Consider the following 57671-nt stretch of genomic DNA (forward strand, 5'->3'; position numbering starts at 1 on the left):
CAAACCAACGAATGTCTTGGTCACCGACGCAATCCAAAACGGCGTTTCTGGTGTGACCGCTATTTCACGGTTACTGTCGGCGTGCCCATAACCTTTTGACCACAGTAATTGATTGTCTTTAACAACGGCAACCGACATTCCTGGGATCATTTTCTCTTGCCGCAGTGCATCTAGTTTTTTGTCAAACTCATCTAGCGAAACGTCTGTTGAAGCAGAACTTTGAAAACAAATAACCAGAATAGCCAGTATGCTAGAGAGACGTTGCAAATATTGCATGAGTATTTCCCTTTAAAATTGTCCAAGCTGTCGCTTTAAAAGGTTACTTCATTTAAATGATTTTGACGACTTTTTGTACAGTTTCACTTTTTATTCTACTGCGACAACCTCAATGCCTGTAATAAAGTTGGAGTTGCTCGGGTCTTGGCTACTAATGAAATCAGGAAGTAGTACACATTTTATGAGCAAACATCCAAGCAACGCCCAGAACACTAAGAGACGGTTGTTAAAGTGGGCAGGATTTATCTTTGTAGGCCTGCTCATTTACTTTGGGAACAAAACACTGCAAACCCATTTGGGTCACCAAGCATTGCAGCAAATCGAATTTGACGTATTAGATCTTAATGTCGCCCTAGCTAAAGCCGAAGCCCATGAAAAATTGGTTCTGGCAGACATGTCGGCAATTTGGTGCCCCACATGTCGCAAACTCGATAAAACCATTTTTGCCAATCAAGACGTGAATAAAATGATTGAAGAACACTTTGTGTTCGCTCGGGTCGAATATGAATCAGAGCAAGGTAAGGCCTTTATGCAAAAATATCGGGTTGCAGGGTTTCCAGTTTTATTGGTGTTAGATGGTGAAGGAAAGAAACTGACTCGTTTGCCACTTACCTTTGAAAGTGATGAGTTTATTGGAAATCTTGAAGCAATTTTGGCGATGCGTTGAATATCTTGAGGCGCATTAGAAATTGCGAAGTCCCCTTTGTTACGAATAAAGCTGGTTTTTAGTTTTCGCTGCGGCTGCTACTCTTAACTGATATCAAATAAAAGGGCGTTAATATGAGTGCTTTAAGAACCGCTTTGATCACTGGGGCTTCAGAAGGAATTGGTCGTAGTTTCGCTGAAGCATTTGCCAAGCACGGGCACGAATTAATATTGGTGGCAAGAAACCAGCAAAAACTCAACGAGTTATCTATGTATTTGGATGCCAAGTATGCGGTGACCTGTCATGTTTTTTCGATGGACTTAACCCCGCAAGATTCTGCAAAAAAACTCTTTAAGCAAATTGAAAAGGCGGGCTTGCATGTCGACATTCTGGTTAATAATGCCGGAATGATGCAAGTCGAAAAGCTGCACGAAGCGGATGAAGATGTTCTCAATCGATTATTACAATTGAACATCAATAGCCTGGTCAACATGACCAAACAGTTTGTTGGCCCAATGGTCGCGCGAGGCGCAGGAAAAGTAATGAATGTCGGTTCGATAGCCAGTTTTATGCCGACACCAAACTTCAGCGCTTATGGTGCGTCGAAAGCCTTTGTTCTATCGTTTTCAGAAGGTATTTCAGAAGAGTTAAAGGGCACTGGCGTCACTGTAACTTGCGTGTGCCCTGGCATGACAGAAACCAAAATGTTATCCCACGCTGAAGGTATGGAAAAATATATTCCAGGTTTTATGAAAGCGCACCCTGACACACTGGCAAGCGAGGCATACAGTGCGTTGATGAAAGGCGATGTGATTTTCTTAGACAAGTTGGCAAATAAACTCTTAGTGCAATGGGCAACACATTATCCCCGCTGGATGGTACGCACTGTGAATGGGTTATTCAGTAAGTTTAAATAATCCACTGAGTAGGCTTTGAAAATCAAAACAAGGTCATTTTTTGAGATTGTTGATTTTCCCCACACCGCGCAGCTTAATTAGCAAATTCCTGATTGACCGCAGTGCAGGGTAACAAACGCGTGCGATAACAGGTGATGAAAACATCAATCGATTAAATCGGTTAAACAACCCCTTATCACCAAAACGTGCCATAAACCACAATGCGTCGGCACCATGGTAGAAGTTTTTGCCATCATAGATGACCATCCCCTCATCTAAATTATATTGACGCTGGTTGATGACACTTACTAACGGGTGCGTATGATCCTGTCGCGCATCGATGAGTTTAAGTTCGCCATATTCTTGTTTAATCCTTAGCGCCATTGCTGCGCTTTTACACAGTGGACATTCACCATCATAAATGAACCAGGCGCCAGGTTCTGAGTCGGGCGTTTTATTCATTAAATGCTACCTGTTTAAAGTGCAACACAGTTGGAAATGGATCATAAAAATGATGCAACAAGGCTTTCCATTCTTGATATTGAGAAGACCCCCTGAATCCTTCAGTATGATCTGTCAATTTTTGCCAACGCACCAAAAGCAAATACTGATTTTCATTTTCTAAACACCGTTGCAGCTCAAAGGAATCAAAACCGGGAGACGCGCAAATAATGGATTTAGCCCGCGAGAATGCAGATTCAAACTCACTTTCTTGTCCTGGTATCACCTTCAATAAAGCAGACTCTAGAATCATCATCGATATGTCTCAATATGCAAAACTCAAAACCATTTATGTTTAATCAATGGCAAATTTAATATTCGCTCAAAAAAGTTTATGAATTATTGGCTATTTGATTAGCACACTAATTTTAGCTGTACTATCTTTAAAATTGTAAGCCATAGCAAGTTAAACCGATAGCTTGCGACCTTTATATTTAGATACTATCAGCTTAGATTGAGTGATAACCGATGAGCAAAGATTTTAGACACCAAAAAGACGACTGGGAGAGTGATGATTGGTCACCACAAAAGCAAGCCTCCCATACACATAAAAATAGAAAAGATGTGGAAGTCAATCGAATGAAAAAGGATAGCAAACGGATGAGCAGATCTCGCGAAAAACATGAACAATACGATTGACGCGGCGTCGCTGATTAGGTGTTCAAAAGTCGATAAATATTAATCGGATAGCGTTGCTATTTTCGATAAAGATGCTGTGCCAATTGCCAGAACAGTAACAACAGGTCAGAATGCGTCGTTAAAATTCTTACATACCAGTTGATCAGTTGTGCATTTAATTCAATTAAGCTCTATCGCCTTGCCCGAAGTTAAAAAGTTAGCGTTCCCATTGTTTTCGATTCTTTTATTGAGCTTTTTAGGGGCGTGCGCGGTGCCAAATCAACTAACCCAACTGCAAGCGCCTGACTCAGTTATAAAAACCGATCCCAACGATACCAATAATCGTCGATTTAATAATCTTTACCCGGGTGAAAAAGACTACCCTTTAACCTGTAGAGGTGAGTGCTATCCGCCCTCTCCAGTTGTGTCTTGCGAAGCTCCCGCTGAAAACTGCCAATTTATTGGTGAGCAAAAGGGTCTTTCGATTGATGCGGGATTTTCCATTACCTGGCTTGGTCACGCTAGCTTTTATATTCAAGGCCCGGAAGGTAGCACTGTGTTAATTGACCCGGTAAGTGGACAGTTTGACTGGCCGGTTAACTGGGCATTTTACCTATCGGCTGGATATAATCGAGGCGAACCAGACTGGCTTGAAGAAAATAAAATCAAAAGCGTAGATGCTGTCGCTTATTCACATATTCACTATGATCACTTCAACAAAGATGACATAGCCAAAATTGGCACTGAGCCTGAGTATCTGCTTCCTCTTGGCTTTGCTGAACATTTCCCACAACGAGGATACAAGTTGACGGAAATGGCGTGGTTCAGCACACAGAAAGTCAATCAACTAGACATGCACTTCGTACCTGCTCATCATTTCAGTAGTCGAATTTGGGTGCCTTTTTTATATGATGACAGCGATACAACTTTGTGGGGCGGATGGGTCCTTGAACATGATGGAAAGCGGCTGTTTTACGCAGGAGACACGGGGTATTCAAAGCACTTCAAAGACATTCAGCAAAAATATGGCAACATGGACGTATGTTTGATACCTATTGCTTCGTACTTTCATGAAGAGCATGGGCAGTGGTATCGATATGTGCATACGACACCGGAAGATGCGCTGACCGCTGCTCAAGAGCTGAATTGTAAAGTGATGATACCCTGGGGATACGGCAATGCCAGTTGGAAAATGGGCGATCATAGCTCTCATTCCCCATTACTTAGGCTATTACACATGCACGATGAAATGAATTCGCAGATCCCACTGCACATCTTAAACGAAGGGGAATCCGTCGAGTTCTGAATTAGTGAGGCATTAAATAAGTCAATTATACTGGCTGGTTCTTAGCTACATCACTCGCTATCACCTGTTTTTTCTCTACATAGCTCTTTAATACTTGCAATGAATTCGGGAAAGAGCCTTCAAGTTTCGGGCGCATTACAAATTTGTGCATTAACCGACCAAACAATCCATAACGAATGTCATAACTAAGCACTACGGTGAGAAGGGTTCTTTTCTCGTCAAGAGCTTCTAACCACCAGCTACTGAAAGATCGATCCAGAGGGCCCAGAGGTGTTACGTCATAAACAAACCCAGTACCTTCTTGCCAAACCGTAATATATTCTTCAATCTCTCCAAAACCGTCCAATTTGCAATATCGTCCGGCTCCCAAACCAGAGTGAGCATCTGTCGTCGCATAAGATTTCTCTACCGATGGCGCCCATTTAGAAACGTTAGGGTAATCGCTGATCACTTGCCACACTTCGTGTTGACTAGCCGTTACTTCTACTTGCGCAGTGACACTAAACTCGCCATGTAGTTTGGGAGCATTCATTTTGCTTTCCTTGGTTATTGATTGGTTTGGTGGCAGTGTAAACGCATTGCCTCTCCAACATAATTCGTTGTTTTTGCAATATTTTGGTGCATAATTTGTCCACCGAACAAAGCGTCATAGCCGTTACTATAAGTCCACTTTTTTGATTAATTAGTCCGCACATGTGGAAGGAGTGAATTGTGAATTCAATGAATTGGGATGATCTAAAATTCTTTCTTGCGGTTTGCAGAATGGGGTCGATTCGTGCAGCGGCTAAGTTGTTAGACGTCAATCACGCGACTGTTTCTCGACGCATCAATAGTTTTGAAGATGCATTGAATCAACGACTATTTGATCGCACACCTCGAGGCTACCTTAAAACCAAAGCTGCAGAGGAGATCTATGCCGAAGCGTCACACTTGGAGGAGAGATTGAACCTTGTTGAACGCAAAGTGGCCGGTAAGGATCAATCACTTTGCGGAGAGATCCGCGTGACACTGGCGGATGTCTTAGCGCAGCGATTGTTTATGGACGATTTTGCTGAGTTTGCGCACCAATACCCAGATATAAATTTGGAGATTATTGACTCTGCACGGAGCTTTAACCTTACAAACCGCGAGGCAGACGTCGCTTTACGTATCAGTAATGAACCTCCAGAACATTTAATTGGTAGAAAATTGGCCAATGTTCACAGAGCCTGTTACATCAGTAAACGCTGGCAAAATGAAATCAAAAACGATGATTGGCTAGCAAAACAAAACTGGATTGGTTGGTCAGACAAAATGCGCAGGCCTATTGGTAAAATCGCCCGCGACTACCCAAAGTTTGACTCCAAACACAGCATCGTAAGTGCAGTTCTGCAGGCGGAAGCCTGCCGTCATGGTATGGGTATTGCGGTATTGCCTTGTTTCATGGGCGATATTGATGAACGCCTTATACGTATTCCACCTTACAGCTCGGAAAAGAAATTTGAGCTTTGGCTGCTCAGTCATCCTGACCTGAGAAAAAATACAAAGGTACAAACTTTTGTGCGTTTTATCACACAACGAATGAATGCTAAAAAAGCCCTCATCGAAGGCCAAAGATATTCATTTATTGCTCAGCGAGATACGTTTAACTAAATCCTATCTTGAGAGGGTAGAATTCCCTGCTTTACATTTAGTGCTCGGAGCTGTTGATAGATTCGATTTGCCAGCGGACCTGGCCGCAGATTTGGGACTCTTGTCATGTCAGTCTCATAGTTGTAGTCCTTCAAGGTTTGTGAAAACCCTTCTCCATAGAGCGCCCCATCTCGCGTTTGTTTTGACAATTCCCCCAATTTTACAACATTCAGACGACTACTAAATCTGGCAAAACTTTGATAAGTGAAATTTTCAGCCACGTGTTGGTTGCTCATCTCCACAAACTTCGACATTAATGCCATATACAATACGTTTTGAGACAACTGATTGAGCATAAGTGTTTCGATGGATTCTTGAGACACTGCTTGCTGGATCTCTGGTAACACGGAACTTTGATTTGGCTGATGAGAATGGCTAAATTTGAAATCGATTAACCACAAACCTGTGCGATGAGAATGGCAATTGACGAGCACAATTTTGGCGTTGTCATATACAATCCCATCGAGCCAGCTTTGCACATTGTCTTTCCCAACATAAGGTCTGTCTTTGACTTGTCGCTTTGGGCTTCGACAATTTACCAACTCTGGCTGTTTCGCCAATAATGGCAGGTCCTGATGATTGCTCATCGGCGTAACAAAGTTATTATTAATCTTAAGTTTAAAGCGTTCTCGAACTTCATGCTCTCGGGCCGTTTTGAGTGCCAGAAACACTGTCTGGATAACTTCTGATGTAGGCAGTTGTGGCTCCACTCGCCAACGCCGGCCATAAACAATCTTTGAATCTTGTAATGCCTGCTGATAATTGTCTTGCCCAATGATCCCGACTTGGATGAAAAGATGTTCATCTTGCTTATCGACGAAAACCGGAAAAGTATCGTGGTACTCGATATCCAGCAGCACTTGCTGTACCGATTCCAAGGAGTGTTGGTAAACCAAATAATGTTGTGGAATACAGCTAATCCCTGGGCCAATTTGAACTGTTGGAGCACAGGGCAAAGGAGTTTCGCCATCAAGCGGTGACAATAATTTCATCTTAATTAAGTGTTGAAGCCGAATTAGTCAGAAATTTAACCAAAACACTCTGGTTGTGGAAGCCATAGAGATTGCAACAGGCACATGCATTTATGCACCACACGCTTTTTACTTCAAAGGAAAGCTAGCTAAAACATGGGTATTGGCTTTTTGCATATACCAATCGTTACTGACCAGTAATATTTCTTTGATGACAGAAGTGCCAAAACTGAGCTGCTGATGGCCGCGTAACAATTCGATTAGTGCAGCAAAGTTAGCCATTGGTTGAACAAATCTGACACAGGTAATGTGAGCCGTTTTCTGGGTATATCGTTGATCTAATGTGTTTTCAATAGGTTGATTGGCAAATGTGCTTCGCAGCTGATTGCGGAGCTGGTTTAGCATGTCACAGATAGGGAACCCTTTGATCATAATACATTGGCTTGAGGCGGTTAGCCCGCTAAATTCAACGTCAAACTGCCTGATATTCGTGAGTGCAGAAGCTATTAACGAACAATAGTTGTCGAGTTGCTGCTCTACAAATGTGTACCCTGAGTAACACGAAACAATGCTCATTATGGTGACATGCAAGTCTGACACTGGATAAAGATATTGATTGGGGCAACCAGCAGTTAAGTCTTGTTTAAATGCAGCATATTTTTGCAGGACTGAATTATCTAAGCGCGCGATCAGCGTCACGCCCCTGCGCGCGTCAGCAAGGTTTTTTAACGGATCTAAATACGGATCATAGGTAGCTACGCTTTGTTTAAAAGAGCTTAAAGCTTCATGCAATAACGCGTCATATACCTGTTCGGCCTCTTGTCGTCCCGTGAGAAATGGTGTCTGTCTCATTCACAGCCCTAATCAGTAAAAATATGTAAAGCTCTTTAACACAGCAAAACACAACATAAGGTAAGTCTATGTCTTTTTCAGTACGGTTGCTGCTTATTGTGATAATAGTCATTTTCCCTTTGCAAAAGGTGCTAGCCGATGCAAAGGTCTACTCCATTCAAGAATTGCGGCACGTAGTAGGAAACTGGCAAGTCGAGACAGCGTTTCTGGCACCTGATGGCAGCATTGCTAACCAAGCCTCAGGGACATACGAATTCAGCTGGGTGGTTGAAGACAAAGTCCTCATTGGTAAAACGGCTATCCCATCGTTCGATATGGCAGTTGGGATACTTTTTTATATCAACGAACAACAACAAAAAATCGAGATGGTCTCTGTAGGCGGTGATGGCAGATTATGGGTAATGAGCGGCGCGTTAGGTGGTGACAGTCGAACCACTGACACCTTCCCTACGCAGGACGGTGGTACTCAACAACTCAGATTTACACGTTATAATGTAAAGCCTGACTGTTTTGAGTCAAAAATGGAATACACTACCGATCAAGGACAAACCTGGATTCAGGGCAACCATCAAGTGTTTGTTCGACAAAAATAATCTAATTGAGTTAAGCCCCTAGCAACTTTCGCGCGTGCCTGCCTATGAGCTTTTTAACGATCCAAGCAGTCAGTAAACTACCCGCTATGCCGACAATATAGTTGGCCAATCCAAGTGCGGAAATAACTTCCACCGTTCGATGCCCCTCAATCAATGGCTGAATGTTTATGATCAGGAATCCAATATATAGAACATGCAGAAAATAGATGGAAAATGCATAGGTGCCTAACGTCATCAGCCAGTTGGGCAAGGTTTGTTCGTTTTCGCAAGCTTTGAGCCAATGCAAAACCAACAAACACACCAGTACTTTTTGCACGTAGACTAAAGATTGTCGCGACGAATAGAAGCCGTCTGGCTGATACTGCCAAACATATTGCAGGCCTATTGTCAGCGTGACCAAAATGGCCAAGGTAACAAGCGCTCCAATGTGCTGCTTGACGTGTTCCATGATGGTTTTGTAATGCTCTCCGAGAAAAATTCCAAGTGCATAAGCACCTATAAAATACACAAAGGTTTGCACCGCTAAAAAGTCTGGAAAGGTGCTGCGCGATATAACAAGAGGCACGGCCATTACACCCCACATTAGCCAAGGCCAATTACGTTGTATCAACGAAAGTAATGGAGTGATAACAAATAAGACAAACAAAACCGGGATGTACCAGAATTGAATCGAGCCAGTCCCTGCAACAATATTGGCCCCGACACTGCCCCAAAAGGTAATGTTCTGACCACTTTGTTGCGCATTTTCAAGATAGTATTGCCAATAAGCGGCTGTCATTAAAATAGTGACAAAAATATAAGGTAGTAAGACGTTTAACATTTTGCTTTGATAAAAAGCCCTCCAGCCACGTTCAGCTAGAACTTGGCTAAACAGCACGCCAGAGATAATGGCAAAATACAATGTCCCACCGTGAAAAACGGATTCTGTCAAATGAAACAACCACTCCAAGCCTTTAGAGTCCAATCCTCCTGTCCAAAAAATCATAAATGACCAGGCGTGGGCGCCAACGATATTAAGAATGGCGAATCCACGAAAAGCATGTAAATGCTGAATGTATCCTTTCATTGTCAAAACCAAGAATGCAAATTCTGAAGTTTCTTACCATAGACACGTGTACCCAATTACGACAACGTTTTTTCGATGAATACGATTGTAGGTAGGACGATTAAAAAAGATTATCGAACCGCTAATTGAGCCCAATTTTGGACAAGCAATGCCTTGGATGGCGCTATTTAACCTGAACTCGGGATAAGAGAATCTGCAACTTATTGATTTTAATGAAAAGACAAAAACATATGACCCGGTAGTGGTCTAAAGTTCGAGTTCAAGGCACACAAGTGAAGGAATAACGAGTTATTTCGAGCTTGTGTAACGCAGAAATCGTACTTTAGAACGCTGCTGGGTGGGTTCGCTTATCCCGAGTTCAGGTTATTTAATTTGTGTACGACGCAATTTTTCGATATCGCCGTGAGAGCTTTGCAAAACCGCCAAGCCTTTAACAGACCAATTGATCAGTTTATTGAGCGAAATGTCGGCATCTTCCAATAACATCGAATCAGAGATACTGTAGACCCCTACCCATGAATTTTTACCCGAATGTTTTGCCGCATACAAGCAGGCATCGACGACTGACACAAATCGTTGCCATTCAACTCTGTGATTGCTTTTTGTGACGGGTGGATAACAGGCAAAGCCGATGGAACACGTTTGGTTAGAAAGGACCCCATCCGTCAATTCAAAGGGCATTTCATTGACCGAGTTGAGCATTCTTTGCGCGAGTAGTGGCGCATCCTCTCGTTCTATGAATCGCGCTACGGCAACGAACTCCTCTCCGCCCCATCTGACCAGATAATCTGAATGGCGAAATACTTTCGCCATACGTTCACTTAACTGCTGAAGCACCAAGTCACCTGAAGCATGACCATAACGGTCATTAACTTCCTTAAAATTATCCATGTCGATCATGAACACAACAATGTCAGATTGGCTCGGTTGAGAGGTTTTTCCCTTTCGCCAGTCTTGGTAGACGCGATGGCATTGATCCAGGTCGGCGTCAATGTGATTATCAAGAAATCGGCGGTTATGAATATTAGTTAATTTGTCCGTTAAACTAATTTCTTCCATTTCTTGGTATGCAAGCTGTAATTGGTGATTTTTGAGTTCAAGCTCTTGGGTTCGTAATGCAACTTGTTCGCCCAATTGCAGATTAACTTTGCGTTGTACGATACGACCATACAACATAAACATCAAAATCACGCCTGCGGAAATGGCCACCAGCCAAAGCTTGCGTGTGAGTAATTCCTGTTGAATTGTTGCTCGTTGCAACGCGGATTCTTTCTCCAACAATTCAATTTGGTGGGCACGTCTGACAAATTCGCTTTGTGCCTGAACGTTTGCGATGGAATCTAATCGTTTAGCATTGAGAATTTCGTCATCAATGCGTTTTTGTCGTTGTAGCGCCTCAAAAGCTTCTTTGATGGAATCATTTTTTAAATGCACTTGTACCCTGAGTTCTTCTAAAAGTGCTTCGTCAGCTCGCTCTTTATTTCGTTTCGCTTGTTCCAGACCAACGTCGATAAGTTCGAGAGAAGCATCGTACTGTTCCAACCGAAAGGCCAGTTCCGCAGCCACCTTATATGCATCAACGAGTAGGCTATTGTATTGATTTTCAATTGCCCGATTTATCACACCTTCAATGATCGACTGCGCCTCGGCGTAATTGCCTTCATCCATTTCTAGCTGAGCTAGGGACGTCAGTGCCCAATCGGTGTCACGAGGCGTTTGGATCTGACGAAATAATTTTAGTGCTTCCATAATATGAAAGCGCGCTTGTTCTATATTTCCCATTAAGTTGTGTACAAAACCAATTTTATGGTGACTGTAGGCAATATTTTTTAGTTCGCCTCCGGCAATATCGAGTTTTAGCGCATCCTGAAAATATTTAAGTGCCAATTCGTTGTCGCCCATCGAACGCCTTAAATCGCCCAAATTAAATAAGGCGCTTGCTATTCCCCCTTGATCTTGCAATTCGTGATTAAGCTCCAAGGCAGCTTGGTGTGCTTGACTTGCTTCTTCGAATTGCCCCATTTTTTCAAGTACAACGCCGATACTGTTGTGGGCAGAGCTAATCGCGTCTTTGTCATCCAATTGCTGAAAGATTTGCATCGATAAGTATATATACTCTAGGGCTACAGAATAATTAGCTTGATAGCGATAAGTCAGCCCTAGCTGCCGATAGGCATTACCTAGTTTTTTTTGGTCGTCTAATTCCTGATATAACTCTATTGCTCGATTCAGTCTCTCTTGAGAAGGTGCGTAGAGGTTACGCTCCATATCATTACGTGCCTGTTGATATAGAGCATCCGCTTCAAACTGAGTAAGATTGGATTGAGTCGCTAAGGATAGAAACTGCGATGCAAGCGAATCTGCCAAATCCATATCACCCGATGCTCTGGCGGATTCAATTTGCGCTTGAAAATGCGATAAATCTCGATCATTTTGCGAAATTTGAGCATGAGCAATATTGAATAAGCAAAGCGTCAGCAGCATCAGACCCGCTTTTGCTATTTTATTTTTTATCACACACACTCTCTCGCTGTAATTTGAGCTGCACAGTATAAGGGAATTGTGCGCTGGTGTGGACGCAATTTTACGTTTGCAAACGTTGGTAGAAAGGAATTGACCTGATAAGCTCATGAAATATGAAAAATATTGCTATGTAATCAAATTCTCGCATCCCAAGTTGGGGTTAGCTAAGAAGGAAGAAGCCTGATGACCCGGACAATTGTAATACTTAATGCGTTGATATTTATCATTGTCGTGCCGTATTTAGAAATTAGTACTACCCATATCTTTAATACTGAGTGGCCGTCTCATGCTCGCCTGCACAATGTTTGGCAATTGCTAACAAACGGTGCACTGTCCATTGGTGCTGTGATATTAGTTTTTCGTAAAAAGCTCTCGATTTTGCCGCAGCTACTGTCGTTGGCGATAAGTGGCTCTTTTGTCATCGCGTATTTTCTGAAAAGCCAATACGGTGGCAGCATGCAGCATTCTGATGGTTCAGAGTTATTGGTGGCGGGTGTCAATCCTGCCGTAGTGCTGTTGATTGTGTTATCGAGTTTGTTGGTCGTTGACGTTCTGCGTTCAATACAAAAATTTAGACAGCAATAAATGAATACGTTCAGACAAAAGTGTGACCTTGATTTAGGCATTCCTTACGATCCGCCGCTAACACCTTCTCAAAGGCTGCAACGTGTGGAAGATTATGTGCATCAACATGGGCTTAATAACGCAGGGTTTAATACGGCTAAAGCGGCTGATTTGCTTGAAATGAAGGTTGCTGACTTGTTTGGTGTCGAAGCAGCAATTTGGTTTCCCACAGGCACCATGGCACAAGGAGTAGCAGCAAAAATCCATGTTGAGTCTCATCACGATGGCAGCAAAAAAATACTGTTACATCCAACGTCCCATCTACTTTTGCATGAAGAAGATGGATACAAACATGTATACAATTTGCAGCCCAAAATTGCGGGAACATGGACTCAGTCCTTGGACGATTCGAGTATCGACAAAGATCTAGCCTGCGTGTTTATTGAAATGCCTCAACGACACAGCGGCGGGGTATTACCGTCATGGCAAGCGCTAGAAAGCATCAAGCAAACCTGTGCAAAGCAGAATGTCCCGCTGCACATGGACGGCGCAAGACTGTGGGCATGTCGACCATTTTATGAAAATCGCAGCTATGCACAGATCTTAAAAGGTTTTGATTCAGTCTACGTTTCTTTTTACAAAGATATCGGAGCATCAGGTGGTGCCATGCTGCTCGGCAACAAGCCCTTTATCGAACAGGCAGGTATTTGGCGCACTCGGTTGGGTGGATTTTCTCCTGGTTCGTGGCCGATGATCGTGGACACTCTGAGCGTATTGGAACAAAAACTCAAAGGGATGCCAGCTTATGTACAAAAAGCGCAGAGCCTGATCACTTCAATTAGTGATCTGCAAGTCGACATCCTCCCTGCTGATGCACATGTAAATTTGTTTCACCTAAAGCTTTCATACAGCAAAGAAACAATAGAACGCGCCTTACAAGTTGTCGCAGACACTGAAGGTGTGTGGTTGTCAGATCGTATCTGGGAATGGCAGCATTTGACCTATTGCTCAATGGAATTCGTGATAGGTGAAAATGCACTTAGGCTATCTGAAAGTCGTTTTCGTAAAGCCGTGGAGTGTCTGCTAAGGCAACTTGCCGATCACTCAGGATAGTGTTGGCATTTTTTTGCTTCATGAGAGGTTTCCACCCAATCCAAATGCTCTTCCCAAAAAATGTTGTTGCTCGGCTGCATCTTCGGCTGTTCATTGAGACTTCCGGCAGGAACAATAAGGGTTTTGCCACTTTGCGTAATAAAAGGCAAACCAGAACCACATTGAGAGCAAAACACTTTGCTAAATGAGCGGCCAGGATAATCATACCGTCGTAGCAAACTCTCTCCAGACAACCAAGTGATACTGTCAGGTTTGGTCAACAAGTTAGCAGCATAGGGTGCACCGGTAATTTGTCTGCATTGCTGACAATGGCACAAATAAAACTGCTGGAAATCTGTTGCCACCGTAAAGGTGACTTCACCACATAAGCATCGCCCTGTCACATGTTCATTCATGTTGAATTCTCCTAAAATAATCAACCCCAACCTCGGATAAGCAACGCCTGTAAGCACCGCTCTTTTTCCCTTTTTATAGCTTATCGCTAGGAAGTCAACATAGCATAAGGAATGCTCATTACATCAAGAAATTAAACTGCTCTTTGCATAAACCATGCAATTCTTCCCACTAAAATGGCGATTGGAGCAATCTATAATTCCAATCAATATCCTATGTCTTTATCAAAATTCCCAAACTAAAGTAAAGCGTGTACTACAGCAGAGCGATTTGACACCTCAAGGGGAGAACAAAGTCATGAAGAAATTATTAACCAAACGCGCAGTTTTAGCCGCAGCAATCACCAGTTGTTTTTTCACCACAACAATTTTTAGTCAAGATCAAATAAGCAAACCCAAAGGCGCCATGGGCAGTGGCCATGCCAAAATTGGTCAGCCCAAGTCCAATCAGTTTTGGTGGCCTGATCAATTAGATTTGTCGTCCTTACGCGATCAAGACAACCGCTCAAATCCGTTGGGCAAAGACTTTGACTATGCCAAGGCATTTAGTCAGCTTGATCTGGATAAAGTAAAAAGCGACATCGACACACTGTTAACGGATTCACAGGATTGGTGGCCAGCCGATTTCGGAAACTATGGACCCTTTTTCATTCGTTTATCCTGGCACAGCGCGGGTACCTATCGCACTCATGATGGACGTGGAGGCGGTGCCGGCGGACAAATGCGCTTCGATCCACTGAACAGTTGGCCAGACAACGGCAATCTCGACAAAGCAAAACGCCTGCTTTGGCCAGTCAAACAAAAATATGGACAGAACCTTTCGTGGAGCGACTTGATGATCCTTGCAGGCAATGTCGCACTGGAGAATATGGGCTTTCAGACCTTCGGATTTGCTGGAGGAAGAGACGATGATTGGGAACCGGATTTAGTGTATTGGGGGCCTGAAATCGAGATGTTGGCCAGCGATCGTGAAGACCGAGATGGCCAACTTCAACGTCCACTTGGCGCCACGCACATGGGCTTAATCTATGTCAATCCAGAAGGTCCAAAAGGCAAACCCGATCCCGTAGGATCAGCTAAAAATATCCGTACTGCGTTTGGTCGCATGGCAATGAATGATGAAGAGACCGTGGCGCTTATTGCTGGCGGACATACCTTTGGTAAGATGCATGGCGCTCATAAACCCAGCGATTGCGTCGGTGCTGAACCCGGTGCCGCGGCAATTGAAGAGCAAGGTCTTGGCTGGAAAAATAAATGTGGCAAAGGGCATTCTGAAGATACCGTAACCAGTGGTTTGGAAGGTGCCTGGACACAAGCTCCTACTCAATGGACAACTTTGTATTTACAAAATTTGCTGAATTTTGAATGGCAACAAACGCGTAGTCCAGCCGGTGCAATTCAATGGATCCCAACGGACGAATCTCTGCATCAATCTGTGCCAGACGCTCATGTTGAAGGCAAATTTCATGCTCCAGTAATGACAACGGCCGATCTAGCGCTCAAATTCGATTCCAGCTACAAAGCCATCGCGGAGCGTTTCTTGGCCAATCCAGATGAATACCAGTTGGCCTTTGCTAAAGCCTGGTACAAGCTGACTCATCGTGACATGGGTCCACGTGCCCTTTATCTTGGAAAAGATATTCCGCAAGAAGAGTTGATTTGGCAAGACCCTGTACCAGAGGTTGATCACAAACTTGTGTCGGAAAACGACATTGCACAGTTGAAAGAGAAAATCTTAGACAGCGGACTGAGTATTCCTGAGCTGGTACGCACGGCGTGGGCTTCAGCTGCTAGCTTCCGAGCTGCAGATATGCGTGGCGGTGCGAATGGTGCGCGAATTCAATTGAGTCCACAGAAAGATTGGGAAGTGAATAATCCGCTAGAATTACAAAATGTGCTATCAAAGCTTAAAGAAATTCAACAGGACTTTAATGATTCATTTTTCAGTCGCACTAAGGTATCTTTAGCGGACCTCATTGTGCTCGGCGGTGCGGCTGCCATTGAAAAAGCGGCGGCTGATGCCGGGGTGGATGTTAAAGTGCCTTTTGCACCCGGTCGCACCGATGCCAGTCAAGCCCAAACCGATGTAAATTCGTTTGCGCTGCTTGAACCGAGAGCGGATGCGTTTCGCAATTACTTTAACGCACAATCCAGTTATCGCTCCCCGGCAGAAATGTTAGTAGACAAAGCGGATCAGCTTGATTTAACTGTGCCTGAAATGACGGTTTTGCTAGGAGGTATGCGAGCGTTAAATGCCAATGCAGATGGAAGCGAACATGGGGTCTTTACCGATAAACCCGGAACCCTAAATAATGATTTCTTCGTCAATTTACTCGACATGTCGACACGTTGGCAAAAAGCAGATAAGGAAGGTCTATATGTAGGTCTGGATCGCAAAACAGGAGCGCAAAAATATACTGCAACGCCGGTTGATCTGATCTTCGGTTCTAACTCAGAATTAAGAGCCGTGGCAGAAGTTTATGCCTTCGACAATGCCAAACAAATGTTTGCTGAGGACTTTGTTTCCGCATGGACCAAAGTGATGCGTTTGGACAGGTTTGATATGTAACCTCAAACCATCTAAATTCTATTAATGGCTACCAAGGGTAACGTGTTGAGCGTTACCCTTTTTAGATTAAATTCCAGGCTTGTAAAGCAAAACGATTTTGCTAACGTTAATGCAAATATCGATGGTATTCAGTTTAACAACATGGAGTAATCGTTAATATGTTCACCAGCACAAATTTAAGCAATCCATTTAGGTTAGGTGCCGACTCAGTATTCAGAGGCTTTGAGCCCAAATCATTGTTGGTTGGGACGACCTTATTTTATTTTTTGAGTGTTTTAATGGCTGCGGCTTATCTTACCCTTGACCATCCAAGTTTGGGACTGCGGAATTTTGCTCAACAAGCGCCTACCCATAGTCAATACAATCGCCTTCCAGACTTTGTCCCGGTTTATTCAACATTGACCTCTGATACGGGTTATACAATTCAGCAAATTAGCAATGTATTGGCAGAATATGATTTAACCGGCATAGAGACTAGCATTCATTGTGCAACCGACAATTGTGTGTTGATTATGAAAATGCACAATTCAGAAGATTCTAATTTCATCAGCGAAATCACCGACAGGTTAAATCAATCTAAAACCAGCTCCACATTTTAACAGTGTAAACTCACATTTGTTCTGCATGGGCATAAATCCGATCTATTAAATCACTAAACTGGTTTTGTTCATGCTCATTCAAACAGGCTAACAACTGCTGTTCATAGTGATACGATAATGGAACAATCTCTTGATACACTGTTTTTCCCGTTTTAGACAAACGTATCTCAGACCGTCGCCTGTCGTCTGCAGCGATTTCGCGCTCAATCAGGTTTCTTTTTAGTAGCTTACTAATTGCTCGACTTAGAATCGATTTTTCCAATTGCGTTTTTAGTGAAATTTCGTCAGCAGAAATACCAGGATATTCGCCCAATACCGCCATAATTCGCCACTCCGTTATCGATAAAGCGAATTTGTCTCTATAGGTTTCAGCCACGATACCACTGACTTTGTTTGACAAAATAGATAGGCGATAGGGTAGAAATCGTTCCAATGTGAGGGTTGTCTGTAACTTATTGTTGCCCATTTGGTGCCTCATTGTCTTTGCAAGATAACCCAACTTTACTTGACATTAGTTGCATCAACAACTAATTTAGTTGCAATAACAACTATTGGCAATCTTGATTGCTGATAGTGAGTCAAAACTGAATTGAGGAAAAAGAGAAATGGCAGATTTATTTGAAAACCCAATGGGTTTGGACGGATTCGAATTCGTAGAATTTACCGCACCTGAAAAAGGTATCTTAGAACCCGTTTTTGAATCTATGGGCTTCACTAAAGTTGCCGTTCACAAATCTAAAGAAGTTGAGCTTTGGCGTCAGGGAGACATCAACTTTATCACCAACTACGAGCCGAAAAGCCCAGCGGCATATTATGCCGAAGAACATGGTCCATCAGCATGTGGTATGGCGTTTCGCGTAAAAGATGCCCAATTTGCCTACAATGAAGCATTAAGAAAAGGCGCTCAACCTATTGAATTATATACGGGGCCAATGGAGTTAAGGCTTCCTGCAATCAAAGGGATCGGTGGCGCTACTCTGTATTTGATCGACCGCTACAAAGAAGGCGAAACCATTTACGATATCGACTTTGAGTGGATTGAAGGTGTAGATCGTCATCCTGAAGGCTGTGGCTTCCACACTTTGGATCACTTAACTCACAATGTATACCGAGGCCGCATGGGATTTTGGGCGGATTTTTATACGAATCTGTTTAACTTCCGTGAAATTCGCTATTTCGATATTAAAGGTGAATACACAGGTTTGTTGTCTAAAGCGATGACGGCACCAGATGGCAAAATTCGTATTCCACTTAACGAAGAAGCCGGTGGTGGCGGAACAGGCCAAATCGAAGAGTTCTTGATGGCGTACAACGGTGAAGGTATTCAGCATATCGCCTTTGCATGTGATGATTTGCTTGCTTGTTGGGATAGACTTAAAAAGCAAGGCACAAAATTTATGACCGCGCCACCAGCAACCTATTACGAAATGCTTAATGAGCGTTTGCCGGGTCACGGAGAGCCAGTAGAAGAGCTACAAACCCGCGGCATTCTGCTAGATGGAACGACAGAAGGCGGACAACCGCGCTTGCTGTTGCAAATATTCTCTGAAACCCTTTTAGGCCCAGTATTTTTTGAGTTTATTCAGCGCAAACAAGACGATGGATTTGGTGAAGGTAACTTTAAAGCGTTGTTTGAATCCATTGAACGAGATCAAGTAGCGCGCGGCGTGATAAAGGGCAAAGAGGAGGCATAAGCATGCAAATCTCAAGAATTCACCATGTGGCGTATCGCTGCCATGATGCTAAAGAGACGGTTGAGTTTTACCAAAAGATGTTGGATATGGATTTTCAGTTGGCCATTGCCGAAGACAAAGTCCCGTCGACTCAAGCACCTGATCCCTATATGCATGTGTTTTTAGATGCGGGTAACGGCAACGTGTTAGCCTTTTTTGAACTGCCTAATTCACCCAGAATGGATCGCGATGGGAACACACCACAGTGGGTTCAACACATTGCTTTTGAAGTACCTTCAATGGACGATTTATTGGCAGCTAAAGCACGTTTGCAAGCCGCTGACATTGATGTTCTTGGTCCAACGGATCACGGAATATTCAAGTCTATTTACTTTTTCGATCCAAACGGCCATCGTATAGAATTAGCCGCTAATACGGGTACGCCTGAAATGATGGCCGAGCTGAAACGTGTCGCACCCGACATGTTGGAAGAATGGTCACAAACCAAAAAGGCCCCGCGACACGCAGATTGGCTGCACAATGGTGAAGGTTTTCCTGGAGCAAATAAATGAAACTAGCGAGTTTAAAAAGTGGCCGTGACGGTCAATTGGTTGTGGTCAATTCTGCCTTGACAAAAATGACATCCGCGTCGGATATCGCGCCGACACTGCAAAATGCATTGGACAACTGGCAGACCTTACAAAGCAAGTTAAAAGAGCGGTTTGAGCAACTTGAATCAGGCGCGATTGGCGGTGAAGCTTTTGATCAAAATGACTGCGCCTCGCCCCTTCCACGTGCATATCAATGGGCTGATGGCAGCGCCTATGTCAACCACGTCGAGTTGGTAAGAAAAGCCCGCAATGCAGAAATGCCAGAGAGTTTCTGGACAGATCCGCTAATGTACCAAGGCGGCTCTGACAGCTTTTTAGGCCCCAGGGATCCTATCATCATGCCGCAAACCGAAGGTTTTGGTGTTGATTTTGAAGCAGAAATTGCAGTCATTACCGATGATGTGCCTATGGGGGTTTCAGCCGACGACGCGCTGCAACACATTAAACTGGTGATGATAGTCAATGACGTATCACTGCGCGGATTGATCCCGGGCGAGTTAGCCAAAGGTTTTGGTTTTTTCCAATCCAAGCCATCTAGCGCATTTAGCCCTGTTTGCCTTACACCAGAGATGTTAGGCGATGCCTGGAACGCTGGTAAATTGTCTTTGCCATTGGTATCTCATTTAAACGAAGATATCTTTGGAAAGCCAAATGCTGGCAATGATATGACTTTTCATTTTGGTCAATTGATCGCTCACGCAGCGCGCACACGCCCGCTTGTTGCAGGCACAATTATTGGCTCAGGTACAGTGTCAAACAAACTTGATGGTGAACCAGGTAAACCAGTAAAAGACGGCGGATTAGGATACAGCTGTATCGCAGAAATCCGCATGATCGAAACCATTCAAAATGGCAAACCAACAACGCCCTTCATGCAGTTTGGCGACAAAGTCAGCATCGAAATGTTTGATGCGCAGGGTCAATCAATTTTTGGGCAGATAAATCAAAAGGTCGAACCACAAGGGTGAATTAAAAAAAGCCCTTCCACTAGTGGCACCCAAAGGGGCCACTAGTGATTTTCCGAACACTACTATGCGCTGCTTAAATGTGCCGTTAGCGGAGCGGTAAAAAACGTATGATTTTTCATCATTCAACTTGTTGTTTTCGAAGCTGTTTGCCATGATTAGAAGGCTTAAAATCACAATGAGGTTGTTGTATGTTGCCGGAATATTCTACTTTGAGCCCTGCTAAGTAGCACAACGTGTCGTTTGACCAACTATTACCTTTGTCTTCTATGAATTCTGCTAAGAATTTAATTTCCAAAATCGGACTGATTTATTGCCTGATTTTTGTGTCGATTGCCAGCGCACAAACTATTATCAAAGAGCCAAGATTTACCCAACTTTCCTCTGAAAACGGCCTGACTCAAGACACCATAAACGACCTGCTAATCGACAGCGATGGCTTTTTATGGCTTGCCACCGAAGCAGGATTAAATCGTTACGATGGCTACGAAAATTTACATCTCGTTGGACAGCAACAGCAATTTGCAGACGATGCGATTTATGCTTTGTTTGAAGATAGTAATGGTGATTTGTGGGTAAGCACTCTTAGTAGCGGTGTACACCGGGTTAATCGCCAAACGGGGGCAAGCAAACGGGTAATCGATCTCGTCTATAAAGACCAGCCTGATTGGTATCAATACGCCTCGCATTTTATCCAACGTAATGATCGGCAACTCTATATAGCATTGGATCACAACATCATCGAGTATGATCTTGTTACGGATAAATCCTCGTCAGTTTTTGACCTGCTTGTACACGGTGTAGACGATGCGGAAGCAATTCGATTTTTGGCCGTTCATCAAGACTATCTTTTTATCGCTACCTCTGTGGGGCTTTTTGTAAAGCATATTCCAACTCAGACAGTGCGGAAAATTGATCATGTTCCCGAGACTCAGCAGACCTTAGATAATATGAATACAAAGTTTATCCATATTGAAGGGGATAAGCGGTTTTGGCTTGGCACTGTAGAGGGGTTGTATTGGTTTGATCTAGCCAATTTAAAAAAATCTGTTATCACCGAACAAGATGTACCCAAAGCGACCTTAGCTTTCGCCGAATTAAACATATGGGACATGAAGCATTTTGAAGATAAGCAGTTTTATGTTGCCACCGACAAAGGCCTGTTCATTTTTGATTTATCTACCAATGAGCGACAACATTTGTTCCGTCCTACCGATGCAAGAATTCTACTTTCTGACGATGACATTAACGAAATCGCAATAACCAAAAACGGGCAAATCTGGCTGTCTACTCAATCTGCTGGCGCGCTACTTTGGTCCCCAGGTTCAACATTGTTTTCCAATTTCTACGCATCTAAAAATGAAAGCCCTAGATTGAGTGATGGTTCAGTGTTGAGCTTTTATCAGCAAAAGAACAGCGAAACCCTCTGGGTAGGCACAAACAATGGATTGAATTTGTATTCACCTGAGGACAACACCATTTCTCACTACTTAGTCAATTCGGATGACAAGGCTGTTTATTCAGATGGGACCATTTATGCCATCAGAGAAGCAGAACCTGGTTATGTTTGGTTGGTGACCGGGACCGGTATCGTAAAATTTAGCTTGGACACAAAAAAAACCGTCTCTCTAAGCACCGACAACACCCTGCAGTCGGTGCTCTATTCTGAAGACGCTTACGATATTTTTCGCTATGACAAAAACAAATATGTAGCAATGTCTGAGGATCAGTTTTGGCTGGTAGATGATCAGGCGCAACAAATCGTACCTCACGAAAAAATCAATTCAGCAATCCGACCCAGCCAATTTTATAGTTTTCTGAGGCATTATCAGGCTGATTCAAATGCCGTGCTCATTGCAATAACGGGGGAACTCTGGCAATGGGAGCCATCGACTGGAAAACTTCTGCAACTGCATGTGGCAAACAAAATCCAAGCCGAATACAGCATAGCACCTTCAAATGTCTTGCTGGGTGACTTTGGAACATTATGGATCAGTTATCCTGGTCATGGTTTATATGGATTAGATCCAACAACATTTGAGCAAAAATACTTTTTCAATAGCAATAATCTGTTACCCACCAACATGGTGTTTGGCTTGAATAAAGATGAGACGGGTAATATCTGGATGGGAAGCCACAAAGGTTTACTAAAGTTTAATCCCCAAACTCAGCAGATTTTGCAATTCACCGTAAAAGACGGCGTCGCAACAAACGAATTTAATTGGGGCGCAGACACGATAATGAAAAATGGTCAGCTTGCTTATGGTTCTCAGCAAGGCATGACATTGTTTAGCCCACGCCAGCTTACACGTAATCTATCGAGCTCTGCTAAAGTAGTGATTTCCAATGTGTCGCTTATTTCTAAAGATCTTCAACTAGGCATTGGCGATAAAGCCAACACCACAATAACTCTGGCTCATGACGATGTGGGTATAAAAATAGCATTTTCGATTATGCAGTATGAGCATACTCGCAAAGCGGTATATCGGTATTCTCTGGAAGGTCCAAACAAAGTCTCATACCCTGCGAGCAAAAATACGGAGGTCACTTTCGCGCGCTTGGATCCTGGCGAACATACGTTTTACGTATCGAGTTTGGACAATTCGTCTGGCCTATGGTCAGCGCCCAGCAAATTATATATTCACGTACAGTACCCCCCTTTCACATCGCCCTTAGCAATGACCCTTTACATTGTGTTGTTCCTTACTTTGATTTCTATTCTGTATATGAGGCGGGTTAGACACAGAGAAGTGCTCGATGCCGCACACCTCGAAACGCTTCACAGTAAAAACAGTCTGAAAATGGCGCTCACTGCCAGTAATAGCGATGTATGGGAATGGGATGAACACACTAACCAAATTTCTCAACATCGATTGACCCAGGCCCTTGGCTATGCAAATACTGAGGACAGTTTACCATTTACAGAACATCTCAAACTGATCCACGTTCATGATATTAATGCGTACAAAACCAAGTGGCAGAGCGTTGTAAATGGGGATGAGCGTAGCCTTGATATCACCTATCGATTGCGAACGCACACTGGGGAATACCTGTGGTATAGGGACGTTGGCGCCCCAGTTAGCGGCGTGAAGACGAACCCAGGAATAAAGCTCGTCGGAACCTATTCAAATATTACCGAATCGATGGATGCCCGCAATAAGGCATTATTGTTCGGCGAAGCCTTTCAGCATACCAAAGACTGGGTAGTCATTTTTGAACCCAACTTCCACCCCATTATTGCCAATCAGGCTTTTAAAGAGGCACTGGGTGTTAACGTCAATACCGAAATTTCAACCCAGCTGGAACAACTCTTTCAGGTTAACCAAAATAATTTGGTCACTGTTTTTAAAAAAATGAGAAATATGACCGTCTCTGAACACTGGAATGGTGAATCGAAAATTGTTGGACTCAACAATAAAGAATTCGATGTAAGTATTAGTATCACAGCGGTAGGCGACGTCCAATCCCACGCCCAGATAGAGCGATATTTAGTGGTTTTATCTGATATTAGTGACCAGAAATCTGCAGAGGCAGCCTTGGTCCGCCTTGCAAACTACGACAGCTTAACCGGGCTACCGAATAGAACTTTGCTGATTGACCGAGTGCAGCACGCGTTTGACCAAGCCAACCGAGACAATTCAATTATCGGATTGTTTTTTGTTGATCTTGACGGGTTTAAGCAAGTCAATGATAGCTTGGGTCATGAGGCCGGGGATGAATTGCTTAAAGTTATCAGCGCAAGATTGTTAAAGACCCTCAGACAATCAGACACTATCGCTAGGTTAGGCGGTGACGAATTTGTCGTCATGATTGAACAGGTCGATGAAAGTAAAAATCTCATTTACATCGCTAATGACATTATGAGTGCACTTCAAGAACCTATATCACTTGAAAATCAAATAGTCAGTGTGTCTGGCAGTATTGGTATCGCACTTTACCCTGAGGACGGTTCGACACCCAACGAGCTGATCAAAAATTCAGATATTGCCATGTATCATGCAAAAGAATTAGGGCGTAACAATTTTCAGTTTTTCACTGAGCGTATGAATGAGCAGGTGAAGACAAAACTAAAACTTGAAAACCAGGTGAAGTTTGCTTTCCAAAACGACGAGTTCGTTAGCTTCTATCAACCCATTATTTGCTGTACAACCGGCACAATCGAAGGCTTTGAGATACTCATGCGGTGGCCAAACACCTCACCAGTTATCACACCTGATGTGTTCATTCCGGTGGCCGAGGATATTGGACTGATCGAAGCAATGACCTGGGGACTGATCACACGGGCGGCAACGCTACTCAAACACTTTCATCAGTCGGACTTACCCTTTTATGTGTCGATTAATTTATCTGCCAAACACTTGTCCAGCGAGGTCAAACTGGACGCCCTTTTAGATTTGTTAAGCGAACATAAGTTGAGCACCAGCAGCATTCGATTTGAAATCACTGAAAGCGCGCTCATGTCTGACTATGAAAGCGCAATGACTTCTCTTTCAGCGATGAAGTCACTGGGTTTTAAAATTGCACTAGACGACTTTGGAACAGGCTACTCATCCTTAAAGTATCTAAAAGACTTTCCCATTGATTTACTTAAAATTGATAAAAGCTTTGTTCAAGATGTTGGCGTGAATAAAGATAGTGAAGCTATAGTAAAAGCAACTTTAAGAATGGCTGAGAGTTTGCAAATTCAATGTGTAGCAGAGGGCATAGAAACAATCGAGCAAGCTCACTTCTTTAGGGAAAATCGCTGCCAATATTTACAAGGCTACTTTTTTTCAAAGCCCATGCCAGAGAATGATGTCATTCAATTTATCGAAGCGTTTGAACCTGTCGACCTTCAACGCTAAGGACATGAAAGCTGTATAACAACTGTTAAAAGTAACTTGATATCATGGCAAAGATCCTTGGATATATTATCGGAGCAGTGTTGTTGATGGGTCTTCTATTTCCCGTTCCGGCTTCTATATATTTTACTTATAACGCTTTAGTTGCAGCACTTACGTTTGAACGCGAATCGGCACAGATTACTGATTGTTATTCCTATCGTCAAAAATCCAGCAATCGCGCATCCACTAGCTTTGGCCCAGTGGCAGTTTCACCCTCAGGGACAAAAGCAAAAGGTGGGTTTAGATGGCAAAAAAAAGCGTGGTGTGAATACAGCATCGGTGATCAGGTAGAGATCTTAATCGACCCTAAAGACCGCAAAAATGTGTTGATCAATTCCTTTATGCAGTTGTGGTTTTATCCGCTACTGTTCTCCTTTTTAGCTATTGTCATCTCGTTTGCCATTTATAAAAATGTGAAGAAACGTTTAGCTAATAAAACGAAAAATTAAACTGATAAATCGTCAGAACATTGCAAGGTAAGAAATTGCATTGGGCTCTGTGTAAATAAAAAGCCCGACATTTAGTCATGTCGGGCCTTGATATAGTCAAGAAAAGTTTTTTGTCTTGCTACCAGCGGAAGCACGACAAAATCCTAAATCTTAAAAGATAACTTGTTGAGTCTCACTACAGGTGTTGCTTGAGTCTTCACAAACTTGATAAAGATAGCTGCCACCGCCTTTTCTGTTCAGAGCGTCAACGTACTCGCCGTCGTTAGCCGTTGTGGAAATCAACTGGCCATCGCGATAAACATCAACCTGTGCAGTCGTTGCTCCAGTCCAATTAAGGCGAACATTTTGTAGCCCTTTTCGTTTGAAACCGTTTGCAGAAAGAGTGAAATCACCAGAAGGTGGTGGTGGCTCAACACCGCCACATACGTTAGCCGTTAAATATGCGTCTGCAGCGGCTGCTTGAACAATACCGTAGCCAAAGTAAACGTCTTTGCCTGATGCACCGCCATCAAGGGCAGTTTGCTTCAGTGCATTACGTATATCTTCACCAGTACAGTTAGGGTGATTTGACCAAACAAGTGCTGCAATACCTGAAACAGTCGGTGTCGCCATTGATGTACCGCTTAAGAAGCCGTAGTCACTAGAACCGATGGAGATATCCATAGTGCTTGCCGCCAAAAGTGCACTTCGATCTTCTAACGCCGCACCAACTGCAGGAATAGACGTCGTATTCGTGTCGCCTAAGGTACCGTAAAGTATGCCGGGTTCGTTATTAATGATCACAGCGCCAACACCGCCAGATTGCTCGCAGTTATTCACCTTATCAAAAAATGAAACATTGCCTCTGTCGATCACACAAATTTTGCCATTGGCTCCGGCGTCTGTGGCTTCAGCCGTACCCATAAAATAGGTTTGCTGCGCAATACTGCCTGTATTCTCCATCGCAGAGGAAGCAAATACACCACCATCAGCCGTTAGATTCGACGTGGTAGCCAAACCTGCTGGGAAGGTTGATAATGTGTCAACACCACCTGCTGTCGCTTCCACACAAATCGTTTCATCTGTTGTAACACGTTTTCCACGTCCAGTTGTACAGGAAGGAAATTGTGAAAAGTCAGCGATTGCGTTGTTAGCGTCGTTTGCCCCAATCATCATAACCGCAGAATAGCCCGCTGGATAAGAACGAACTGAGTTGCCGTCATTACCTGCTGCTGCGACAACCAGACCACCAGCTGCTTTAAACGCTTCGAAGGCATTTTCTTCAGTGCTGTTTGCACCACCGCCGCCGAGACTCATATTGATGATATTCGCACCGGCATCAGAACAAAGCTGGGCTGCTTTGGCAAGATCCGAAGAGTATCCCCATCCGTCAGCGTTAAATACTTTGATAATATGCATATCAACACCTGGCGCCATGCCAATGACACCAAAAGAATTGTCTGCAGCACCAATGGTCCCGGCTACGTGAGTACCATGCTCTCCGCCAGCTTCAAACCAATTACCAGTGCCAGAATCATTATCACCTGTGACTTTATCCCATAGGAAGTCTGGATTAGACGCATCAAGTCCAGAATCAATTACACACACTTTCATACCAGCATTTGGGTTGAAGGTAACTTGATCAGCTTGAGCTTGATAAAAACCATAGGGAGTGATCTGTTGAGTCATTGGGTCACCCAAATCATCGTTGAATAACGCCAATGGACGACGTACCTGGTCCACTTCTACGAGTTTTACGTGAGGGTTATTTAACAATCCCTTGATTTGATCTAAGTTTTTTCCATCAAACTGCAATGCGATAAATCCGTCGCCTTCAACTTTGATTTCGCCACCGGCTTGACGAGCTAAATTTTTGACAATTCCTTTACCTGGATTATCAACTTGAACGATAACTCGTTCATTAGCTTGTAGGGTTGTTGTAGACAGTGCGAGGAGTGTAAATGAAACGAGGGGTTTAAGATTGAACTTCTTCATAGGTATTACCTAACTACTTGTTGTAAAAGACTTAAATATGGAAATCCATACTCGTCTTTATTAATTATAATTATATTTTTTAATACACTGAATTTATTCAGCGAAGAGGCACACTAGTATATTTGAGATGAATTGACAAGATTACAAGATGGATGGCTTTGATTTTTTTCTAATCACTTAGGTGGAAAACCAATCAAAACAAATAATTAGAATAGGATCTCGAATTTGGGAAAATATAATTACCCAAGCAAAATTTACTCAACGAGCAATAAACCCAGCTTTGACTCCATTTTCTAAATCAAATTGGTCACCCACTGAGCCGACGACAACATTTTGTCGACTTGCCCCAAGCAAACCACGCAATGAATACAGTGCGTCGATCCCTGTGCAGTGTGCACCGATTATTTGTGTAAGCCCAAATGATTTCAGTTTATTTGCAGTCCAATCTAAATGCTCATCACTGGCGCTAACCAGATGAAAGCCGCCGATAGCAGTCGATATCGGACCTGGGTGTATGTGTTTGGTAATGTGTTGCATGGTATTAATGATACCTGCATGACCACAGCCGGAAATCAGCACAAAGCCTTTTTCAGTATCGATAACTAAAGACATATCTTCTGGAATAGTGTCTTCAATTTCTCCCTGTGCGGTTTTAATTAAGCCTCGGCCACTCCAATTGCGTTCGTTATGGATACGTTCCACATTACCAGTCAGCCAGACGCCAGGAAATATCTCAGTGACCTGTTCATACTCAATAAATTCAACACCCGCATCTATCAATTTCTGCTTATCGTTTAAAGCGCGATTTTGATAATTTGCTCTAGGCAAGAATATGCCTTTTCCAACATGTACTCGCTTTAGTGCATTCGGGTTTTTCTTTATTAATTCAGTGCGTAAGGCCAGCAGTCCGCCGGTATGGTCGCCATGGTTATGACTCAGGATAACGTCTTCGACTTCTGACAAATCGATGTCGAGATCTTTGGCATTTTTTAGTACGGTATCTCGACGGTTTCCTGTATCAAAAAGGATTTTTTTTCCATCAACCTCAATAAGCGCTGAATAACCCCATTCACCGATCCCCCGACTAGCTAGCATGGTTGACAGCGTCGTCACTTTCAAGGCGCTTACTTTATTGTATTGATGACCAGAATCCGTGGCTGAAAATGCGTTAAGACTGACCGAAAATAGCAGCAGAATTAGATACTTGGACATGATTTGAATTCCATTCAAAGCAAAATAACAAATGAGATGAAAACCATCTTACCCACTAAACAATAAAATACAAACCTCGGTTAGTAATACGGAAATCCTGCCAACTGTTTTTATTATCATCGCTTTTTCTGCTACTTTGAGCTAAACAACTTCAAAGAGCATTACGTTGAAACGTCCACTTTTACATTCACTCAATTTTGCCAGCTCAATGCTTGGCACCCTACTTCGCACAGGAACGGGTATCAGCGTGACACCCGCCAAAATCAAACCTGAGAAGTTGTTGAAGCTTTACGAATTCGAAGCTTGCCCTCATTGTCGCTTGGTCAGAGAGGCGCTGACTGAATTGGATTTGGATGCAGAGATTTACCCTTGCCCAAAAGGCGGCGAGCGCTATCGTCCAGACGTCGAAGAACTTGGTGGTAAAGCCCAATTTCCATTTTTAGTGGACCCCAACAACGATACAAAGATGTACGAATCTTTTGACATAATCAAATACCTTTTTGAAACTTATGGACAAAGATCTGTACCACTAAAATGGCAACTGCAACCCATTCATACATTTAGCTCTTCACTGGTAAGCACAGCAAGAATCGGCGTCGGAAAAAACAAAAAGTCATCGACTGCGCCTGAACAATTGTTGGAACTTTATAGCTTTGAGTCGAGCCCTTTTGCCCGACTCGTGCGAGACACTCTATGTGAACTGGAGATTCCTTATATCTTGCGCAATTGCGGTAGAACCGAATTGGGCGAATGGTTGATCCCACCGGTTAGAGATATGCTCAACATTCATCCACAAAGCAAGTTATACAATCGTATCGCGTTGCAAGAAAAAACCGGGCGAATGTCGATTCCTTACCTTATCGACTCTAACAACGACGTAGCCATGTTTGAAGCGGCTGAAATTGTTGAGTATTTAAACTACACCTATGGAGATCATACGTAAGCACAACTTGATCCCCATGTGAAGCAAGGGCACACGGTTAATACAAACATAGACTAAAGGTGTAAGAAAAAACCATTAACAAAACAGTAGAACTCCTCTATAGTTTGCCGAAGGGTTTACGCCGCATAGCTTCATGCACCCTTAAGTTCAAAGGAAAAGGACGAAATGAACCAACACCCAAAAGGATCACTGGTCGTAGTAGGTACTGGCATCACAGTATCAGGACAAATGACCTTGATTAGCGAGAGTGTGATCAAAAACGCCGACATCGTGTTAGCTGTTGTTACCCAATCTGCACACATTAATTTGCAAATGCTGAATCCAAACACTCATTGCCTGCGTCACCATTATGAGCAAGGTAAATCCCGTGTGATCACCTATCAAAAAATGAAACAGCGTATCATCGATGAAGTAAAAGCTGGTAAGCGTGTTGTTGCCGCATTTTATGGTCATCCAGGAGTATTTGTTAACCCTTCTCATAAGGCTATTGTTGAGTTGAATGAGGCTGGTTATGAGGCTGAAATGCTGCCGGGGATATCGGCGGAGGATTGTTTAATAGCTGATTTAGGTTTGGACCCCTCTCACTATGGTTGTCAAAGCTACGAAGCCACACAGTTTTTATTGCGCCAATATACTATCGATCCTTACATGATGCAGATCATTTGGCAGATTGGCAGCATAGGTGATTTTACGTATAACAAAGAAAAAGCTGAACACCCTGGACTCAATGTACTTAGGGACAGGCTACTGCAATCCTACCCATGCGATCACGAAGTCATAGTTTATGAAGCATCAACGATCCCAGTAGCTAAGCCGAGAATTGAAAAGGTCCTGCTCAGAAATTTAGGCACGGTCATTCCTAAGGGCATAAGCACACTAGTAGTCCCTTCTTTAGGTCTCCCAGAATTTGATATAGATGTCATGTCCAAGCTGGATTTAACCCCCGAAATGTTTAACAAAACATTATCTGAAACGCCAAATTAACTATGTGTCAACCAAGATGCTAATAGTTGATACTTAAACCAAAAAGAAAAAAGGAACCGACAATGGCTGATAAACTCGTCAAATTTTTGATAACAATGGACAAAGATGAAGATCTTAAAAAAAAATACCTTGCTGATCCAGAAGGTACTGCCAGATCATTTAGTCTAAATGAAGAAGATGTTCAGATTTGTGCGAAAAATGATCTCGAAAGCATGAAACAACGCTGTGAAGCTGAAGGTGCTGACAATGTACAAATTGACTGCTCGAAATGACATAGTCGTCTAGTTGATAAGAGATATCTTATGGTTAGCTTAAGACATTTGGGAGCGATACTATACTTGCTGATCATTCCTTATGTGTCTGCTCAAGATTCAATTGAAATTGATAATCTTTTGCAAACAGCAGAAGCAAATGTCTTTGCTAACCCTACACTAGCTAACAAACTTCTTGATCAAGCTGAAAACTACCTGACAGGAAACAACAACCCCTCCTTGGAAGCTCATGTTCTGAATTTACAAGGACATCTGTATATTCTTGAAGGAAATTACGAGAAAGCTTATGAGAAAGTGATACAGGCTGAAGAATTAGCCAGTAAAAGTGGTAATAAAATACAACAGGCAGAAGCAATTCGTCGACAAGGAATTATCACAAGTTTGCTCGATCTTCATGGTGAATCACTGGAGCTCCTGAGCAAAAGCCTTGAAATTCATCAATCGCTCGACAGCAAATATATCCAAAACAACTTACAAGCTATTGGAAATCTATACGCGGATTCTCCGCAATGGGCTGATGATCTCATTGAAACAGGCGAACTTTTAGTTGCGGAAGCCGTAAAGCGAGGTAATAGCCACTTTGAAGAGCAAGGTTACACTTTCATTGTTTCGGGAATGATTAAGAAAAGCCAAATTGCTGAGGCAGAAACTGTCCTTCAAACGGTTGTCAAAGACCCCAAGAATCCTCCGCCAATGATCGGATATTACCTAGCTCAAACGATGTTAAAGCTCGGTGATTATGAGGCTGCTTTAGCTACGATCGAGAAAATATTACAAGATTCGATTGAAGGAAATTACAAGTTTAGGCAACTTGCAGCGAGTTCTCTTAAGTCAGAAATTTTGTTAGCTGTAAATAACATAGAAGAAGCTAAAACGTCATTAAATTGGTCGCTAAATCTGGCTCAAGAATTGAGTTTTGGTAAATTCCAAATTGAATCATTGCAGGGACTTGCCAATATCGCATTCAAAGAGCAAAACTATAAACTTGCCTTTGACTTGCAAAAACAATACTCAGAAATCCAACAACGAGTATTTGACACCCGTCAATCAGAGCAATTAGCTTTCAATCGGGCACGCTTAGAGACCGAGCAAAAAATCCAGCAAATCACTGAATTGCAACTCAATCAAAAGTTAGCGTCACAACAAAATAGATTTCAAATTTCTATTATCGCAACGGCTGTCGCCATTGCGACTTTGCTACTGATTCTATTTGTGCGAACAACCCAACAAAAACGCACGTTGCGCGTATTAGCAGATAACTTGAAACAAGCAACGGATGCAAAATCGGACTTCCTAGCGCGTATGAGTCATGAAATTCGCACCCCAATTAACGCTATCGTTGGGTTAACCAAATTGACCCAACGCTCTGAGCTCAACCAGGAACAAGAAACCAATTTAAGTCAGATTGAACAATCTTCACAAACGCTGCTGTCCGTCATCAATGACATTCTGGATTTTTCTAAAATAGAGGCAGGAAAACTCGACATTGAAACGGCTCCATTTGAGCTGGATAAGTTGGTTGAGCAGGCCATCGATTTGCATGCGTTGAAAGCCCGTGAGAAGCGTATTGAATTGATTCAATATGTCGCACGAGACGTACCTTTGCACATTGAAGGAGACGCATTCCGCATCCAGCAGGTGTTAAACAATTTGCTCAGTAATGCACTTAAATTCACCGAACAAGGGCTGATTTCAGTGTCGGTGAATAAAAAGTATTCTGAGCAAGGCGTATTGCTTGAGTTTTCGGTCAAAGACACTGGCATTGGCTTGTCCGAAGAACAAATAGAGACCTTGTTTGATGCGTTTACTCAAGCAGACGAATCCATTACTCGCAAATATGGCGGCACCGGACTTGGGCTCTCTATTTGTCAGAATTTAGTCTCTCTGATGGGTGGTGAAATATGGGTCGAAAGCAAACCAAGGCAAGGTGCTACGTTTTACTTCACCGTGCTAGTTGACGCATATCAACAACTGGAAGAAAACGCCGTTGCGGATGGGTTAAATTTATCGGACCTGAAAGTGCTCGTTGTTGATGATGTTGTTTTATCGCGCCAAGCCATTGCTGAAGCCTTATTGCGTATTGGCATCAATCCTGATTTGGCAAGTGGAAGTAATGATGCACTATTAAGTATGCGCCGGGCGGCACTAGAAAATGCCCCCTACGATTTAGTTATTTTGGATTGGAAAATGGCTGATGTAAATGGCATTGAGCTAGCAGCCATCATTAATCAAGAGTTTACTCTCAATAAGCCCAAAATCATCATGCTTTCTGCCTTTGATATTCAATCCCTAAAAGAACTAGGACAACCGCTTGGCATAAAACATTATTTGCAGAAACCGATAAATAGCAGTTCGCTGTTGAACTGTTTGTTAAGTGCTACAAAACAATCCCAATCAAGCTTAATCAAATCTGAAAACGTGGCCCCTGAGACGCCAGATTTCTCAAATGTCCATATATTGTTAGTTGAAGATGATGAGATCAATCGCAAAGTTGCCAGGTTCTTTTTAGCAGACACCCACGCCAAAATTTCCGTTGCAGAAAATGGGTTGATTGCCCTACAAATGTTGGCTGGTTCGCATCAATATGATCTGGTTCTAATGGATATGCAAATGCCCATCATGGATGGCTTAACTGCTACACAGAAAACCCGTGAAGAGCTCAAGCTTGACATACCGATAGTTGCCATGACAGCTCATGCATTACAAACCGAGATTGAAAAGAGTTTTGCTGTTGGGGTCAATGCACACCTGATCAAACCTGTTCAAGCGGCTCATTTGTATCAAGTGATTCAAGAACAATTGGATGGCAGAAACGAAGTAAAATTGTTGTCACCCAATACACTTCAAATGCCGACAGAAAATGAGCAAAGTGCATTACTCACTGTCGACAGAGAAAAAGCCATAAAACTTTTCAATGATGACGAAAAAGTCTACGCAGTTATGGTTAAGACGTTTGTTGACATGCACGACGAGGTTAAAAACCTTGCCAAAGCACTAGAGAAACAGGATCTGAACGCCATCGCTGCCACTGTGCACTCGTTTAACTCAGCGGTTGCCTACATCGGCGCCTACCATTTGATGGCGGAAGCGGCACAAATTGAAAGGGCGGCAAAAGATCCTCAAAATAACAATTTAGAAGCCGTATTAGCCCGCGCTGAACGATTCAAACAACTAATTTTGGAACTTGTGAAAAAGCTCTCTGCCGAGTAGAGACATTTAGTTCAACAAAAGGCTGAACGATAAAATTTACGACATTTCTGTAAGATCAAGTCGCAAACTATTTGCAACATGCGCCTTAAAAGCCGTAGCCGCCTCGAAGATTTGCTTTCCTTTTGGTGACACCCAATACCAACTATTGGGGATAGGAAAGTTGACAACAGGTAACTCAATTAAATTGCCCGGTGCCATGTGATTTAACGCATGACGGCTAAGAATGGCAATCCCCAAGCCTGCCATAACAGATTCTTTTATCGCCTCGTTACTTGCCACGGTAATAGGGCTTTGCATGCGATAACCATGTTGAGCAAAAAATTGTTCGATTGCATAGCGTGTGCCTGACCCCTGCTCTCGCATTAACAAACGTTCATCGTATAGTTGATCCCACGATATGTGCTTTTCATTTCCCAGTTTATGTTCTTGCTTGGCAATAACGACAAGGGGGTTTTTAGTCAGAAATTCAGCTTCAATATCCAGTTCTCGCGGAGGATTACTAAATACGTATAGATCATCCATATTATGTTTTAAACGCTCAATGATTTCCGCTCTGTTACCAATCTGAAATTCCGGTTCGATACCCGGATATTGTTCACAAAACTCGCCAAGCCAGCGAGGAATAAGATATTTGGCGGTTGTCACCACACTTATTCGCAAATGTCCCAACGACAGCCCTGCTCGTTGCGCCAAACGCGTTTCCAAGTTATCCATTACAGCAAATAATTTGCGGGTCGCATCAAGGACTTCTTGGCCCGTGTCAGTTAAATAGAGCTTTTTCGAAATTTGCTCAAATAAACGACAATTCAGTGCTTCTGCGAGTTTTGCTATTTGGGTAGAGACTGTTGGCTGTGCCAGATGTAACACTTTTGCTGCATGGGTGACGCTGCCATGATCGGCAACGGCCATAAAGATTTCAAGCTGGCGAAAAGTAGTTTGGCGGGTATGGAGACGACGTGACCAACTCATATATCTATAATAATCTATGATAAATTGATAATAAATCGATTATCACAAATATAAAAAATCATTACAATACTCCCTCATTGTTTACCAAATCACAGATTCGCAGATGGATTTTTTATACGATTTTTTAATGCGTTTACTTACGCAGTTTCAATCCCCTACCTTAGGATTTCTAATCGGCGGTATGCTTCTAGCCGCAATGGGCAGCAAACTGGCGATCCCGGACGCAATCTACAAATTTATCGTGTTCGTACTGCTTATGAAAATTGGTATTAAAGGCGGCATGGAAATTCGCGATGCGAATTTAGCTGAAATGCTGCTACCTGCTTTTTTCGCAATGGTGATAGGCGTTGTCATTGTGCTCATCGGGATCTTTGTTTTCTCTTTACTGCCCAGTATTAAAAAAGAAGATGGTTATGCCACTGCGGGCTTGTTCGGTGCAGTAAGTGCTTCGACTTTTGCTGCGGTGATGGTGGTCATGGAAGAAGAATCAATACCCTATGAAGCGTGGGTTCCAGCCTTGTATCCTTTCATGGACATTCCCGCCCTTGTATTGGCTATAGTATTGGCAAATATCTATTTGAAAAAACAAAAAGAAGGCAATGAAACCAAAGTCGATGTTTGGGGTATAGTTAAGGATAGCCTGCAAGGATCTGCGTTATCTGCGCTACTGCTTGGTTTGGCATTAGGTTTATTGACAATGCCAGATCGGGTATTTGATAGTTTTTATGAGCCGCTGTTTCGTGGCTTTCTTTCAATTCTAATGCTAATTATGGGAATGGAAGCCTACTCACGAATAAATGAGTTGAGGCGTGTTGCTCATTGGTATGCGGTATACGCATTCTTTTCACCCATCGCGCACGGGTTGCTTGCCTTCGGACTCGGTTATATCGCCCATCATACTGTCGGCTTTAGTCCAGGGGGTGTGATTTTACTTTCTGTTATGGCAGCCTCAAGCTCTGATATCTCTGGGCCTCCAACATTGCGTAGCGGAATTCCTTCGGCGAATCCATCAGCCTATATTGGTGCTTCGACAAGCGTAGGAACACCTGTTGCTATAGCGATATGTATTCCATTATTCATCGTGTTAGCGCAAGCTGTTTTTTAAAATACGTAACGATTCATATTAGGATAAAACATTATGACTCTTCATGTAGCAGAAAAGGTGGTCATTATCACCGAAAAAATTATCGCCAAGGGTGTGTGCAACATTATTGAATCATGTGGTGCTACCGGTTACACCCTATTTGCCGCGGGTGGCAAGGGCAGTAGAAACAATCGTTCAACCGCCCAGCGCTCGTCAGTAGTAGACGATTTTGCTAATGTTCAAATCGAAATAATCGTAAACAATTACTCTATGGCGGAGGAAATCATGGAAAAGGTCAGGCAAACCTATTTTAAAAATTATTCAGGTATTACCTACCTTGAAGATATTAAAATTCTGCGGCCAGAGAAGTTCTGAAATTGATTTCTTCGCATAACCTGGCATTGAATAAATTCATTAACTTGAGGGCATCGGGAATGCCAGCATTTCTCCGGCACCAATAGTAAAAAGCCATAACCCATAGAGACTGTGCTCAATTGAAGTTGTCATGACAGACTGCGATCGCGCATAGGTATTGGCGAACAACAATCCACCCAAAAAGGTCAGTACTAACACCAGATTGTTCCAAAACATTAAATGCGCTAAACAGAATAAACTGGCATTTAACAATATAAACAGCTGCTGGTTAGGAACAAGATCTTTATAACGCCAAAAAAAAAACTGACGATAAATGACTTCTTGAGGATAGACGGAGATAACCACATAAAACACACTGATTAACACCCAAAACCAGGTATGTTGTAAGGGCATAATAAATAGTTTTTCTGGGTTGGTTATATACACCCACGCCGCACTGGCAATCGCGAAAGTAACAAATCTCAACAACACCCAGTACCTATTGCTGATATTGCCCAAACCAACAGACAACGTTATCGAAAATTGTTTACCCCAATGCATGATTCGTATTAAGTACACCAATCCAACCAGAACCATTGCTAGCTTGGTCCATATTGGTAGTGGCATGCTCAGAGACACCGGTAACAATATAAACAGTGTTAGACATTCAACAAGACGGAACATAGATGAGTGATTAGTTATCATTGCAAGTCACGGCAGCCAGTGTGCTTTTGCCAAGGTAAATCAAAGAATAAACTACTTGTGAGGGGGCAGTGAAGATTATTTTGTCACGGTGCGATAAAACAAAAAGTAAAAGGCGATGATAGAACACCGCCCAAGAGAATTAGTTTACTAAATGGCTCAATGAATAGAGGTCTCGAGTTTGACTGGTTTTTTTACGCACTTCCTCGAGGGCTTCTGCCTCACTGATTGCAAAAAGTGCATTGATCAAGCGATTAAAGTGCTCATGCATTGCTGACCTTGCCGCCTGAGAATTTTTATCCAGAAGAGCTTGATAAATCGCTTTGTGTTCTTCTAATCGATCACTATCAGACTGGCTGCAGACACCTGCATAAGCCGCAGTGATATGGGGTAGCGAATCCCTTAACGCCCAGAATTTTCTTACTGCCAATAGGATAGCGTTATTCCTTGTCGCGTTAGAGATTATGAGATGAAATTCACGATCCGCTTTTTCCGCCTCGATACCAGACTCCATCGCATCCAGGGTTTTTTTCAAGGCTGCCAGCTCTTCTTGAGTGATTGACATCGCCGCCAAAGCAGCCGCCTCGCCTTCTACTAGTGCGCGAGCTTGGGTAAGCTCAAAAGCACTGATTTTTTCAGCGTTTTCTTCGTCGTTGTCTTTCTCTTTTTCGAGAACGTACACACCTGAGCTCGTTTTCACTTCAACAAGTTGCATGACTTCTAAAGCGATTATGGCTTCACGTATTGTTGGGCGGCTTACATCGAATGTTTCAGCAAGTTCACGCTCTGGTGGCAATCTACTGCCTGGTGGATACAACCCAGACTCTATTAATGCCTCAATTTTCTCTGCAATTTGCCAGAACATACGACGGCTTTTCATGTGTGAACCCTTTAATATAAATAAATAACAATCAAAATGGCGTTGAACATAGTTACCCTACGCCTTTGATTCTTATATTGTAATCTAATTTTATGTGTTGTTAATACGTATTTTGGTTAATCATTATCACTTGGTTGGATATCGATACCATCACAGTGTGCTAGGCCAATCTTGAACCGAAACTATCAACACAATCTTACCAAATTTTACTTCGTAAATATGTTTTCGCACTAAACCTTACCGAACTGCATATTATCACTTTAAAATAATACCTGGCTGTCGATTGACAATCTATTTTCTTGTTCATTAACACTGAACTAAAAAGCAAGCCCAATCAGCTTGCTTTGCACATTCTTCAGACAACATTAGGCTACTTCAATATAGCCACTCACAGCGTGAGTGGCTAATTGTCTGAGCAAAGCTTCAGAGATCAAAATCGATAACTTGCACCGAATGTGATTCGACGGTCAGTCAAACCCTGGAAGCACAACAAAGCGCCCTCGTTAACACAATATTGGTCAACATCAGATTCAGTCAAGTTAACCGCTTCAATACCCACGTTTAGTTGTTCATTCACATCGTAAGTGACGCTGGCATTAAGTTGCCCTCTATCGTCTTGAACCACAGGGAAGCCCCATGGGAAGCTGGTAGTACTACCAAAATCATCGGAACGATAAGCCTCGCGCCATGTATAACGCATTCTAGCGGAAAGACCATGCTTCTCGTAGTAAAGCGTAAAGTTATACGCGTTTTCAGATAGATCGATGAGTTGTTGCACCGCCGTCACATCAATATCTGCAACACCTGTTGTCGCTGCGAATACCGCGCTAGCTCGACTAGTTGCGCTATCTACCGCTTCACCACCGGAGAATTCTTGCTTGGTGTAGTTAGCAAGAATACCAAAACCTGATGCCCAACCTAACTCATCTTCAAAGCCAGCTAGGTCATATTGAAAGGCAATTTCGATACCTTTTTGGGTGGTTTCTCCAGTGTCATTAATTGTCGTTGAAGAGGGTACACACACACCTGGAGGAGTTCCTTCTGGCCCAAATACATTTACGTCAGCAATTGGGTTGAAAACCCCACCGCCCTCGCACGGCGCAGTCAGGTCACGAAATCCGGTGATTGGATCTTCAATCGGATTGACTTGTTGAGTTACGTGCAGGTCGGTACGTTTTTTATGGAAAAAACCAATGCTTACCACGCTTGCTTCAGCAAAATACCACTCGGCAGAAATATCAAATGACGTCACTTCTTCAGGTACTAAACCGGGGTTACCGATTTGTACTGGAGGATTTGGGCTGGTGCTAAACGTCACTGACGTAGATAGTTCGTCAAAGTCAGGGCGTCGAATATCTTTACCCCAGGCTGCCCTAACAACGACATCATCAGTTACATCTGCAACGATATTAATTCGCGGTAAAACGAAGTCATAATCACCAGTGGTTGTGACTTGTGTTACCACATCATTGCCATCGGCATCTTCGGTAATAGAGTTGCCTAACGATGTTACTTCAGTTTCTAAATAGCGTAACCCGAAGTTACCTCTAACATATTCCGTTTCAAAATTTGCCTGCGCATACAACGCATCGGTTTCTTCTTCAATGTCAAAGAAAGCCGCTACTTCTGAAGTTGGCTCTTCCAGGGGCCTTGATCCTCCGTGTGTTTCGATGGCTTGAGCAAGAGTGCTGAACACTCGATCTGGATCAGAAGCAACTTGCTCTGGATCAACAAGCAGGAAGTCTTTAACAAAAAGGCTTCTACCATCTGCATCACCAAAATTATCTGGCCCTGGTGCAAGAATATCAGCAAACAACGAGCCTCTTGGACTGTCTTCCATCGTTCTTAACCCAAGATTACGTCGAACTTGATCAGTAGTGCTGGTGCTTTTGTTGTAGCGGTATCCGAAATCTACCGTTGTGATGACAGACCAATTCAAATCGTATGTAAAGTCGGTACGAAACGCATCTTCAGAGTTTTCAGTAATGTCGTTAGCCGCTTGCACGTCTCTTAGCACGACATTGTTCGGATCAAGCAGTTGGGCCGGTGTAGGCGCCATAGGCGAATCAAATGCAATACCAAAGGCTAATGAACCGCCAGTAAGATCGTACTCAAAAGGTACACTGTTATCGTTGCTGCCACCTTCATCAAGTGGAGCGTTGGGGTTAATAAAGTTCAATGTAGTGTTAACCCGCGGGTTACTCGAATCTGAGCTAGAAGAAGAGGCCTCAACAGAGACATTTAAACGATCTCCTTGCCACTCACCACCAATGCGGAATATCTCACTTTCAGTGACCCGTGAATTGGTGTCACTAGAAAAACGAAGATTTGGATCGTCGTCATCACTGGCCAAATCAATTGGAATGACTCCCCGAAGCGCAGCCTGAATACTACCAAGTTCAACACCATCTAAAGAACCAAAGTTAACCGTTTCAAACTCATCGGGAACTGAAACGCCTCTGAGACTGCTGACACCGGACGCTTGAACTCTTGAACTTTCTTCCCTGCGATCTTGATCATTGATAACTACATCAAACCAAAGCCGAGTATTGTCGTTAGGTGCCCATTCCAATGTACCGACAATATTTGTGGTTTCATATTCAAAGTTATCATAGTCTTGATTGAGAAATTGAATCGGTAGGAAATCGAAGCTCTGGGCACTAGCGGAGCCGCTATCTGAGGTGACAACATTGTCGCGGTCTACACGAGGACGAAACGCGCTGACATCTTGTTCAGAATAACTTGCGCTTAGCACAACACCGAACCTACCGTTATCGGTATTCCAATTGTCGCCCCATGTGCCCGATATTCTTGGCGTAACACCATCGGTAGAGAGGCTACTATCCTCGCCTTGAACTCTAACGGCTAACAAAGTTTCGTCCAATTGCAGTGGTCGAATTGTCCTAAGGTTTATAGTACCACCCACTGAGCCTTCAATCGTTTTCGCTTCTGGTGATTTAACCACTTCAACACCTGAAATGATTGATGCAGATACGTCTTCAAAATCAATACCACTGCGACCAGCTCCTGAGCCAACGGTTGATACACCATTTATCTCTGTGCGATTTGAGTTAGTACCACGTATTTGCACGCCGGTACCAACGCCCGCAGAACGGGTGATTTGGATACCTGTAATGTTTTCAAGCACTTCAGCCAAATTTTGATCGGGGAGTTTACCGATATCCTCAGCCTGAATAACTTCGATTAAATTGTTCGCCGATCGTTTTTCGGCAAGGGCGTTAGTTAATGCGCTACGAATTCCTGTGACTTCGATGATTTCTGTGGATTCGTCAGCGCCGCTTTGAGCATCTTGCGCTTGTGCTGCAATACTCAGCGTGGTTGCTGAAAGCACCGCCACTGCAATTTTTGATAATTTGTGTCCCATAGTTTGTCCTGTGTGTTTTTAATGATTGTGCGTGAATGTTCCGTTACTTCGAAAACGGTCTGTGTCTAAAAACCCAATTTGGCAACTGTCACCCTTTACAAATTGCGCCAGATGCACTTACAAAGCATTAACTATATATTTACAACCAAACACCAAAAAGGTCAACCTTTTGGTAATAACATTAATCGTGATAATTTAACATTTGTTATTACCAATGGGCATTTGCAAGTACCGAAATAAAATTTAAACCAATAATTTCAAATGGTTAACGAAAGCCCGCGCCAATCTATAACCTCAGCGTGACTTCACTAATTCACCATAAACGTCTATGAGCAAAATCTTTCTTTACACGCGATTTAAGTTTAACGAATGAAAATCGCTCGCTAACAATCTTAATATTTGGTTGACCATATACCGACATTTGGATAACCTTTGCGTAACAAATTTTGATATTGTTGGGGCAAACCCACTTATCGAACGACTGGATAGAGTAAACAATCAGTGTCCAAAGCGAGCGTATTCAACTCAACATGCTCTGTGTGGGACTGCCAGTTACAACATAGAGGGTATATAGCAATGGATTTTCATCTACCGAGGCGGGCTCGGTCTTCTAGAATTTTGCCTCTCGCCATAGCGAGTGCTTTGACTATTGCAGCTTGCGGAGGTGGTGGTGGAAGAGAATCTGTATTACCCACAGCTCCAGAGAGCCCTCCTACTACACCGAGCACGCCGACGACACCTACTACGCCAAGCACTCCAACTACACCAGTTCCTCCACCCGCAGAACAACCGCAAACATGTATCAATACCATCCATGGGGTAAACTCTGTCATTGATGACGGCAACTTTGAGTTAAATTTTTCTCCCTCAAACGCCATTGATGGTGACTCCCAATCGGCATCGCGATGGTCAAGCGACGGTCCATTTAAGGAATTAGTATTAGACTTAGGTAATATCAAAACGGTCGGCGCCCTGACAATTAAGTGGTACAAAGGTGCAGACCGAATCTCTAATTTTTCAGTTGAAACATCAACTGACAATTCAACATGGTTGCCAGTGCTAGTTCAAGGGGAATCAAGTGGGCGACACAGCGGTTTTGAGCTAGTGCAACTAGACGAATCCGAAGGACGTTATGTGAAAATCATTGCAGATGGAAATAGTGTCGACGACAACAACGGGATCATTGAAGTCGAAGTGCATAGTTGCAGCGAGGCCACTGGGCAGTTCAGTAATAAATTTCCCAATGAGCTTGGGATCGAATTGGTAGATTGGTACTTGAGTGTACCGACTGATGAAGACAACAGCGGTACTGCAGATTCAATATCTGAAACCGAACTTGCTGCTGGCTACACCAATTCTGAGTATTTTTATGCCTCGGCAGATAACGGCATTGTTATGCGCTCACCCAGCTATGGATTTAAAACATCACAGAATACTAATTACGTGCGCGTTGAGTTGCGTGAGATGTTGCGCAGGGGTGACCGCTCCATCAGCACTAAAGGTGTGAACAAGAACAATTGGGTTTTTGGCAGTGCACCTCAGAGTGCGCAAGATGATGCTGGAGGTGTAGACGGCGACCTACATGTAACCCTTGCGGTAAATCAAGTCACGACCACAGGCGAGAATTACCAGATAGGGCGAGTTATTATTGGCCAGATACACGCCAATGACGATGAGCCAGTGCGACTCTATTATCGTAAGCTGCCAGGAAACGCACTGGGCTCAATCTATTTTGCCCATGAAAGTCGTGTCGAAGGGAGTGATGAAGCTTACGTGGAGCTAATTGGCTCACGAAGCAATAGTGCCAGCAACCCCACAGACGGTATTGCCCTAGATGAAAAGTTCAGTTATCACATCAATGTTGACGTGAACTTACTCACGGTGACGATCAGTCGAGAGGGAAAACCAGACGTTGTGGGTAATTTCGACATGTCAGACAGTCTGTATGATGATCCCAGCCAGTATCAATACTTTAAAGTAGGGGTTTATCACGTCAATAACTCAAGTGATCCGGAAGAGTATGCGCAAGCCACTTTCTACGAGATTCGAAATGGCCACACCGGTTACGGTGCAAGTGAATAAGAGATAACAGACTTCGTCCGAATGATTTTATTAAAAAGCCAGGATCACGTCGGCAGGAAGCCTCTTTGATGTTGGCAGGAAGCAAAGTTAATTTCGTCAAGAAGCTGGGAAGACATTAATGAGTAAACACTCCCTTTCAAACAATTAACCATATCACTCCACTAAAAAACGTCACCTCCACCCTATAGAAAGCGTCATCTCCGACCTATAGAAAGCGTCGTCTCCACCCTATAGAAAACTCCATCACCGCCCTATAGAAAGCGTCATCTCCGCGGGCTCTTGGCGGAGATCTGTTTGAAATACGTGCTCACAAATAAAAGATTCCGGCCTTCACCAGCATGAAGTCAGAAGGAAGCGGTAATCGATTAATGCAACGCTACTTTAAACCCACTTAGATCCGGGCTTTCTGGTGTTGGCGACATAGACTTGGCCTCTTTAACCATGATCGCCATAGAATCGAGAACATCTAAAAAATCTCTCAGTTGCTCCGGAGTCATTTGTGCCGACAAAGATTCGATTTTTGAAATTAGGCTTTTTGTGGGAAGTTTCATAAGCGTCAATTTTTTGTGTGTAATGGAATTATCCCATTAGACAATCAATTTCCTTGCCAACATGTTTTCAAAATCTATATCTACTAACAAAAAAGCTCCGACTTGCGCGGCTTTGTGACTCAAAGTGTCTTGAATTTCAGCATAATCCTTATATTAAACCTATACCTACCAAGTGGACTTCATTAAATGTTGCTATAGCTCGGGCTGGAGAAAATGCTGTACCGCTTTCACAAACCGCTATTGGTACAAACGCCAACGCGGTGCTTTACTCAGTTATCGAGACAGCAAAAGCCAATGGTCTCGTACCGTTCGATTATCTGATGTACACGCTTTTGCATCGCGGCGAACCGTTGCCAGATATGTAACGATTGCCATACGGACACGATGTTTGTTGGTGAGATGGGGATATAAAAAATGCCGCTTGTTAATAAGCGGCATTTTAAACACGGTGTGTAAGATATGAATCTAGGGGTAATAGATTTTAGTCTTCTTGAACCGTTGCCTCGGCAGAACTTGAATAAGTAGTACTCAGATCGTCACCCACAGCATAAGTTTCGAAGTCCTCAGTCAGAACTGCCGTATCGTTTGCATCAGCAACCACGATATCATCAGCTAATAACTCTTTTGCTGACTCTTTTGCAGAGCTACCAATACGGATTTGATACGTTTCTGTGGCTGTCCCTGTATTGATCGCAACATAAGGCCCATAGAAGGTTGCTCCGCCATCAATTGAAAGAGAATAACCTGTTGCAGTCCAATCAATCACTACATCAATATTGGTATCGTCCGCATACGTTAAGCCATCAATGGTTTGTTGAGATTTTGATGCGTCACGATACTTAACGGCGCCATTGCTAAAGACAATTTCACCCGTTAGGTTATCTGAAGAAGCGGAGCCACCGTATACGCTAATATAAGCGGTATTGTCTTCGTCAACACCCGGGGTCGCTACAAAACCAGGAATGGCTTGTATTTTAAGGGTTGCAGAAATAGACCCTTCGTCAAGTGCCGACGATGTCAAACGTAACTCAGCATCGGCTGATGTTGTTGTATCAGCCATTCTAGCCACATTGTCTGCACTCGTTGCCTCAAGTGTAGTAACCGTTGCTTCGGCAGAACTGGAATAAGTAGTACTTAGATCCTCACCATCAGCATAAGTTTCGAAGTCCTCAGTCAGAACTGCCATATCGTTAGCATCAGCAATCACGATATCATCAGCTAATAACTCTTTTGCTGACTCTTTTGCAGAGCTACCAATACGGATTTGATACGTTTCTGTGGCTGTCCCTGTATTGATCGCAACATAAGGCCCGTAGAAGGTTACACCGCCATCAATTGAAAGAGAATAACCTGTTGCAGTCCAGTCAATCACAACATCGATATCAGTATCATCCGCATACGTTAAGCCATCAATGGTTTGTTGAGATTTTGATGCGTCACGATACTTAACGGCGCCATTACTAAAGACAATTTCACCTGTTAGGTTATCTGAAGAAGCAGACCCACCGTATACACTTATATAAGCGGTATTGTCTTCGTCAACACCTGGGGTTGCTACAAATCCAGGAATGGCTTGTATTTTAATTGTGGTTGATATTGAACCTTCATCAAGTGCCGACGTTGTTAAACGTAACTCAGCATCGGCTGATGTTGTTGTATCAGCCATTCTGGCAACTTTGTCTACACTTGTTCCGGCGAGGGTCCTCACTGTTGCTTCAGCGGAGCTTGAATAAGTAGTACTTAAATCTTCACCATCAGCAAAAATTTCGAAGTCCTCAGTCAGAACTGCTGTATCGTTTGCATCAGCAACCACGATATCATCAGCTAATAACTCTTTTGCAGACTCTTTCGCAGAGCTACCAATACGGATTTGATACGTTTCTGTGGCTGTCCCTGTATTGATCGCTACATAAGGCCCGTAGAAGGTTGCACCGCCATCAATTGAAAGAGAATAACCTGTTGCAGTCCAATCAATCACGACATCAATATCAGTATCATCCGCATACGTTAAGCCATCAATGGTTTGCTGAGATTTTGATGCATCACGATACTTAACAGCGCCATTGCTAAAGACAATTTCACCCGTTAGGTTATCTGAAGAAGCAGACCCACCGTATACACTTATGTAAGCGGTATTATCTTCGTCAACACCCGGTGTAGCAGTGAAGCCAGAAATTGCTTGTATCTTGAGAGTTGTAGAAATAGACCCTTCGTCAAGTGGATCCGTTGTCAAACGTAACTCAGCATCGGCTGACGTTGTTGTATCAGCCATTCTGGCAACGTTATTTGCCCCCGTTTCTACTACAACAGTTCCATTAATTGTTACCACCAACTCGGCTGTTGTGCCATCAATAGACTCAATAGTAAACATATCTGTTTCACGCTCGCCCACTACAAGTGCAGCGATGGTGGCATCAGTGGTGTCAAGAGTATAGGTCCATGACCCATCCTCTATAATGTCTAATGAGCCGTAAGTACCGTTTAGCATTGAGCTAATTACAAAAGCTTCACCTTCGTCGGGGTCAAACACACTTACCGTACCGGTGGCTGTGGTTTCGTCACTTGCAATAGTTCCTGTTAAATCAAGGAAAGTTGCCGGAGTCGGTTCAGCTTCGCCATCCCCAACATCAAAAACAACAACCTCTGAATAAATCGCTAGGCTATAGGAACTCGTATCGCCGTCAAGGGTTTCACCCACATCATAATTTTCAAAGTCATCAGCAAAGACACGAACTGTGCCCGCCGTATCTGAATACACTGCAATGTTATCAACATAGTAAGAACCAAAAGGGATCGTTCTGTCGTTATCACCGAAACGGAATTGGATGGTTCTAATACCTTCTGCAAACCACTGATCTAAATCAGTGAAATCGGAATCAACAACTGCTGCAGTTGAGAACGAACCACCACCTATAACTTCACCATCAATAGTTATGGTGATTTGCTCTGCAGCATCTAAGTCCCAGGTAATTTCAACATCGTAAAACTGCTCTTCAACAAATGGTGCGGTAACAATAGTGCCAGGGTATGCTTCGCTATCTGTATTTCGAACAAAGAAGCGAGGGGCAATGGGATTGCCTTCAGAGTCTGTTTGATTACCTTGAATACGAAGATCTACTAGAGATTCGCTAGAACTGCCAGAAGTACCGTACAGTGTGATGTAAGCATCTTTGATATTTCCGTCACTGCCCAGTGCCTCTTCTTTAGAAAACGAAGCGCTAAGCTTACCTTGACGTAAATTGTCTACGCTGAATCGAATTTCACCGGTATCACCGCCAATATCAGAAATCTTAACTACTTGGGTAAGCGCTGCGACACGAACTTCAATTTCGGCTGTCGTGCCGTCAATTGATGCAATTGTCACTGAATCTCTTACTGAATTACCCACTTCAAGGTTAGCAACGGTTTCATTTGCGACATCAACGGTGTACGACCAATTTCCATCAGCACTAATACTAAAAGTACCATAGTCAAGTACGACATCGGTTTGAGCCACAATGGCGTCTTCTTCAAAGTTAGGATCCAAAACTGTCACTGTGCCAGTCAAGGGATCTATTGCTGTATTTTGCACAGTCCCGCTTAGGACGCCCTCGATAATTGCTGCTACAGGATCATTGTTGTAACCAATGGCTGCGCCAATCACGTCAAGCAAAGATTCATCTACATCACCAGCAACTGCTGAAGTTGTCTGTAAATTGGTCTGTGCAGTTTCGAGTAATGCTAAATTGGCTTCTGAAAACGCGCCATCAGCCAAGTCAGTGGCAACACTTGCGATTAGAGCTGCCATGTCATTGTCTGCGTCGTCGGCATCTAGTTGTGATAAAAGTGCTAAAGCAGAGCCGTACCTGTCTGCATCCGCGGCACCTTCAGCGCCAAGTGCAACAGCACCAATCTCAGTTGGCAAAACTTTTGTAGTATCAAAACGAATCCCAAAACGAAGGTTAATGGCGGTTGCTTGATCAGAGAAGCCATTCAGATCAGAGCCTGATGCCTGAACAGCCATCTCAGTCAGTGGAGAGACTACATATGACGGAGGAGGCAGTAACTCGCCTTCTTCGCCAACTAGATTCTCAACAACGTCAACCACACTGCGCAGCACCGGCGCATCAAGTGTTTCACCTGTCGATTCATCGGTATAAGTACCGCCAGAACATGACACTAAACCCATGCCTTCAAAGTGAACATCATTAAATGTCACGCTACCTGTGTCACCAGAAGTCGCTGTGGCTTGTGCGGGAGAGATAGCAACGCCATCGTCACCTACTGCAAAGATTTCACAGCTAGCGCCACTTACAGGTCCTTTTACTACACTGGCAGTAACGTCTAATGTGGGAAGTACAACCGTCGTCGATGCACCGACGCCTTCGGTAAAGCCCGCTTCATCAGTGTATCTAGCAGAAACGGATATTACTGAGCCTTCATCTGCTTCGGTAATTGTGTAAGTTGTACCTGTAGCACCTGTGGACCAAGCATAACTGATGGAATCTGCTCGAATGCCATCTGCATCAGTAACCGATGCAGAGAGTGTAGATCCTGCAATAAAATCGCCACCGGATATTGTTATGCTACCGCGACTATTGCCTTCCAACTCAGCGTTATCATCAGTACCACAACCAACCAAGGCCGTCGCAACGATGATGGGTATAAGTGACTTCTTAACCATGCTTTCTACTCCTGAAAGTTCCAGTTTTAATATGCTGCCAAGTTACCGGCTATGAGTGGTAAATGCGCACATTATGTAAACCTGATTGGTATGACAAAAATGTGCTTCCAACACTTTTGGTATTACCAATATTATTTTTAATTTTTATAGCTAGATTTAGAGCGCACAAACCGATTCAAAAAGGGTGAAGCCCGCTCGATAGGGTCTGCGGGCTTTAGATTGATTTTGTTTGTGCCAACTAATCCCTAACTCCGATCAATATTTGAAGCTAATACCTGCGAATAAACGAGGACCGTAGTCACTCACTTGACCTAAATTACCCTGAACATAAAAGTCATCAGAGCGAGGCGCGCTAAACAAGTTAATCGCTTCAACTTTTACACGAATGTTTTTATTAATTTTGTATGAAGCACGCGCTTCCCAAACACCCACTTCATCAACAAAGCGCAGTCGTGTGCCGTTACTTGTGTAGGGTTGGAAATACTCGCTACGGTATTTGTAGATAAGCGCTGTATCAAAGTCGCCAACTTGGTAATAGACCTGGCCACTGAACACATGCTCGGAGAACCCAGGAACAGCTCCTGGTGGGATAATGCCCTCTGTTAGTTGAGTAGTAACGCCATCAAGGTCGGTAACGAAGGTATCACCGTAATTACTGTCTTCAAACTCGAAATCTGTGTCTGCATAGTTATAGCCTAGCTTAATACCTATACCGCTATCCCAACGATATGCAAGAGAGGCCTCTAAACCCACAAGATCACTTTCAGTGTCAGTGGTGACAGAGTTAGTAATAGGTAATGCAACGTCAACACCATCAACTGTAAAGTTTTCAAGTACTGTTTGTTGTTGGAAACCACCGTTAAACTGTTTGTAGTATAGGCTCACAGCAACGATTGAATCTTCGTTGGGATACCATTCAAACGCCACATCATAGTTCCATGACATCAATGGTTGCGTGTCTGGATTACCAGAACCGTTGACGCCCACTAATAGGTCAGCAATGGATTGAGGCGCAACTTCATCATCTGTTTGGAACGTGCGGCTGAAACCCAAGTCAGAGGGATCTGCGCGAGACATACCACGATAAATTCCGGCTCTTAACAGGACCTCTTCAGAGTAGTCAACAACCAGGTTAAAGCTGGGTAGTACTTCGGTGTATTCACCGCCACCAACAATACGTTCAATTGAATCATTTGTTGCCAGTGACACTATGCCAAGTTCATCAGTGACAACATCAAAACCTTGCCTGAAGCTAACCGATGTCACTTCTGTATTGACCACGCGCAACCCGAAGTTACCGCGAACCGGCATACCCTTCATTTCTGTGTCGTAGTTGGCCATGAAATAAGCAGCGGTAGTCTCTTCGGTGACATCGATAGTACCGGCATTTTCATATTCCACTTCTGGGTAGCCAAACTCGCCACCTTGAGACGCGACCAATGCTTGGGAGAAGCATACGTTATCGTATGTTGCCCAAGAAGAGCCTGTACCGCTATCAACAACCGCCCCTTCGCTATTGACGTGGGTGATAATATCGCCATCGGAAACTGTCGATAAGAAATCAGATTCAGGGAAGTCAATTTGGCAACCTTGAAGCACGTCGATGGCTGAAGTTACACCTTCGTCTAATGTAAACGTATTTCTTGAACCATTGCCATTGCTTCCTCCGAACTGCAAATACGTAAGCTCAGACACACGGACACCGCCCTGAATACTGCTAATGGTGTCACCACCTAACAAGTATTCGAAATCAAGACGGCCAGAGACAACTTCATTTTCTCTTACGTTTTCACGGTCGATGCGAGTTCGTAAGCTGTCCGTAAAGTTAGAAATATCGGTCACGTCAAAATCAGTGACGGTTAAGTGAGGAATGTGTTCACCCAAATCCCAAGTAAAGAAGGGACGACCAGACGTTCTGCCTCGGTTAGTGATTTGTAATTCTTCTCGTTTTGTTTGAGAGAAACTGAAATCTGCGCTGATAGTTAAATCATCAGTGGCAAAATGTTTAACATTTAACCCATACCCACGATAGTTCTCTTCGCGAGAATACTGCTCGCCAGCAGATTCAAAACGCTCCTCACCTTCCCAATGTAAAATACCACCCACACTATTGGTAATGAGATTTTGGCCAGTTATACCCGGCGTTACACGTTTTTGTAGGAAGAGTAAGTCATGACGTGCTTCTGCTTGTGTTCGATCTGATATCTGGGCGTCAAAGTTGATATCCCAATTTTCAGATGGTCGGAATTGTAGACCTACAAATAACGCATCCCTTTCATCAGATGTTTCGTTTTGACGGAAGCTCCGGCTCGAGCCAGTCCATGCGTAGGGTGTACCCGCACTTTCAGCGCGCCCTGTAGTAGGATCGATGTCAGTTTCATAACCTTGGTTACTACTTCCATTAACCTGATCTTCACAGTCGCCCGCTGAGCTGCGGAAAAAGCCCTCGTTAGTATTTGCTGGATCATTTAAACATGCCCATAACGAAGAACCTGTAGGGCTTGAACTGCGGTATTCCGCTTCTGGCTGGCTGATATCTTGACGTTGTATACCTATGGTCAAACCAAGCGCTTGACCGTTATCGAACTCAAATTGGTCGACATAACTTATCGTGCCACGATAGCCCAAGTCGCTTTGTAGCGAGTTCTCAACATTTGACTCATCAGGGTTGTAATTCAGTTTCAATTCACTTTGAAATCGTTGCTTTCCAAAATCTAACGGCTTCAGTGTTTCAAGGGTAATCACACCCGCTACACCACCCTCAATCATTGATGCGTCTTGGGTTTTGTAAATAGCTACTTTCTTCATCAACTCCGACGGGAATTGAGAGAAGTTGACCGAGCGGTCACCACTACCATTAGTTGCTTCACGACCATTGATGTGTGTTGCACTTAAAAAAGGACCCAAACCACGAATTGTGATTTCAGTAGCGCCACCATTTTCACGGTGAGACGCAGCGCCAGTAATTGATTCCAGTGCTTCACCAATTGAAAGAGCGGGTAAATCACCAATATCTTCAGCGGATAAACCGTCAACCACAGAGGTAGCTTCACGTTTTATAGCAATTTGATCTTGAATCGTTTTACGGGTGCCCACAACGTTAATCACTTCAACATCGCTATCCGCGACGTTTTCATTTTCAGCTTCTTGTGCCGATGCAGAAAATGCAAATGAGCTAGCTGCTGAGACTATCACTGCAGCCCTTACCAATTTAGCGACAGGTGTAAGCCTGAATTGTTCTTCCTGATGGCTTGGGTTTGATTGTTTCCCTGATATCAACGACATATCGAGTTCTCCGTTGTTTTGTGTGCAAGCATGTGATTGAGAATCGCCTGTTAGTTTTATGTTATGCATTTGTTATTTTTGAATATACTCAATTAAAACCAATATATCAACCAATTGTTAACCTTTTTGTTACCAATAATGATTACCAATATAACAAGTTGTAACTGAAAAAAGAAAAATCTGCTTTAACATCCTTGCTAAAGCAGATTTTGATTGGGAACAAGTGTCTATTTGGTCAGTCAATTACCTGAACTGAGGCAATACATTATTGACCCTGGAGTATGATTAAAATTTATAGCCTTTGTGCGTATTATGAAGGTGATAAAAAGTGGCTTGAACGTAATCACCATCGGCACCGCCATTATTTTGGTTATATACTCCTGCCTTAAAGTACATAAATTGGTTACCAGCACTATAGCCACTTTCTTTCATATCGTAGTGCTTGGTAATATTTGGCTTACCTTCTCTGATGAGAGTCACAAACAACACTTCGTCCTCTACGGTAATTTTGTATGAGAACATTTCGTTCAAAGCAATACCGTCTTCCGGATCGGGGAGTGTGTGAGAGCGTGAACCAAGAATGTTTACCCAGACATCATCACCACCATTTATTTCATGCGCAAAGTAAACAGTGCCTTTGGTGTTGCCTGGTAATTTTCGGTAGTACAAACGAATAGGTTCGTCATCCGTTGCATGAATTTGCCCGATAATGACGCGCCCAACCATTTTTTCGTCACCGGTAGTAGATACGCGGTTTACCGCTAAAGTCGCCTGCAAACTACCTTCGATGCCACCAGCTTTGCGTTTCATTGAGCCGTGTGCGCCCCCGAATACCCAGTTATTCTTCGTCATGCCTCGCGCTTTTATTCGAGTATTTCCTCTGCGCAGCATCTCACGCAGTTCAGTCCTGGCGTATTTGGTATTTTTAGAAGTTTTTGCACCAACATTTGGACATGCGAACACCATTCCTCCATCATCGGCCGTATAAAAAAACGGCTTCAATTGAAACCCTTCATCCAATGGTTTTTCATAGATGGTATCGGCTTTTTTATCTTTATTTATGTCGGTTGGAAGCGTTAGGCTCCAGTCGAGTAGGTCGAAGTTTTCTCCAGGCTTTTTGGTCGGATCAAGTTTACTAAAATCACCGAGTAATACCCCTTGTGCTAACCCATTATGTGTTGCTGGAACTTTAACAGTATCGCTTGAAATTGCCTCACTTGAATAAGTGAACATCAAAAGGCTGCTCAAAACAGTCGTGTTGCTAAGCACTTTGATTAATTGTTTCATCTGATGTCCTCTTAAATACCTGTTGTATTAGGTGAACTCAAATCATCCACCAAAAATTAACATGCTTTATTTGATTGCCTCAATGCAAGCATCAGTAATGGCCTGCCAATTTTCCTGTTCGACCCAACTCTTTGCCGCCACCCAGGTTCCGCCAACGGCAAATACATTGCTCAATGACAAATAGTCGTTTTTATTCTGCTTATTCACCCCACCTGTTGGGCAAAATTTAATGGATTGAAATACTGATGACACAGCAGACAAAAATGGTGCTCCACCTGATAATGATGCCGGGAAGAGTTTTAGCTCTTCAAAGCCAAATTCTGATGCCATAAGAATTTCACCTGTATTCGACACTCCGGGAAGCACAGGTACACCACAACTCGCTAATTCGGTTAACAATGTATTCGATACTGCGGGAGTAACTATAAAATCTGATCCGGCATCTAACGCCTGTTTGAGAATAAGTGAATTAATCACTGTACCCGCGCCAACTTTGAGTTCAGGAACTGATTTTTTAATTGCCGAAAGGGCTTCTAGAGAAGCTTCTGTGCGCAGTACTACTTCGACCAACCCTAGTCCAGCATCTGCCATTGCTTTGGCGATGTGAACACCTTGTTCCGGTGAGTTTGCTTGAATAATAGGTAGAAGAGTTTGTCCTGACATGAATTCAGAAAAGCGAGTCATTGTAATGTTTCTCTCAAATTGTTAATGATGAGACCAGCTATTTTTAGTCTCGTTAAATACGAAAATATTTCGGCTATATGCTTGATCTTTGGTTTAGACTACGCCTGGTTACTGCCGGTTAGCCGCTGACATGGCGTCAATAAAAGCTTGTTTGGGCGCGATAGCACCTGGATGCTGAATAACCGTTCCTGCTGCAATAGCGGCTAGTTGAATCGACTCAGAAATTGGTTGACCAATCAGCCGTGAACCAAGATAAACTCCGTTAAACGCGTCACCTGCTGATGTTGTATCAACAACATTGGTAACTGGAACAATATCATGACTAAGCAGAGCACCTTGCGAATAGCTGATTACTGATTCTGGGCCATTTTTCACAATCAATTCTTCTAGTTGAAACGGTTGACAAAACTCCACTACACCTTGAGCAGAGTTGATGCCATAAAGCTCTTTAAAATCTTCAACGCCAGGTAGTGCGATGTTTGCCATAGAAAAGGCTTTGTCAAACTGCTCTTTAGCCTCGCTTGCACTATTCCAAAGTCTTGCACGGTAATTAGGATCAAATACCACTCTTACTCCAGCGAGTTTGAGTTTTTCTAGTACTTGCCAAAACTTTTCTCGTGCAATGTCTTCAATTACAGCCAATGAAATGCCTGAGAAGAAAAACATATCTGCTTTTAAAAGCCGCTCTAGCGCTTTGTCATCTATGAATTCAACGACTTTTCTAGCGGCAGAGTCACTTCGCCAGTAGGTAAAACTCCGTTCGCCTTTCTCGTCTGTTTCAATCAGGTAAATACCTGGAGCTTTGCTAGGATGTTTGAAAACAAACTGGGGGTCGATATTTTCGCATTTAAAACGATTTACCATTTTATCACTTAACCCATCTTGCCCTACAGCCGTTATAATGGCTGTAGAAACATCCCCGAAACAACGCTTTAGATAAACAGCAGAATTGTATACATCTCCAGCGAACGATTGATGCATGGTGTCCTCGTCATTGGCCCTGAGTTCAACCATGCATTCGCCTAAGAAACAAATGGTTTTCATCTACTTACTCAGGCTTTTTAACGGTTCAACTTTTGGGATAAGCAGCCATACTGCTGCCATAGCAATAATGGCCAGAGAAGCACCGATGACAAATGCTGGTGTGTAATTCCCGTCCGCTGTTAAAAAAGGCACTAGCGAGGTTAAGCCAACTGCACCTAGTTTGGCAGCCATTCCGGCAAAGCCAGCCAAGGTACCCACAGACTTTTTACCAAGTAAATCGCTTGGAAGTGTTTGAACGTTGCCAATCGCCGTTTGAAAACCAAACAAAATAACCGCCATGATAAGCACTGCTACGACCGGCTCGCCCGGATTGGCCATTGCCAGTAAAGACGGCAGCATGATTAAACACCCAAGAGTGATGATAAATTTACGAGTTTTGTCTGTACTCCAACCCGCCTTGAGACGGTTTTGCGCCAACAGGCCGCCAAACCAGGCTCCGAACATAGCTCCGACATAGGGAACCCAGCCGTAGATACCAATGGATTTGACATCCATGCCATAAACTTCGTTTAAATAGATAGGGATCCAGAAAACAAATAACCACCAAATTGGGTCTATCGCTGCTGAAGCGATGATCACTCCCCAGCTTTGTTTCCTTGAAAGCAATTCTGACGTGGGAGGGTTGTACTCATCTTCTTCAGATTCGACTTCTCCTTCAGGTGTATCACTACGACGTTGGCCCGTTAGAATATATTCGCGCTCTTCTTCGGTGATCCACGGGTGCTTACCCGGAGGAGCTTTCACCAAAATCATCCATGGTATTAGCCATAGAAACCCAACTAAACCGACGACAACAAAGACCATTTTCCAACTCATGTAAACCGTTAGAAAAGCAATAAGCGGTATAGCAACAATGCCACCGATGGCTGCGCCCGAATTAAAAATACCTTGTGCCAGGGCACGCTCTTTAGTGGGAAACCATTCAGCATTACCCTTGGCAGCACCTGGCCAGTTTCCAGCCTCAGCGACACCCAAGATCGCTCGGAAAAAACTTAAACTCAGAACGCCTTGTGCAAATGCGTGCGCAACCGTCGCCAGAGACCAAACGCCAATCGACAAAGCAAATCCAATTCTAGTGCCAACCCAATCAAAAATCTTACCAAATATGGCTTGTCCAAACGCATAGGCAAACACAAATACAATCGATATGTTTGCGTAAATTTGCTTGCGCTCAAGTGCGGACTCATCGGGGAAAAGTTCTTCAACAATATCAGGCCAAAGAACGCTCAGCGACTGACGATCGACATAATTGATAATCGTCGCGAGCGCAATCAATGCAATAACCCACCAACGTAAACCTTGTATTTTCACAATATTATTCCTCTATGAAGTCTTCACGAGCTGGACTGAAGGTATCGATTAAGATCCCGCCAGTTGGGCTGACAGCACCATGCTCAACATGCGGAGGGATCAAACAACTATCCCCTGGCTTTAATACCTTAATGACGCCATCGATATTAAAGTGAAACTCACCTGCTTCAACGTAGGTGACTTGGGAGTGACGGTGTTTATGTACATAGCCTTCTGCGCCTTTATCAAACCAGACTTTGACAGCCATCAATTCGTGGTTGTAACCCAGCATTTGACGCTTTAAACCACCACCAAGATCCTCGATTTCAGTTTCGTTGCCAAATAAAAAGTGTTCACTTTGTTTTTGCATCTTGATGACTCCTATTGACCATTCAACACATGGACGGCTAGTCGACCGTTCAGTGAAAAGGTTTTTTGCTGGTAGGAAAACGAGCGATTCAGGCTGTTTTCTGAAGACGAAACATCAGTTTTATCGATTGCTACCAGATAGGTTAGTCCCGCTATTTGCAATTCCACTAATGTCAGCTTTGCTTGATGCGTTACGCGCAAATCAGTAATTTTACTACTCGCATCTAAGGTAAATTCTTTACTTGGATTGTATTCGCCGTGGGGCTCTAACACCGAAATAAATTGGTGTTGGCCTTTACCTGTAACTCGGCGTATAAAGCTCTGTTCGTTACGCAAATTGAAGTTAGGATCATTCGCCCCAATTTGGGTGAATAAAAATGACTCATCACCTGTCACTAAACTAGATTGGGTATAAAAGCGGCCGTTTTCATTCAACCACGACACCTTAGCTAACCCACTTTCAGGTTTACCTTGGCCTTTTAGCCACAGATGCTGATAGCCATTTTTTTCACCTAATGCACTAAGCACGCTTGTGTTTGCCGCTATCTTGAAATTAGTTTCTATAAGTTGGCCTAGGTAGTGAAGCGGTAAATCAAATTGATGTTTGTCCTCGGCCTCGACACTGAACAAATCGATTGCAATGGAGGTTTCAAGCTCTGACAGGTTCACAAGCGCCAGCGTGCGTTCTAGCTTGACGTCGGGGTAAGCAG

General features: G+C 43.4%; 46 protein-coding genes (2 of these 46 running past the window's edge). 21 read left to right on the forward strand and 25 right to left on the reverse strand.

Annotated elements, in window-relative coordinates; genetic code table 11:
* Positions 1-276 carry the 5' portion of a serine hydrolase domain-containing protein gene (locus FM019_RS03795; protein WP_143834572.1) on the reverse strand. Its footprint begins 861 nt before the window's first position, so the window shows 276 of its 1137 coding nt (coding positions 1-276); its start codon is at positions 274-276; the stop codon falls past the left edge of the window.
* 181 nt (positions 277-457) lie between these two features.
* Here FM019_RS03795 and FM019_RS03800 point away from each other — a divergent pair, with 181 nt between their 5' ends.
* Positions 458-943 (forward strand): thioredoxin family protein, encoded by a 486-nt coding sequence (locus FM019_RS03800; protein ID WP_260681516.1) that lies wholly within the window; start codon positions 458-460, stop codon positions 941-943.
* 113 nt (positions 944-1056) lie between these two features.
* Positions 1057-1839, forward strand: a complete 783-nt coding sequence (locus FM019_RS03805) for an SDR family oxidoreductase (protein WP_143834573.1) — start codon at positions 1057-1059, stop codon at positions 1837-1839.
* 33 nt (positions 1840-1872) lie between these two features.
* Here the strand turns inward: FM019_RS03805 and FM019_RS03810 are convergent, their stop codons facing one another.
* Both FM019_RS03810 and FM019_RS03815 read right to left on the reverse strand, forming a co-directional pair.
* Entirely contained in the window at positions 1873-2280 is a 408-nt protein-coding gene (locus FM019_RS03810; protein ID WP_143834574.1) for a DCC1-like thiol-disulfide oxidoreductase family protein, read from the reverse strand.
* Positions 2273-2575, reverse strand: a complete 303-nt coding sequence (locus FM019_RS03815; protein WP_260681517.1) for an antibiotic biosynthesis monooxygenase — start codon at positions 2573-2575, stop codon at positions 2273-2275. The genes FM019_RS03810 and FM019_RS03815 overlap by 8 nt, the downstream gene beginning before the upstream one ends.
* A gap of 633 nt (positions 2576-3208) precedes the next feature.
* Here FM019_RS03815 and FM019_RS03820 point away from each other — a divergent pair.
* A complete protein-coding gene (locus tag FM019_RS03820) occupies positions 3209-4243 on the forward strand; it encodes an MBL fold metallo-hydrolase (protein WP_409553357.1) in 1035 nt (344 codons plus the stop codon).
* Positions 4244-4268: 25 nt separating this feature from the next.
* Here the strand turns inward: FM019_RS03820 and FM019_RS03825 are convergent, their stop codons facing one another.
* A complete protein-coding gene (locus tag FM019_RS03825; RefSeq protein WP_143834575.1) occupies positions 4269-4775 on the reverse strand; it encodes an SRPBCC family protein in 507 nt (168 codons plus the stop codon).
* 188 nt (positions 4776-4963) lie between these two features.
* On the opposite strand from FM019_RS03825, the gene FM019_RS03830 reads away from it, so the two are divergent.
* Positions 4964-5875, forward strand: coding sequence for a LysR family transcriptional regulator (locus FM019_RS03830; protein ID WP_260681540.1), 912 nt, complete (start codon positions 4964-4966; stop codon positions 5873-5875).
* On the opposite strand, the gene FM019_RS03835 is transcribed toward FM019_RS03830, so the two are convergent.
* The gene (locus tag FM019_RS03835) at positions 5872-6906 is read right to left on the reverse strand and encodes a hypothetical protein (RefSeq protein ID WP_143834577.1); all 1035 of its coding nucleotides are present in this window, start codon (positions 6904-6906) and stop codon (positions 5872-5874) included. The two genes, FM019_RS03830 and FM019_RS03835, sit on opposite strands and share 4 nt — an antisense overlap.
* Positions 6907-7014: 108 nt before the next feature.
* Complete coding sequence (locus FM019_RS03840) at positions 7015-7737, reverse strand: 2'-5' RNA ligase family protein (protein ID WP_143834578.1); 723 nt, start codon at positions 7735-7737, stop codon at positions 7015-7017.
* 68 nt (positions 7738-7805) lie between these two features.
* Here FM019_RS03840 and FM019_RS03845 point away from each other — a divergent pair, with 68 nt between their 5' ends.
* Entirely contained in the window at positions 7806-8330 is a 525-nt protein-coding gene (locus FM019_RS03845) for a hypothetical protein (RefSeq protein ID WP_143834579.1), read from the forward strand.
* 10 nt (positions 8331-8340) lie between these two features.
* Here FM019_RS03845 and FM019_RS03850 read toward each other — a convergent pair whose 3' ends face one another.
* Both FM019_RS03850 and FM019_RS03855 read right to left on the reverse strand, forming a co-directional pair.
* Positions 8341-9396 carry an acyltransferase gene (locus FM019_RS03850; RefSeq protein WP_143834580.1) on the reverse strand — a complete coding sequence of 352 codons (1056 nt, stop codon included), beginning with the start codon at positions 9394-9396 and terminating at the stop codon, positions 8341-8343.
* A 363-nt stretch (positions 9397-9759) separates the two neighbouring features.
* Positions 9760-11913: a GGDEF domain-containing protein gene (locus tag FM019_RS03855; RefSeq protein WP_185969177.1), complete on the reverse strand. Its 2154-nt coding sequence runs from the start codon at positions 11911-11913 to the stop codon at positions 9760-9762.
* A 189-nt stretch (positions 11914-12102) separates the two neighbouring features.
* Between FM019_RS03855 and FM019_RS03860 the strand changes: the two genes are divergently transcribed.
* Both FM019_RS03860 and FM019_RS03865 read left to right on the forward strand, forming a co-directional pair.
* Complete coding sequence (locus tag FM019_RS03860) at positions 12103-12504, forward strand: hypothetical protein (protein ID WP_143834582.1); 402 nt, start codon at positions 12103-12105, stop codon at positions 12502-12504.
* Positions 12505-13596, forward strand: a complete 1092-nt coding sequence (locus FM019_RS03865; RefSeq protein WP_143834583.1) for a threonine aldolase family protein — start codon at positions 12505-12507, stop codon at positions 13594-13596.
* Here the strand turns inward: FM019_RS03865 and FM019_RS03870 are convergent.
* Entirely contained in the window at positions 13584-13991 is a 408-nt protein-coding gene (locus FM019_RS03870) for a GFA family protein (RefSeq protein ID WP_143834584.1), read from the reverse strand. The genes FM019_RS03865 and FM019_RS03870 overlap by 13 nt on opposite strands.
* Before the next feature lie 295 nt (positions 13992-14286).
* On the opposite strand from FM019_RS03870, the gene katG reads away from it, so the two are divergent.
* Together katG and FM019_RS03880 are read left to right on the forward strand one after the other, a co-directional pair.
* Positions 14287-16557, forward strand: a complete 2271-nt coding sequence (katG, locus tag FM019_RS03875) for a catalase/peroxidase HPI (protein WP_143834585.1) — start codon at positions 14287-14289, stop codon at positions 16555-16557.
* 158 nt (positions 16558-16715) lie between these two features.
* Positions 16716-17156: a hypothetical protein gene (locus tag FM019_RS03880; RefSeq protein ID WP_143834586.1), complete on the forward strand. Its 441-nt coding sequence runs from the start codon at positions 16716-16718 to the stop codon at positions 17154-17156.
* 10 nt (positions 17157-17166) lie between these two features.
* On the opposite strand, the gene FM019_RS03885 is transcribed toward FM019_RS03880, so the two are convergent.
* Positions 17167-17622, reverse strand: coding sequence for a MarR family winged helix-turn-helix transcriptional regulator (locus FM019_RS03885; protein WP_143834587.1), 456 nt, complete (start codon positions 17620-17622; stop codon positions 17167-17169).
* Between the two features lie 139 nt (positions 17623-17761).
* Between FM019_RS03885 and hppD the strand changes: the two genes are divergently transcribed.
* From hppD to FM019_RS03910, 5 genes are all read left to right on the forward strand, one after another.
* On the forward strand, positions 17762-18850 hold the full coding sequence (hppD, locus tag FM019_RS03890; protein ID WP_143834588.1) for a 4-hydroxyphenylpyruvate dioxygenase: 1089 nt from the start codon (positions 17762-17764) through the stop codon (positions 18848-18850).
* Positions 18851-18852: 2 nt separating this feature from the next.
* The gene (locus FM019_RS03895) at positions 18853-19401 is read left to right on the forward strand and encodes a VOC family protein (protein ID WP_143834589.1); all 549 of its coding nucleotides are present in this window, start codon (positions 18853-18855) and stop codon (positions 19399-19401) included.
* A complete protein-coding gene (locus FM019_RS03900) occupies positions 19398-20408 on the forward strand; it encodes a fumarylacetoacetate hydrolase family protein (protein ID WP_143834590.1) in 1011 nt (336 codons plus the stop codon). The genes FM019_RS03895 and FM019_RS03900 overlap by 4 nt, the downstream gene beginning before the upstream one ends.
* Before the next feature lie 233 nt (positions 20409-20641).
* Positions 20642-25249 (forward strand): EAL domain-containing protein, encoded by a 4608-nt coding sequence (locus tag FM019_RS03905; RefSeq protein ID WP_143834591.1) that lies wholly within the window; start codon positions 20642-20644, stop codon positions 25247-25249.
* Positions 25250-25293: 44 nt separating this feature from the next.
* Positions 25294-25737: a DUF3592 domain-containing protein gene (locus tag FM019_RS03910; protein ID WP_143834592.1), complete on the forward strand. Its 444-nt coding sequence runs from the start codon at positions 25294-25296 to the stop codon at positions 25735-25737.
* A 150-nt stretch (positions 25738-25887) separates the two neighbouring features.
* Here FM019_RS03910 and FM019_RS03915 read toward each other — a convergent pair whose 3' ends face one another.
* A complete protein-coding gene (locus FM019_RS03915; protein WP_143834593.1) occupies positions 25888-27711 on the reverse strand; it encodes a S8 family serine peptidase in 1824 nt (607 codons plus the stop codon).
* Positions 27712-27969: 258 nt separating this feature from the next.
* Positions 27970-28923, reverse strand: coding sequence for an MBL fold metallo-hydrolase (locus FM019_RS03920; RefSeq protein ID WP_260681518.1), 954 nt, complete (start codon positions 28921-28923; stop codon positions 27970-27972).
* 166 nt (positions 28924-29089) lie between these two features.
* Here FM019_RS03920 and FM019_RS03925 point away from each other — a divergent pair, with 166 nt between their 5' ends.
* The 4 genes from FM019_RS03925 (at position 29090) to FM019_RS03940 (ending at position 34332) form a co-directional block, all read left to right on the forward strand.
* Positions 29090-29866, forward strand: a complete 777-nt coding sequence (locus FM019_RS03925; protein WP_221934354.1) for a glutathione S-transferase N-terminal domain-containing protein — start codon at positions 29090-29092, stop codon at positions 29864-29866.
* Between the two features lie 165 nt (positions 29867-30031).
* On the forward strand, positions 30032-30850 hold the full coding sequence (locus FM019_RS03930; protein WP_143834595.1) for an SAM-dependent methyltransferase: 819 nt from the start codon (positions 30032-30034) through the stop codon (positions 30848-30850).
* Between the two features lie 62 nt (positions 30851-30912).
* Complete coding sequence (locus FM019_RS03935) at positions 30913-31122, forward strand: hypothetical protein (RefSeq protein WP_143834596.1); 210 nt, start codon at positions 30913-30915, stop codon at positions 31120-31122.
* Positions 31123-31152: 30 nt separating this feature from the next.
* Positions 31153-34332, forward strand: a complete 3180-nt coding sequence (locus tag FM019_RS03940; protein ID WP_143834597.1) for a response regulator — start codon at positions 31153-31155, stop codon at positions 34330-34332.
* A 36-nt stretch (positions 34333-34368) separates the two neighbouring features.
* On the opposite strand, the gene FM019_RS03945 is transcribed toward FM019_RS03940, so the two are convergent.
* Positions 34369-35301, reverse strand: coding sequence for a LysR family transcriptional regulator (locus FM019_RS03945; RefSeq protein ID WP_143834598.1), 933 nt, complete (start codon positions 35299-35301; stop codon positions 34369-34371).
* A gap of 127 nt (positions 35302-35428) precedes the next feature.
* Here FM019_RS03945 and FM019_RS03950 point away from each other — a divergent pair, with 127 nt between their 5' ends.
* Both FM019_RS03950 and FM019_RS03955 read left to right on the forward strand, forming a co-directional pair.
* Positions 35429-36406: a sodium-dependent bicarbonate transport family permease gene (locus FM019_RS03950; protein WP_260681519.1), complete on the forward strand. Its 978-nt coding sequence runs from the start codon at positions 35429-35431 to the stop codon at positions 36404-36406.
* Between the two features lie 33 nt (positions 36407-36439).
* The gene (locus FM019_RS03955; protein ID WP_143834600.1) at positions 36440-36760 is read left to right on the forward strand and encodes a P-II family nitrogen regulator; all 321 of its coding nucleotides are present in this window, start codon (positions 36440-36442) and stop codon (positions 36758-36760) included.
* 39 nt (positions 36761-36799) lie between these two features.
* On the opposite strand, the gene FM019_RS03960 is transcribed toward FM019_RS03955, so the two are convergent.
* From FM019_RS03960 to FM019_RS03970, 3 genes are all read right to left on the reverse strand, one after another.
* On the reverse strand, positions 36800-37366 hold the full coding sequence (locus FM019_RS03960; protein ID WP_185969178.1) for a type II CAAX prenyl endopeptidase Rce1 family protein: 567 nt from the start codon (positions 37364-37366) through the stop codon (positions 36800-36802).
* A 217-nt stretch (positions 37367-37583) separates the two neighbouring features.
* Positions 37584-38321, reverse strand: a complete 738-nt coding sequence (locus FM019_RS03965) for a FadR/GntR family transcriptional regulator (RefSeq protein ID WP_143834602.1) — start codon at positions 38319-38321, stop codon at positions 37584-37586.
* Between the two features lie 430 nt (positions 38322-38751).
* On the reverse strand, positions 38752-41706 hold the full coding sequence (locus tag FM019_RS03970) for a TonB-dependent receptor (protein WP_143834603.1): 2955 nt from the start codon (positions 41704-41706) through the stop codon (positions 38752-38754).
* A 576-nt stretch (positions 41707-42282) separates the two neighbouring features.
* Here FM019_RS03970 and FM019_RS03975 point away from each other — a divergent pair.
* Positions 42283-43788 (forward strand): polysaccharide lyase family 7 protein, encoded by a 1506-nt coding sequence (locus tag FM019_RS03975; protein ID WP_143834604.1) that lies wholly within the window; start codon positions 42283-42285, stop codon positions 43786-43788.
* A gap of 365 nt (positions 43789-44153) precedes the next feature.
* On the opposite strand, the gene FM019_RS03980 is transcribed toward FM019_RS03975, so the two are convergent.
* The 9 genes from FM019_RS03980 to FM019_RS04025 form a co-directional block, all read right to left on the reverse strand.
* Positions 44154-44339, reverse strand: coding sequence for a hypothetical protein (locus FM019_RS03980; RefSeq protein WP_143834605.1), 186 nt, complete (start codon positions 44337-44339; stop codon positions 44154-44156).
* Positions 44340-44820: 481 nt separating this feature from the next.
* Positions 44821-49002, reverse strand: coding sequence for a VCBS domain-containing protein (locus FM019_RS03990; RefSeq protein ID WP_143834606.1), 4182 nt, complete (start codon positions 49000-49002; stop codon positions 44821-44823).
* Positions 49003-49257: 255 nt separating this feature from the next.
* Positions 49258-52287: a TonB-dependent receptor gene (locus FM019_RS03995; protein ID WP_143834607.1), complete on the reverse strand. Its 3030-nt coding sequence runs from the start codon at positions 52285-52287 to the stop codon at positions 49258-49260.
* Positions 52288-52572: 285 nt separating this feature from the next.
* Positions 52573-53574, reverse strand: a complete 1002-nt coding sequence (locus FM019_RS04000; RefSeq protein ID WP_143834608.1) for a polysaccharide lyase family 7 protein — start codon at positions 53572-53574, stop codon at positions 52573-52575.
* A 66-nt stretch (positions 53575-53640) separates the two neighbouring features.
* The gene (eda, locus tag FM019_RS04005) at positions 53641-54258 is read right to left on the reverse strand and encodes a bifunctional 4-hydroxy-2-oxoglutarate aldolase/2-dehydro-3-deoxy-phosphogluconate aldolase (protein ID WP_143834609.1); all 618 of its coding nucleotides are present in this window, start codon (positions 54256-54258) and stop codon (positions 53641-53643) included.
* Positions 54259-54366: 108 nt separating this feature from the next.
* Positions 54367-55302, reverse strand: a complete 936-nt coding sequence (locus tag FM019_RS04010; protein ID WP_143834610.1) for a sugar kinase — start codon at positions 55300-55302, stop codon at positions 54367-54369.
* A complete protein-coding gene (locus FM019_RS04015; protein ID WP_143834611.1) occupies positions 55303-56613 on the reverse strand; it encodes an MFS transporter in 1311 nt (436 codons plus the stop codon).
* A 4-nt stretch (positions 56614-56617) separates the two neighbouring features.
* On the reverse strand, positions 56618-56962 hold the full coding sequence (locus FM019_RS04020; protein WP_143834612.1) for a cupin domain-containing protein: 345 nt from the start codon (positions 56960-56962) through the stop codon (positions 56618-56620).
* Positions 56963-56973: 11 nt separating this feature from the next.
* Positions 56974-57671, reverse strand: the final stretch of a protein-coding gene (locus FM019_RS04025) for an alginate lyase family protein (RefSeq protein WP_143834613.1). Its footprint extends 1522 nt past the window's final position; the window shows 698 of its 2220 coding nt (coding positions 1523-2220); the start codon falls outside the window, past its right edge — the gene reads right to left on this strand; it ends in the stop codon at positions 56974-56976.

Source organism: Aliiglaciecola sp. M165, from assembly GCF_007197995.1.
Taxonomy (GTDB): domain Bacteria; phylum Pseudomonadota; class Gammaproteobacteria; order Enterobacterales; family Alteromonadaceae; genus Aliiglaciecola.

Coding starts and splice junctions, on each gene's coding strand:
- FM019_RS03995 (WP_143834607.1), bottom strand. CDS start 52,287: ATGTCGTTGATATCAGGGAAACAATCAAACCCAAGCCATCAGGAAGAA.
- FM019_RS03975 (WP_143834604.1), top strand. CDS start 42,283: ATGGATTTTCATCTACCGAGGCGGGCTCGGTCTTCTAGAATTTTGCCT.
- FM019_RS03960 (WP_185969178.1), bottom strand. CDS start 37,366: ATGCCACTACCAATATGGACCAAGCTAGCAATGGTTCTGGTTGGATTG.
- FM019_RS03950 (WP_260681519.1), top strand. CDS start 35,429: ATGCGTTTACTTACGCAGTTTCAATCCCCTACCTTAGGATTTCTAATC.
- FM019_RS03900 (WP_143834590.1), top strand. CDS start 19,398: ATGAAACTAGCGAGTTTAAAAAGTGGCCGTGACGGTCAATTGGTTGTG.
- FM019_RS03930 (WP_143834595.1), top strand. CDS start 30,032: ATGAACCAACACCCAAAAGGATCACTGGTCGTAGTAGGTACTGGCATC.
- FM019_RS03860 (WP_143834582.1), top strand. CDS start 12,103: ATGACCCGGACAATTGTAATACTTAATGCGTTGATATTTATCATTGTC.
- FM019_RS03910 (WP_143834592.1), top strand. CDS start 25,294: ATGGCAAAGATCCTTGGATATATTATCGGAGCAGTGTTGTTGATGGGT.
- FM019_RS03965 (WP_143834602.1), bottom strand. CDS start 38,321: ATGAAAAGCCGTCGTATGTTCTGGCAAATTGCAGAGAAAATTGAGGCA.
- FM019_RS03825 (WP_143834575.1), bottom strand. CDS start 4,775: ATGAATGCTCCCAAACTACATGGCGAGTTTAGTGTCACTGCGCAAGTA.
- FM019_RS03895 (WP_143834589.1), top strand. CDS start 18,853: ATGCAAATCTCAAGAATTCACCATGTGGCGTATCGCTGCCATGATGCT.
- FM019_RS03845 (WP_143834579.1), top strand. CDS start 7,806: ATGTCTTTTTCAGTACGGTTGCTGCTTATTGTGATAATAGTCATTTTC.
- FM019_RS03945 (WP_143834598.1), bottom strand. CDS start 35,301: ATGAGTTGGTCACGTCGTCTCCATACCCGCCAAACTACTTTTCGCCAG.
- FM019_RS03880 (WP_143834586.1), top strand. CDS start 16,716: ATGTTCACCAGCACAAATTTAAGCAATCCATTTAGGTTAGGTGCCGAC.
- FM019_RS04010 (WP_143834610.1), bottom strand. CDS start 55,302: ATGAAAACCATTTGTTTCTTAGGCGAATGCATGGTTGAACTCAGGGCC.
- FM019_RS04020 (WP_143834612.1), bottom strand. CDS start 56,962: ATGCAAAAACAAAGTGAACACTTTTTATTTGGCAACGAAACTGAAATC.
- FM019_RS03970 (WP_143834603.1), bottom strand. CDS start 41,706: ATGGGACACAAATTATCAAAAATTGCAGTGGCGGTGCTTTCAGCAACC.
- FM019_RS04000 (WP_143834608.1), bottom strand. CDS start 53,574: ATGAAACAATTAATCAAAGTGCTTAGCAACACGACTGTTTTGAGCAGC.
- FM019_RS03840 (WP_143834578.1), bottom strand. CDS start 7,737: ATGAGACAGACACCATTTCTCACGGGACGACAAGAGGCCGAACAGGTA.
- FM019_RS03805 (WP_143834573.1), top strand. CDS start 1,057: ATGAGTGCTTTAAGAACCGCTTTGATCACTGGGGCTTCAGAAGGAATT.
- FM019_RS03835 (WP_143834577.1), bottom strand. CDS start 6,906: ATGAAATTATTGTCACCGCTTGATGGCGAAACTCCTTTGCCCTGTGCT.
- eda (WP_143834609.1), bottom strand. CDS start 54,258: ATGACTCGCTTTTCTGAATTCATGTCAGGACAAACTCTTCTACCTATT.
- FM019_RS03990 (WP_143834606.1), bottom strand. CDS start 49,002: ATGGTTAAGAAGTCACTTATACCCATCATCGTTGCGACGGCCTTGGTT.
- FM019_RS03850 (WP_143834580.1), bottom strand. CDS start 9,396: ATGAAAGGATACATTCAGCATTTACATGCTTTTCGTGGATTCGCCATT.
- hppD (WP_143834588.1), top strand. CDS start 17,762: ATGGCAGATTTATTTGAAAACCCAATGGGTTTGGACGGATTCGAATTC.
- FM019_RS03955 (WP_143834600.1), top strand. CDS start 36,440: ATGACTCTTCATGTAGCAGAAAAGGTGGTCATTATCACCGAAAAAATT.
- FM019_RS03935 (WP_143834596.1), top strand. CDS start 30,913: ATGGCTGATAAACTCGTCAAATTTTTGATAACAATGGACAAAGATGAA.
- FM019_RS03830 (WP_260681540.1), top strand. CDS start 4,964: ATGAATTGGGATGATCTAAAATTCTTTCTTGCGGTTTGCAGAATGGGG.
- FM019_RS03815 (WP_260681517.1), bottom strand. CDS start 2,575: ATGATGATTCTAGAGTCTGCTTTATTGAAGGTGATACCAGGACAAGAA.
- FM019_RS03810 (WP_143834574.1), bottom strand. CDS start 2,280: ATGAATAAAACGCCCGACTCAGAACCTGGCGCCTGGTTCATTTATGAT.
- FM019_RS03940 (WP_143834597.1), top strand. CDS start 31,153: ATGGTTAGCTTAAGACATTTGGGAGCGATACTATACTTGCTGATCATT.
- FM019_RS03915 (WP_143834593.1), bottom strand. CDS start 27,711: ATGAAGAAGTTCAATCTTAAACCCCTCGTTTCATTTACACTCCTCGCA.
- FM019_RS03920 (WP_260681518.1), bottom strand. CDS start 28,923: ATGTCCAAGTATCTAATTCTGCTGCTATTTTCGGTCAGTCTTAACGCA.
- FM019_RS03870 (WP_143834584.1), bottom strand. CDS start 13,991: ATGAATGAACATGTGACAGGGCGATGCTTATGTGGTGAAGTCACCTTT.
- FM019_RS03800 (WP_260681516.1), top strand. CDS start 458: ATGAGCAAACATCCAAGCAACGCCCAGAACACTAAGAGACGGTTGTTA.
- FM019_RS03885 (WP_143834587.1), bottom strand. CDS start 17,622: ATGGGCAACAATAAGTTACAGACAACCCTCACATTGGAACGATTTCTA.
- FM019_RS03980 (WP_143834605.1), bottom strand. CDS start 44,339: ATGAAACTTCCCACAAAAAGCCTAATTTCAAAAATCGAATCTTTGTCG.
- FM019_RS03865 (WP_143834583.1), top strand. CDS start 12,505: ATGAATACGTTCAGACAAAAGTGTGACCTTGATTTAGGCATTCCTTAC.
- katG (WP_143834585.1), top strand. CDS start 14,287: ATGAAGAAATTATTAACCAAACGCGCAGTTTTAGCCGCAGCAATCACC.